The sequence below is a fragment of the Myroides phaeus genome (assembly GCF_009799805.1).
Taxonomy (GTDB): Bacteria; Bacteroidota; Bacteroidia; order Flavobacteriales; family Flavobacteriaceae; genus Flavobacterium; species Flavobacterium phaeum_A.
In genome coordinates this window covers 257,672-315,342 of record NZ_CP047050.1, presented here as the reverse complement: position 1 = coordinate 315,342, position 57,671 = coordinate 257,672, and the positions used below count along the sequence as shown (strand labels likewise).

Annotated in this window: 53 protein-coding genes (2 of these 53 running past the window's edge); 36 read left to right on the top strand and 17 right to left on the bottom strand. The window is 32.5% G+C overall.

Features of this window, described 5'->3' with window-relative positions; all coding sequences use genetic code 11:
* On the bottom strand, nt 1–766 hold the 5' portion of the coding sequence (recF, locus tag GQS07_RS01420) for a DNA replication/repair protein RecF (protein ID WP_158209321.1). 329 nt of this gene lie to the left of the window's left edge; 766 of the gene's 1,095 nt are visible here — the first part of the coding sequence; it begins with the start codon at nt 764–766; its stop codon lies off the left edge, out of view.
* Nucleotides 767–900: 134 nt separating this feature from the next.
* Here recF and GQS07_RS01415 point away from each other — a divergent pair, with 134 nt between their 5' ends.
* From GQS07_RS01415 to GQS07_RS01390, 6 genes are all read left to right on the top strand, one after another.
* Nucleotides 901–1,686, top strand: a complete 786-nt coding sequence (locus GQS07_RS01415) for a tetratricopeptide repeat protein (protein ID WP_158209320.1) — start codon at nt 901–903, stop codon at nt 1,684–1,686.
* Nucleotide 1,687: 1 nt separating this feature from the next.
* Nucleotides 1,688–2,176 (top strand): 6,7-dimethyl-8-ribityllumazine synthase, encoded by a 489-nt coding sequence (gene ribH / locus GQS07_RS01410; protein WP_158209319.1) that lies wholly within the window; start codon nt 1,688–1,690, stop codon nt 2,174–2,176.
* A gap of 172 nt (nt 2,177–2,348) precedes the next feature.
* Nucleotides 2,349–4,535 (top strand): DNA mismatch repair endonuclease MutL, encoded by a 2,187-nt coding sequence (gene mutL / locus GQS07_RS01405; RefSeq protein WP_158209318.1) that lies wholly within the window; start codon nt 2,349–2,351, stop codon nt 4,533–4,535.
* On the top strand, nt 4,535–5,284 hold the full coding sequence (locus tag GQS07_RS01400; protein ID WP_158211307.1) for a rhomboid family intramembrane serine protease: 750 nt from the start codon (nt 4,535–4,537) through the stop codon (nt 5,282–5,284). Before mutL ends, GQS07_RS01400 begins: the two co-directional genes overlap by 1 nt.
* Entirely contained in the window at nt 5,284–6,132 is an 849-nt protein-coding gene (locus GQS07_RS01395; protein WP_158209317.1) for a rhomboid family protein, read from the top strand. The genes GQS07_RS01400 and GQS07_RS01395 overlap by 1 nt, the downstream gene beginning before the upstream one ends.
* A 6-nt stretch (nt 6,133–6,138) precedes the next feature.
* Complete coding sequence (locus GQS07_RS01390) at nt 6,139–7,182, top strand: endonuclease/exonuclease/phosphatase family protein (RefSeq protein WP_158209316.1); 1,044 nt, start codon at nt 6,139–6,141, stop codon at nt 7,180–7,182.
* Nucleotides 7,183–7,228: 46 nt separating this feature from the next.
* Here the strand turns inward: GQS07_RS01390 and GQS07_RS01385 are convergent, their stop codons facing one another.
* Entirely contained in the window at nt 7,229–8,527 is a 1,299-nt protein-coding gene (locus GQS07_RS01385; protein ID WP_158209315.1) for a UDP-N-acetylmuramoyl-tripeptide--D-alanyl-D-alanine ligase, read from the bottom strand.
* 67 nt (nt 8,528–8,594) lie between these two features.
* Nucleotides 8,595–10,115 carry a gliding motility lipoprotein GldJ gene (gene gldJ, locus GQS07_RS01380; protein WP_158209314.1) on the bottom strand — a complete coding sequence of 507 codons (1,521 nt, stop codon included), beginning with the start codon at nt 10,113–10,115 and terminating at the stop codon, nt 8,595–8,597.
* 633 nt (nt 10,116–10,748) lie between these two features.
* Here gldJ and porV point away from each other — a divergent pair.
* The 3 genes from porV (at nt 10,749) to GQS07_RS01365 (ending at nt 14,120) form a co-directional block, all read left to right on the top strand.
* On the top strand, nt 10,749–11,900 hold the full coding sequence (gene porV / locus GQS07_RS01375; protein WP_158209313.1) for a type IX secretion system outer membrane channel protein PorV: 1,152 nt from the start codon (nt 10,749–10,751) through the stop codon (nt 11,898–11,900).
* Between the two features lie 83 nt (nt 11,901–11,983).
* Nucleotides 11,984–12,466, top strand: coding sequence for a cytidine deaminase (gene cdd / locus GQS07_RS01370; protein ID WP_158209312.1), 483 nt, complete (start codon nt 11,984–11,986; stop codon nt 12,464–12,466).
* 259 nt (nt 12,467–12,725) lie between these two features.
* Nucleotides 12,726–14,120, top strand: a complete 1,395-nt coding sequence (locus tag GQS07_RS01365; RefSeq protein ID WP_158209311.1) for a hemolysin family protein — start codon at nt 12,726–12,728, stop codon at nt 14,118–14,120.
* A 45-nt stretch (nt 14,121–14,165) separates the two neighbouring features.
* On the opposite strand, the gene GQS07_RS01360 is transcribed toward GQS07_RS01365, so the two are convergent.
* Nucleotides 14,166–15,308 carry a Bcr/CflA family efflux MFS transporter gene (locus GQS07_RS01360; protein WP_158209310.1) on the bottom strand — a complete coding sequence of 381 codons (1,143 nt, stop codon included), beginning with the start codon at nt 15,306–15,308 and terminating at the stop codon, nt 14,166–14,168.
* Between the two features lie 86 nt (nt 15,309–15,394).
* On the opposite strand from GQS07_RS01360, the gene GQS07_RS01355 reads away from it, so the two are divergent.
* Nucleotides 15,395–16,171 (top strand): AraC family transcriptional regulator, encoded by a 777-nt coding sequence (locus tag GQS07_RS01355; RefSeq protein WP_158209309.1) that lies wholly within the window; start codon nt 15,395–15,397, stop codon nt 16,169–16,171.
* Between the two features lie 28 nt (nt 16,172–16,199).
* Here GQS07_RS01355 and GQS07_RS01350 read toward each other — a convergent pair whose 3' ends face one another.
* The 3 genes from GQS07_RS01350 to GQS07_RS01340 form a co-directional block, all read right to left on the bottom strand.
* Nucleotides 16,200–17,372, bottom strand: a complete 1,173-nt coding sequence (locus GQS07_RS01350; RefSeq protein WP_158209308.1) for an MFS transporter — start codon at nt 17,370–17,372, stop codon at nt 16,200–16,202.
* A 159-nt stretch (nt 17,373–17,531) separates the two neighbouring features.
* Complete coding sequence (gene putP, locus GQS07_RS01345) at nt 17,532–19,034, bottom strand: sodium/proline symporter PutP (protein ID WP_158209307.1); 1,503 nt, start codon at nt 19,032–19,034, stop codon at nt 17,532–17,534.
* A 900-nt stretch (nt 19,035–19,934) separates the two neighbouring features.
* Nucleotides 19,935–20,672, bottom strand: coding sequence for a CDP-alcohol phosphatidyltransferase family protein (locus tag GQS07_RS01340; RefSeq protein ID WP_158209306.1), 738 nt, complete (start codon nt 20,670–20,672; stop codon nt 19,935–19,937).
* 375 nt (nt 20,673–21,047) lie between these two features.
* Here GQS07_RS01340 and GQS07_RS01335 point away from each other — a divergent pair, with 375 nt between their 5' ends.
* Together GQS07_RS01335 and GQS07_RS01330 are read left to right on the top strand one after the other, a co-directional pair.
* Nucleotides 21,048–22,172 carry a DUF4105 domain-containing protein gene (locus GQS07_RS01335; RefSeq protein WP_233269295.1) on the top strand — a complete coding sequence of 375 codons (1,125 nt, stop codon included), beginning with the start codon at nt 21,048–21,050 and terminating at the stop codon, nt 22,170–22,172.
* Between the two features lie 24 nt (nt 22,173–22,196).
* Nucleotides 22,197–22,934, top strand: a complete 738-nt coding sequence (locus GQS07_RS01330; protein WP_158209305.1) for a tyrosine-protein phosphatase — start codon at nt 22,197–22,199, stop codon at nt 22,932–22,934.
* Nucleotides 22,935–23,100: 166 nt separating this feature from the next.
* On the opposite strand, the gene GQS07_RS01325 is transcribed toward GQS07_RS01330, so the two are convergent.
* Nucleotides 23,101–23,490, bottom strand: coding sequence for a DUF1573 domain-containing protein (locus tag GQS07_RS01325; protein ID WP_158209304.1), 390 nt, complete (start codon nt 23,488–23,490; stop codon nt 23,101–23,103).
* Nucleotides 23,491–23,725: 235 nt separating this feature from the next.
* On the opposite strand from GQS07_RS01325, the gene GQS07_RS01320 reads away from it, so the two are divergent.
* The 3 genes from GQS07_RS01320 (at nt 23,726) to GQS07_RS01310 (ending at nt 27,831) form a co-directional block, all read left to right on the top strand.
* A complete protein-coding gene (locus tag GQS07_RS01320) occupies nt 23,726–26,359 on the top strand; it encodes a valine--tRNA ligase (RefSeq protein ID WP_158209303.1) in 2,634 nt (877 codons plus the stop codon).
* Between the two features lie 78 nt (nt 26,360–26,437).
* Entirely contained in the window at nt 26,438–27,073 is a 636-nt protein-coding gene (locus tag GQS07_RS01315; protein WP_158209302.1) for a TatD family hydrolase, read from the top strand.
* 35 nt (nt 27,074–27,108) lie between these two features.
* Nucleotides 27,109–27,831: a ThiF family adenylyltransferase gene (locus tag GQS07_RS01310; RefSeq protein WP_158209301.1), complete on the top strand. Its 723-nt coding sequence runs from the start codon at nt 27,109–27,111 to the stop codon at nt 27,829–27,831.
* Between the two features lie 42 nt (nt 27,832–27,873).
* On the opposite strand, the gene GQS07_RS01305 is transcribed toward GQS07_RS01310, so the two are convergent.
* From GQS07_RS01305 to GQS07_RS01295, 3 genes are all read right to left on the bottom strand, one after another.
* On the bottom strand, nt 27,874–28,530 hold the full coding sequence (locus tag GQS07_RS01305) for an NAD(P)-dependent oxidoreductase (protein WP_158209300.1): 657 nt from the start codon (nt 28,528–28,530) through the stop codon (nt 27,874–27,876).
* A 126-nt stretch (nt 28,531–28,656) separates the two neighbouring features.
* Nucleotides 28,657–29,856, bottom strand: a complete 1,200-nt coding sequence (locus GQS07_RS01300) for an aromatic amino acid transport family protein (RefSeq protein WP_158209299.1) — start codon at nt 29,854–29,856, stop codon at nt 28,657–28,659.
* Nucleotides 29,857–29,907: 51 nt separating this feature from the next.
* Nucleotides 29,908–31,113, bottom strand: a complete 1,206-nt coding sequence (locus GQS07_RS01295) for an aromatic amino acid transport family protein (protein WP_158209298.1) — start codon at nt 31,111–31,113, stop codon at nt 29,908–29,910.
* Between the two features lie 198 nt (nt 31,114–31,311).
* Here GQS07_RS01295 and GQS07_RS01290 point away from each other — a divergent pair, with 198 nt between their 5' ends.
* On the top strand, nt 31,312–31,722 hold the full coding sequence (locus tag GQS07_RS01290; RefSeq protein ID WP_158209297.1) for a Fur family transcriptional regulator: 411 nt from the start codon (nt 31,312–31,314) through the stop codon (nt 31,720–31,722).
* Here the strand turns inward: GQS07_RS01290 and GQS07_RS01285 are convergent.
* The 4 genes from GQS07_RS01285 to GQS07_RS01270 all read right to left on the bottom strand — a co-directional run bounded on the left by GQS07_RS01285 (nt 31,719) and on the right by GQS07_RS01270 (nt 35,066).
* Nucleotides 31,719–32,702 (bottom strand): YpdA family putative bacillithiol disulfide reductase, encoded by a 984-nt coding sequence (locus GQS07_RS01285; RefSeq protein WP_158209296.1) that lies wholly within the window; start codon nt 32,700–32,702, stop codon nt 31,719–31,721. The two genes, GQS07_RS01290 and GQS07_RS01285, sit on opposite strands and share 4 nt — an antisense overlap.
* A 180-nt stretch (nt 32,703–32,882) precedes the next feature.
* Complete coding sequence (locus GQS07_RS01280; protein WP_158209295.1) at nt 32,883–33,581, bottom strand: YceI family protein; 699 nt, start codon at nt 33,579–33,581, stop codon at nt 32,883–32,885.
* A gap of 355 nt (nt 33,582–33,936) precedes the next feature.
* Nucleotides 33,937–34,449, bottom strand: coding sequence for an azurin (gene azu / locus GQS07_RS01275; RefSeq protein WP_158209294.1), 513 nt, complete (start codon nt 34,447–34,449; stop codon nt 33,937–33,939).
* Nucleotides 34,450–34,565: 116 nt separating this feature from the next.
* Complete coding sequence (locus GQS07_RS01270) at nt 34,566–35,066, bottom strand: hypothetical protein (protein WP_158209293.1); 501 nt, start codon at nt 35,064–35,066, stop codon at nt 34,566–34,568.
* A 143-nt stretch (nt 35,067–35,209) separates the two neighbouring features.
* Here GQS07_RS01270 and GQS07_RS01265 point away from each other — a divergent pair, with 143 nt between their 5' ends.
* The 20 genes from GQS07_RS01265 (at nt 35,210) to recN (ending at nt 53,353) form a co-directional block, all read left to right on the top strand.
* The gene (locus GQS07_RS01265; RefSeq protein ID WP_158209292.1) at nt 35,210–35,785 is read left to right on the top strand and encodes a DJ-1/PfpI family protein; all 576 of its coding nucleotides are present in this window, start codon (nt 35,210–35,212) and stop codon (nt 35,783–35,785) included.
* Nucleotides 35,786–35,873: 88 nt separating this feature from the next.
* On the top strand, nt 35,874–36,734 hold the full coding sequence (gene nadC, locus GQS07_RS01260; RefSeq protein WP_158209291.1) for a carboxylating nicotinate-nucleotide diphosphorylase: 861 nt from the start codon (nt 35,874–35,876) through the stop codon (nt 36,732–36,734).
* A 73-nt stretch (nt 36,735–36,807) separates the two neighbouring features.
* Entirely contained in the window at nt 36,808–37,731 is a 924-nt protein-coding gene (locus tag GQS07_RS01255) for a YihY/virulence factor BrkB family protein (RefSeq protein ID WP_158209290.1), read from the top strand.
* A 15-nt stretch (nt 37,732–37,746) separates the two neighbouring features.
* Nucleotides 37,747–38,175 carry a DUF2147 domain-containing protein gene (locus tag GQS07_RS01250; protein WP_158209289.1) on the top strand — a complete coding sequence of 143 codons (429 nt, stop codon included), beginning with the start codon at nt 37,747–37,749 and terminating at the stop codon, nt 38,173–38,175.
* A gap of 177 nt (nt 38,176–38,352) precedes the next feature.
* Entirely contained in the window at nt 38,353–40,803 is a 2,451-nt protein-coding gene (gene priA, locus GQS07_RS01245; RefSeq protein WP_158209288.1) for a primosomal protein N', read from the top strand.
* Nucleotides 40,804–41,022: 219 nt separating this feature from the next.
* Nucleotides 41,023–41,571, top strand: coding sequence for a DUF4375 domain-containing protein (locus tag GQS07_RS01240; RefSeq protein WP_158209287.1), 549 nt, complete (start codon nt 41,023–41,025; stop codon nt 41,569–41,571).
* Nucleotides 41,572–41,712: 141 nt separating this feature from the next.
* Nucleotides 41,713–42,054, top strand: coding sequence for a 30S ribosomal protein S6 (gene rpsF / locus GQS07_RS01235; protein ID WP_090410103.1), 342 nt, complete (start codon nt 41,713–41,715; stop codon nt 42,052–42,054).
* Nucleotides 42,055–42,059: 5 nt separating this feature from the next.
* On the top strand, nt 42,060–42,356 hold the full coding sequence (gene rpsR, locus GQS07_RS01230; protein ID WP_090410105.1) for a 30S ribosomal protein S18: 297 nt from the start codon (nt 42,060–42,062) through the stop codon (nt 42,354–42,356).
* 62 nt (nt 42,357–42,418) lie between these two features.
* Nucleotides 42,419–42,862: a 50S ribosomal protein L9 gene (gene rplI / locus GQS07_RS01225; RefSeq protein WP_090410107.1), complete on the top strand. Its 444-nt coding sequence runs from the start codon at nt 42,419–42,421 to the stop codon at nt 42,860–42,862.
* A gap of 84 nt (nt 42,863–42,946) precedes the next feature.
* Nucleotides 42,947–43,612: a hypothetical protein gene (locus GQS07_RS01220; protein ID WP_158209286.1), complete on the top strand. Its 666-nt coding sequence runs from the start codon at nt 42,947–42,949 to the stop codon at nt 43,610–43,612.
* Nucleotides 43,613–43,790: 178 nt separating this feature from the next.
* Nucleotides 43,791–44,264 (top strand): DUF6495 family protein, encoded by a 474-nt coding sequence (locus tag GQS07_RS01215; RefSeq protein WP_090410110.1) that lies wholly within the window; start codon nt 43,791–43,793, stop codon nt 44,262–44,264.
* A gap of 12 nt (nt 44,265–44,276) precedes the next feature.
* A complete protein-coding gene (ligA, locus tag GQS07_RS01210; RefSeq protein ID WP_158209285.1) occupies nt 44,277–46,274 on the top strand; it encodes an NAD-dependent DNA ligase LigA in 1,998 nt (665 codons plus the stop codon).
* 65 nt (nt 46,275–46,339) lie between these two features.
* On the top strand, nt 46,340–46,852 hold the full coding sequence (locus GQS07_RS01205; protein WP_158209284.1) for a DUF6913 domain-containing protein: 513 nt from the start codon (nt 46,340–46,342) through the stop codon (nt 46,850–46,852).
* A gap of 16 nt (nt 46,853–46,868) precedes the next feature.
* The gene (gene dapA / locus GQS07_RS01200) at nt 46,869–47,753 is read left to right on the top strand and encodes a 4-hydroxy-tetrahydrodipicolinate synthase (RefSeq protein WP_158209283.1); all 885 of its coding nucleotides are present in this window, start codon (nt 46,869–46,871) and stop codon (nt 47,751–47,753) included.
* Between the two features lie 6 nt (nt 47,754–47,759).
* The gene (locus GQS07_RS01195; RefSeq protein ID WP_158209282.1) at nt 47,760–48,275 is read left to right on the top strand and encodes a ferritin; all 516 of its coding nucleotides are present in this window, start codon (nt 47,760–47,762) and stop codon (nt 48,273–48,275) included.
* Between the two features lie 162 nt (nt 48,276–48,437).
* Nucleotides 48,438–49,244: an outer membrane protein assembly factor BamD gene (locus GQS07_RS01190; protein WP_158209281.1), complete on the top strand. Its 807-nt coding sequence runs from the start codon at nt 48,438–48,440 to the stop codon at nt 49,242–49,244.
* Between the two features lie 14 nt (nt 49,245–49,258).
* Nucleotides 49,259–49,576, top strand: a complete 318-nt coding sequence (locus GQS07_RS01185; protein ID WP_090410122.1) for a DNA-directed RNA polymerase subunit omega — start codon at nt 49,259–49,261, stop codon at nt 49,574–49,576.
* Nucleotides 49,577–49,590: 14 nt separating this feature from the next.
* Nucleotides 49,591–50,799 (top strand): bifunctional phosphopantothenoylcysteine decarboxylase/phosphopantothenate--cysteine ligase CoaBC, encoded by a 1,209-nt coding sequence (coaBC, locus tag GQS07_RS01180; protein WP_158209280.1) that lies wholly within the window; start codon nt 49,591–49,593, stop codon nt 50,797–50,799.
* The gene (locus GQS07_RS01175; protein WP_158209279.1) at nt 50,792–51,676 is read left to right on the top strand and encodes a DUF4835 family protein; all 885 of its coding nucleotides are present in this window, start codon (nt 50,792–50,794) and stop codon (nt 51,674–51,676) included. Before coaBC ends, GQS07_RS01175 begins: the two co-directional genes overlap by 8 nt.
* A gap of 21 nt (nt 51,677–51,697) precedes the next feature.
* Nucleotides 51,698–53,353, top strand: a complete 1,656-nt coding sequence (gene recN, locus GQS07_RS01170) for a DNA repair protein RecN (protein ID WP_158209278.1) — start codon at nt 51,698–51,700, stop codon at nt 53,351–53,353.
* Nucleotides 53,354–53,439: 86 nt separating this feature from the next.
* Here recN and GQS07_RS01165 read toward each other — a convergent pair whose 3' ends face one another.
* Nucleotides 53,440–55,662 carry an NADP-dependent isocitrate dehydrogenase gene (locus GQS07_RS01165; RefSeq protein WP_158209277.1) on the bottom strand — a complete coding sequence of 741 codons (2,223 nt, stop codon included), beginning with the start codon at nt 55,660–55,662 and terminating at the stop codon, nt 53,440–53,442.
* 241 nt (nt 55,663–55,903) lie between these two features.
* On the bottom strand, nt 55,904–57,671 hold the 3' portion of the coding sequence (locus GQS07_RS01160) for a GumC family protein (RefSeq protein ID WP_158209276.1). It continues 641 nt past the right edge of the window; only the last 1,768 of its 2,409 coding nucleotides appear in the window; its start codon lies off the right edge, out of view — the gene reads right to left on this strand; it ends in the stop codon at nt 55,904–55,906.

The following is a 57,671-nucleotide window of genomic DNA, read 5'->3' as shown; positions in this document are numbered from 1 at the left end:
TTCCAACTGATGTGTATTGTAAAATTCTATCTTTAGCTAAAAACTCGTTGAATAGCTCCATCATAGACATATTGTCTAATTGTGTTTCGTAAGAAAGAGTAACTTCATCTTTATCCTCAGTAATTAACTTGTGATAACGGTTAAAAATAGGAGTAAATTGAGTAATAAACTCTTTTCTTTTAATGTGAATAGGATGAGCTAATTCAGCTATTTGTTCGTTGTAAACTTCAAGCGTTTCTCTGTCAAAATATTGATTCTGAGCAAAGCTTTTTAACAGTGCATTTCGCTGAGTAATGAGTTTTTGATATTGTATCAAGTATTGCAAATAGGTATTATCCATTTGTGAGATAACACTATCGATAAACTTTCGGCGTGTTTCACTTCCTTCCGTAATTAAATCACTATCAGAAGGAGAAATAATAACCAATGGAATAAAGCCAAAATGGTCAGAAAAGCGTTCGTAGTTTTTACTGTTTCTTTTAAGAATTTTCTTTTGCCCTTTTTTTAAACTACAAACAATATGTTCGTCTTTATCGTCTTTGACAAAAGTTCCATCAATAACAAAAAAGTCTTCATTGTGTCTGATATTTTGTAAGGCAATTGGGTTGAAATAACTCTTCCCGTATGCCATATAATATATCGCGTCCAATATATTAGTTTTCCCCACGCCATTTAAGCCAACAAAACAGTTGATTCGTTGATTAAAAGTGAAGGTTTTGTCACTAATATTTTTAAAATTTAAGAGGTTTAATTTTTTTAAATACACGTAGTTATTAGGTTTTTTAACGTTTTCAAGAGTGCTTTATGAAATTTCGGTGCAAATTATCAAAAATATAAATAGAAAGCACTTTTATATTACAATAAAAATCCTATTTTTGCGACTCATTAAACTTTGTATACATGGCAACTTATAATAAAAGAGGTTATAAAGCTCCTAAACCAGAACAAGAACAAGAAGCTAATGAGTTCGATCAATATAACAATGTAGATACTGCAAATAGTACTACGGCTGAAGTATTTAACACTTTAGACGAGCGTGCTAATAAAGTTGAAAATTGGGCAGTACGTAATCAAAAAGCAATTTTTGGTATTGTTGGTGCAATTGCATTAGCAACTATGGGATATATTGGATATGATAAATTTGTTGTTGAGCCTAAAAATGACGATGCTGCAAATGAAATGTTCCAAGCTCAGTCATACTACAACAATGCTTTAATGAATACGGAAGAGAGAGAGTCTATGTTTAATCTTGCCTTAGAAGGTGGAGAAGGGAAATTAGGATTCTTAGGTATTATTGAAAACTATAAAGGTACTGAGTCTGCAAATTTAGCACATTACTATGCTGGTACTTCTTATTTGAACAAAGGAGAATATCAAAAAGCAATTGAGCATTTAGAGAAATTTAAAAGTAAAGACCAATTATTAGGTGCTTTAGCTTTAGGTGCTATTGGTGATGCTTTTTCTGAATTAGGACAAAAAGAAGATGCTTTTGATTATTACAAAAAAGCAGCAGCTTCACAAAAGAATGATTTTACTGTTCCAAGATTTTTAAATAAGGCTGGATTAGTAGCTTTAGAATTAGGAAAAAAAGAAGAAGCAGTAAAGATTTTCACTGATATTAAAAACAACTATCAAGGTTCAGCTGAAGCAAATGGAGTTGAAGCTTTGATTGGATTAGCACAATAAAATGGCAACAGCAAATAAAAACTTATCTGAGTATAATAAAGCTACTTTACCAAATGCAAAGGATTTTAAAGTAGGTATCGTTGTATCAGAATGGAATGATGAAATTACAAACGGATTATACAAAGGAGCAGAAGCGGCATTATTAGATTGCGGAATGCTTCAAGAAAGTATAGTTCGTTGGAATGTGCCAGGAAGTTTTGAGTTGATTTTCGGAGCAAAGAAAATGATTGAAGTGGATGACGAACTTGACGCAGTTATCGTAATGGGATGCGTTATTAAAGGGGAAACAATGCACTTTGAATTTGTTTGTGAAGGAGTTACTCAAGGAATTAAAGATTTGAATTTGATTTCTGCAATTCCAGTTATTTTCTGTGTTCTTACAGATAATAAAATTGAACAATCATTAGCAAGAAGCGGTGGTGAGCATGGTAATAAAGGTACCGAAGCTGCCGTTGCTGCATTGAAAATGATTGAATTGAATAGAAGATAAATAGAAGTACTATCTATTGAAAATAAAAAAAAACCTGTAAAAGAAATTTTACAGGTTTTTTTATTTTAGAATAAATTACAATTGAGAAATAGTAAAGGCGATTATATTTCTTTAAATTTGTTTTTCGGATAAAATATTTCGTAATAAACACTAAAAAAGCTTAAGCAAATAAATGTCAGATATAATTCGTTTACTGCCGGACCATGTAGCGAATCAGATCGCCGCAGGAGAAGTTGTTCAACGACCAGCTTCTGTTGTGAAAGAACTGATTGAGAATGCAGTTGATGCTGGTGCGACAGAAATTAAATTAATTTTAAAGGAGGCAGGAAAAACCTTAATACAGGTTATAGATAATGGAAAAGGAATGAGTGATGTAGATGCAAGAATGGCGTTTGAACGACATGCTACATCAAAGATTTCTAAAGCAGAGGACTTGTTTGCATTGAGTACTAAAGGATTTAGAGGGGAGGCATTGGCTTCAATTGCCGCTATTGCTCATGTTGAACTAAAAACTCGTTTACATTCAGCTGAGTTAGGTACACATCTTGTCATAGAAGGAACTAAACTTATCAGTCAAGAGGTAGCGGTTGTCCCTTGTGGTACGTCATTTTCAGTAAAGAATTTATTTTTTAATATACCAGCACGTCGTAATTTTCTTAAATCAGATAATGTAGAGTTAAGAAATATTATAGACGAGTTTGAACGTATAGTATTAGTTCATAATAACATTCATTTTTCGTTGATTCACAACGGAAGTGAGGTCTTTAATTTAGTTCCTACAAATTTAAGACAACGAATTGTAAGTGTTTTCGGAGTAAGAACTAATGAAAAGTTAGTTCCTATTAACGAAACCACAGAGATCGTTGAAGTGACTGGGTTCGTTGGAAAACCTGAATTTGCAAAGAAGAGTAGGGGCGAACAGTTTTTCTTTGTAAATGATCGTTTTGTAAAAAGTGGTTATTTACACCACGCTATTTTGGCAGCCTATGAAGGGTTGTTGAAAGAGGGTACACACCCAAGCTATTTTATTTACTTTAATGTTCCACCTGATTCAATAGATATTAATATTCATCCTACAAAAACAGAAGTTAAGTTTGATGATGAACAAGCTTTGTATAGTATATTAAGATCAATAATAAAACACAGTTTGGGACAGTTTAATGTCGCTCCTTTGTTAGATTTTCAAAGAGATTCAACGTTGGATACTCCGTATGATTATGAAGGGACAGAGGCAACAACTCCAACAATAGAGGTTGATAGAAACTTCAACCCTTTTCATAGAGAAATTGCTAATGAAACAGATAGGTTTGAATATAATCCTTTTGAGCATAGTGCAGAAGGATTTATTAAGTCAAATATCAGTAATATAGAGTCAAGTCCTTTTATAGATTCGATTGAAAGCAAAGGAAATTTATCAGAAGCTAATTATTTAGAAAGTCTTGAAGGATCTAAAAATATAGTAGAGCACGAACGATTTATTGATGTAATTGAAAGTAAAGGTAATGATGATGCTTTTTCAAGTAATGTGGAAGATAATTTTGATGATGGTTTTGTAATTGCATCAAAAGGTAATGATAGTTTTGAATATGAATCTAAGTTTAGTAAAGGATCATCAGCATCGAATTTTACTAAGAGAGACAATAATACACTGTCGTCTAAAAGTAATATAGCTGGATGGGAAAGTATGTATGAGGGCTTAAAGTCTTCTGCAAACGACTTAGATGTTTCCAATATAAAATTAGAAAGTGATTTTGTTACAGGAAATTTATTTGAAAATAGTAAAGACGAAAACAGTGGTGTTAAACGTTTTCAAATAAATAGAAAATATATTGTAAGTCCAATAAAGTCAGGTATGGTTGTAATAGACCAAGGAAGGGCGCATCAGCGTATTTTGTATGAAAAGTTTATGGAAAATATTAGAGTGCAACAAGCGTCATCGCAACAGTTGTTATTTCCTTTGACTTTGTACTATGCACCTTTTGAAATTGAGATGTTACGAGAGTTACAACCTTTATTGAAACAAACGGGGTTTGGTTTTGAGAATATTGCCCAAGAGTTTGTGGTTATATCTGGATTACCAGTCAATGTTGCAGAAAGTGAAGCATCAATTGTATTAGAAGATTTAATTGCAGATTTTCAAGATGGTGTTCCTCCTACAACTTTAGGACAAAGTGATCGTATTGCAAAATCTTTGGCACATAGTTTGGCAGTTAAAAATGGTACAGTGTTAAATGAGGAAGAACAAGAAGAAATTGTAAATTCATTATTTGCTTGTAAAGAACCTAATATTTCACCTTTTATGAAGCCTACTTTTATTACAATGAAGGTAGAAGATATAGAAAAAAAATTCGCATTATGATGAGAATAACAGAGACAGTAAAACATTTAATTATAGTTAATATAATCTTTTTTGTAGCAAGTTTTTTAGTGCCTGCTATGCAAGGATTATTTGCTATGTATTTCGTAGAAAACCCTAATTTTTATCTTTGGCAACCTTTAACGCATATGTTTATGCACGGGGGAATGATGCATATTTTTTTCAATATGTTTGCTTTGTTCTCTTTTGGTAGTACGTTGGAGGCAATGTGGGGAGGAAAGAAGTTTTTAATATTTTACTTGCTTTGTGGTTTTGGAGCAGCAATATTGCATAATGGGGTTAATTATATAACAATACAATCAGCTATGTCAACTTTGGTTGATAGTGGTTTTAATAAAGGTGATATATTAAGCTTACTAAGTGAAGGAAAGTACGATTTAAGATGGGGAGGAATTTTAGGAGAAGGACAATTAATGAATTTTTTATCTGCATTTAATACTCCTGTAGTGGGAGCTTCTGGAGCGATATATGGTTTACTTGTAGCATTTGCCTTTATGTTTCCAAATGCAGAGTTAATGATGATGTTTGTACCAGTTCCTGTAAAAGCAAAATATTTTGTACCTGGTATTTTATTGTTAGACTTATATGGAGGTGTAAGTGGTGGATTTAGTCTATTTGGTGGAGGTTCTGGTATTGCGCATTTCGCTCATATTGGAGGAGCATTGATGGGCTTTATTTTAATGTATTATTGGAAGAAAAGACAATTTAGACAAAATCGTTGGGATTTATAATGAATAAAATATTTAAAGATTTAGTCAGTAATTATAAGAATGGTGGTGTTGTACAGAAACTTATATTCTGGAATATAGGTATTTCTGTGTTTATGTTTGTACTCGAATTTTTGTTTTCATCACTGTATAATATAGTGTTTCCATGGCTTGTTTTGTCTGGTAATTTGTCCTTTTCTGTTTTAAAACCGTGGACATTGCTTACTTATGCTTTTGTACACGCAGGAGTAATTCATTTGCTGTTTAATCTGATTGTTTTATTTTTCGTAGGACAATTATTTAATACATATTTTACAAGTAAGCAGTTTTTAACTGTTTATTTATTAGGAGCTGTTTTTGGAGGACTATTTTTTGTAATTGGTTCACAGTTTTTAAATACTGGTAGTGTTTTAGTAGGAGCTTCTGCTGCTGTAATGGCACCATTAATTGGTTTAGCTGTATTTTCACCAAGAATGAATGTTAGATTGGCTCTGATTGGGAATGTACAATTGTGGCATATAGCTTTGTTTATCATTGTACTTGATGTGATTCAGTTGTCTACTTCAAATGTAGGTGGACATTTAGCACACTTAGGTGGGGCGGTATTAGGAGTGTTGTATATTAAGTTATTGCAAAGAGGGTTTGATTTAAGTATTATATTTGATAGGATTGCTAATTTGTTCAAACAAAAAAAAGGCACTAATTTTAGAAAAGTTTATGTCAATAAAGAACAAAAGAAAAGTAAGAACTCTTTTCCTGAAAAGGGGAGTAAACAAGAGAAAATAGATTTGATATTAGATAAAATTAGTAAGTCAGGATATGAAAGTTTAACTAAAGAAGAAAAAGACTTTTTATTTAGAGCTGGAAAATAACAGATTATGAAGGATCTTTCGTGGTTTAATAAAGTAGTTTATGGTGGAAATATACTGGTGGCAATTTTGTCTCTGGTAGGTTATTTTTTGCCTTTTTTGGCACCAAAACTATTTCCATTGCTATCTGTTTTTACGTTGATTCTACCTTTGTTTTTAATAATCAATTTGGTTTTTCTATTCTATTGGTTGATCCAAATGAAGCGCCAGATTTGGTTGTCAGTAATGATTTTAATTTTGGGGATAACTTTTATAACAAAGTTTTATAAGTTTTCCGGAAGAAATGAAGTTGTTACAAAAGAGGAGTTTACATTAATGAGTTATAATGTAAGGTTGTTTAATCTTTTTGATTGGATTCCTGGAGTTGATGTATCATCAAAGATAAAAGAGTTTGTTGATTTACACGATCCTGATGTATTGTGTTTTCAGGAGTTTTCTAAGAATACTAATCTTAGATTTAAGCAATATCCATATAAGTTTATTACATCACATGGTAATAAGATAAAGACAGGGCAAGCTATCTATTCAAAATACAGGATAATAGATAAGGGAGAAATAAATCTTCCGAGTTCTAATAACAATGTTGTGTTTGCTGATATTTTGAAAGATCAAGATACTATTAGAGTTTACAGTATCCATCTTCAATCGATTAGTATAAGTCCTGATATACATGAAAAGATAGATGAGGCAAAGTCAAAAATGATCATTAATAGAATCGCTAAAGCGTTTAAAGAGCAACAGGTTCAATCTGAATTAGTACGTTCTCATATGAATGATGTGTCAATTCCTAAGATTATTTGTGGAGATATGAATAATAGTGCTTTTTCATATGTATATCGAAATATTAAGGGAGATTTGAACGATGCTTTCGTTGAAGCGGGGAAAGGATTTGGTAAGAGTTACGATTTTTCTTATTATCCTATGCGTATCGATTATGTGTTTGTTGATAAAAGAATTAAAGTTAAGTCGTTTGAAACTTTTGATAAGTTTAAAAACTCGGATCACTTTCCACTAATAACGAGATTAGAGATTAAAAAAGTTGAAGAGAAATAATCATATAAAAAAAGACGCTTTATATAAAGCGTCTTTTTTTATATGATTAAATTAAATCTAATACTCTTTCTAAAGCAATTCCTCTTGAACCTTTAATCAAGAAAAGTTTGTCTTGAAAACTTATTTTATTTTCATTTATAAACGCTTTGAATTTGTCAAAAGTTTCAAAGAATTTTATATTTTGATTTTTAATTGTGTTAGAAGTCTTGTAGAATTCAGTTCCAATAAAGTAAATAGTGTTTGTAGAATCTTCTGAAAAGCGTGCTACAATAGATTTATGCTCTTTGTTACTTTCTTTTCCTAATTCTCTCATATCTCCCAATACATAGACTTTCTCTCTTTTATCATCTAATAGTGCAAAGTTTTCTAAGACAGCCTCCATACTACTTGGATTAGCATTATATGCATCAAGTAAAATGCTATTTGTATTTTTAGTAATCCATTGCGAGCGATTATTGGTAGGATTGTAATTACAAATTGCTTCTTTAATTTCTTCTGTAGGTACATTAAAGAATTTACCAATTGAAATTGCAGCTGCTATATTAGTAGTATTGTATATTCCTGTTAGATTAGAGTTAAAAGTTGTGTTCTCAAATACCACAGTTGCATTTGGTTGTGCATTATAACCTTGAATAGTTACATCAGCTGTTTCTTCAATCCCAAATGTATATCTGTTAAATGTAATTGTCTTTGCGTCTTGTGTTGGATCATCAATATTCACAAAAGCGGTTTTATGATGATCTTCTAAATAATCATACATTTCACTTTTAGCTTTAATAACACCTTCAAAACCACCAAAACCTTCTAAATGGGCTTTTCCAAAGTTTGTGATATAGCCAAAGTCAGGATCAGTTATTTCACAAAGTTGAGCTATTTCTTGCTTGTGATTAGCTCCCATTTCAACAATACCAATATCTGTTTCCTCATCGAATGATAATAACGTTAATGGTACTCCAATATGATTATTAAGGTTTCCAATAGTAGCCTTAACATTGTATTTTTGACTTAAAACAGCTGTGATTAATTCCTTTGTAGTTGTTTTTCCATTACTACCAGTTAATGCTAAAACAGGCAAACCTAATTGTTGTCTATGGTATTTTGCTAATTGTTGTAAAGTACCTAAGGCATTAGGAACAGGAAGCATTTTACTTGCATCAGTTACTAATTTTTTATTGTCCATTACAACATAAGCAGCTCCTTTGTTTAAAGCTTCTTGTGCAAATTCATTTGCATCAAAGTTCTCTCCTTTTAAAGCAAAGAAAAGAGAGTTTGGGCGTATGTTTCTTGTATCTGTAGAAACTCCGTCACACTGTAAAAAACATTGGTAAAGTTCTGTTATATCCATGTGTCAAAAGTATAAAAAAAAGCCCTAATTTGAATTAGGGCTTTGTAAAAGAATATTATAAAAAATATTAATTTTTCGTTTTTCGTTTATCAGATTTTGGACCAACTTTAGTCATGATTAATCTAAATCCGATATAATCTGTTGCTTGATCTTCTGCATAGAATCTTCTTGTAGCAGGATCTAACCAATAAGCTCTATCTTTCCAAGAACCACCTTTTATAACTCTTGATTTATTGTCATATAAAGCTGTTTTATCATTTGTTTTAGGCTTGTCTTCAGGAGATCTACCACCTAAACCAGTTTGAACAATTTCGTCGATAACTGCAGGGTCATAAACTTCTTGTGCTATTTGTCCTGGTAAGTTTCTAACTCTTAATTTTCCTGTAGATAGCGTGTCAAATTGTACAGATTGGTCTGTTACAATCTCAAGTTTTCCATCAGGTCCTATTTTGTTTTTGTAATAAACATTTCCTTTGTAGAAGTTGAAGTCAGTATCGTTTTGATCTACTGCAGGATCATAGACGTCTGCAACCCATTCAGCAACGTTACCTGCCATATCATATAAACCAAAATCATTTGGAGGATATGATTTCACAGCATTTGTGATATCTCCATTATCTGTTGACCATCCAGCAATACCTCCGTAATCACCACGTCCTTGTTTAAAGTTCGCATATTTCGTGTTTTGTGGAGCTGGCTTACCTTTCTTTCTTTTTCCAGATTTATCCCAAGGATAAGTTTTACGACCTTTATAGTTATTGTACTCTCGGTTTCCGATTAAACCAATTGCAGCATATTCCCATTCTGCTTCAGTTGGAAGTCTAAACTGAGAAGTGAAAAGTCCGTAGTTTTGTGTTGCATAAAGGTTTCTATCTCCTTCACCAGCTTTGTTATCTTTACCTCTATAAACAATATCACTATTACCTCCGTATACTTGAGAAGGAGTCATTAAATAAGTGTCTGTACTAAAGTGTGCGTCAGCATATGCTTCAACAATCTTAGCATCTTTCTTTAAGTAACCAGCTTTTTCAAGTGCTAACTCATTAACACGGTCAGTACGCCATTTAGCAAAATCTGTTGCTTGTAACCAAGAAACACCAACTACAGGGTAATTTGCGTATGCTGGGTGTCTTAAATAACTCGTAATTAAAGCTTCATTAAAACCAGAAGCACTTCTCCAAACTGTTGTGTCAGGAAGAGCACTTTTATAAATCTCTTTATAAATTTCATTGTTTTGAGGGAATACAGTACGCAACCAATATAGGTACTCATTGTACATTATATTTGTTGTTTCTGTTTCATCCATATAAAAAGACTGTACGTACATCTGTTTTGGACTATTATTCCAATCAGACATAATATCATCTTGTACTTGCCCCATTGTAAATGTTCCACCTTCAACGGCAACCATCCCATTTGGAGTTTTTTGTTCGTATTTTGTGTTATATTGGAATCCTCCTTTACTATCATTAATTTTCCAACCCGTAGAAGTTGAAACGTTGCTATTTGAATTACCACAACTCGTGATACTTGCAGCAATTAATATACCGCTAAGTACTCGAAAGTTAAAAAGTCTTTTAATTCTCATCTTTATTATAATGGATATGAAATTGTACGCAATTTAGTAATTAACGTTTAATTAGCAATAATATTACCTCTATTATAAATACAAATTATCAGTATTTTGTTATTTTTTATAAATCTATCTACTATATAACGCTCATTTAAATCATCTATTGTATAGATAGATAATATTAGGCAATCAAATTTTGCTAAAAAAATCAACTACAAAGATATAGTAAATATGTACTTATTTTGTATTTGATGTAGTATATAGAGAAATAATTTAAAGGATGTTATTTTAGTTTCAATCGTTTTCTTCTTTAAAATGTAAAGTACAAGTGAAGTTTAGTAATGAATGAGAATATTTGTTATTAATTTTAACATAATGAGATGTTTTTTTATAGGTGTTGTTTGTGGTATATTTTGGTTTTAGGTAAAAAAAATGTATAAAATAGTTTCTATTTAGTTTTTTGATATAATATTTGTATTTCTAATTAGGAAATAGTAATATTGACTTCTCGTTTTAATTGTTAATGTAATTATAAGATTAGTCGGGCTTTTTTCTTTAAGAGAAATTTTAAAAGCATATATTTACCCAACTATAGAGTCAACAATTTTAACGCTCGTTAAAAGAATATTGAATTTAAATAAAAGATAAATGAAAAAAGTAACAGCTTTACTTGTTAGTGTTTTAGTAGGACAATCTTTGTTCGCACAAAAAGAAAATCGCCCTATTACTACGGGAGTACCCTTTTTATTGATAGCAGGAGATGCTCGTTCAGCAGGAATGGGAGATATTGGAGTAGCAACTACTACAGATGCATTTTCTCAACAACACAATGCTGCAAAATATGCGTTTGCTGATCAGAGTCAAGGTTTTGCTGTTAGTTATACACCTTATATGTCAAAAATAACAAGTGATATGTCTTTAGGACAACTTAACTATTACAATAAATATAATGAGAGAAGTGCTATTGGTGCAAGCTTACGTTATTTTGGAATGGGAGAGATTGATATGCGCGAAGACTTGAATGGGGGTGTAGTAACAAAGAAACCTAATGAGTTTGCAATTGATGTTTCTTATTCATTAAAGTTAAGTGAGAATTTCGGTATGGCTGTTACTGGTAGATTTATAAATTCAAATTTAAAAATGCCAGAAGTTGATGGAACAAGTACAAGTGCGAGTTCTTTTGCGGTTGATGTTTCTGGATTCTATGAATCTGATAAAATTGCTTTTTCGAGTTTTGACGGTAAGTGGAGAGCAGGGTTTAACGTACAAAACTTAGGTCCTAAGATAAAATATGATGATCAGCAATTCGGATCATTTTTGCCAGCTAATTTAAAATTAGGGGGTAGTTTTGATTTTATTATTGATCAACAAAATACGATTACTGTTTCTGGAGAATTGAATAAATTGTTAGTTCCAACTCCTCCTAAGTTTAAGAGAAACAACCAAGATGATTACCAAATGGAATTACAGAAGTATGGTGATATGGGATGGTTTAAAGGAGTGTTTAAATCATTTGGTGATGCACCAGGAGGATTTAGTGAAGAAATGAAAGAGATCACTTGGTCTTTAGGAGCTGAGTATTTATTTGATAATAAATTTGCTTTTAGAACAGGATACTTTCACGAGAGTCAAGAAAAAGGGGCAAGACAGTATGCTACTGTGGGTGCAGGATTTAAATATAGCTTAGTATCAATTGACTTAGCATATTTGTTCTCAACATCTAAAATTAATAATCCAATGGAAAATACTTTACGTTTTTCTTTAACTTTTGATATCGGAAATAAAAGATACAAAGGATAAGAAAAAATAAGTATATTTGTATAACTAATCCAAACCACATTAAACCGTGAGTTTGGATTTTTTGTCTCTAATAATGAAATATTATGAAAAAAATTGAAATTGTTACAACCTTTATCGAGTATGATTCAATGGCTGAATTAGCTGTCCAAGATAAAGAGTTAATGGAGAAAGCTATTCAAGTTAGAAAAGAGGCTTATGCACCTTATTCTAAGTTTAGAGTTGGTGCAGCATTATTGTTAGAAGACGGTACAATTGTAGTTGGATCTAATCAAGAAAATGCAGCATTTCCATCTGGCTTATGTGCAGAACGTACTGCGATTTTTTATGCAGGAGCAGTACATCCAGGAAAGAAAATATTAAAAATAGCAATTACAGCTTCGTCTGATTTGAAACTTACCAATAGTCCAATACCTCCTTGTGGTGCTTGTAGACAAAGTATCTTGGAGTATGAAACAAAACAAGAGCAACCTATTGAAATGTATTTTATGGGAGCTGAGGGTAAGGTTTGCTATTCTCCATCTTTGGTTAATATATTACCTTTTCACTTTGAGAAAGATTCAATTTAAAGACAAAGGTCTTAGTAAATTGTTATGTGATTGGGTTTTTATGTAGAAAAGATGTAGTTGTTTTTGTGTCCAATATTATGTTATTAGTAGGTCTCATATTGGAATGATAGACAGATTATTATATATTTTTTAAAATTAGTATTTTAACTTAGGCTTAATATCAATTAAATTAGTAATTTTGACATAAGATTCATATTACTTATAATATGATTTTAAGGCCTTTAAAAAAATTAAACTTGGTCTTTTATTAATTCTTAAAATGGATATACACCCCCAGATTGTTACAATGTTAGTTAATTCCGGCATTGTACACGAAGAAATTTCTGTAGCGAAGTTGTTACTTACGCTATTCCTTGTATTATTAAATGGATTTTTCGTTGCAGCGGAATTTGCAATTGTAAAAGTTCGTACTTCTCAGATTGAAGTACATCAAGAGTTAAACTCAAAAGTTGCTGGTGTAGCTAAGGGCATTGTTGCAAACTTAGACGCTTATTTAGCAGCAACTCAGTTAGGTATTACTTTAGCTTCATTAGGATTAGGTTGGGTAGGAGAAAGCTCTCTAACACCTGTTTTAATGTATTTATTTGAAGTATTTGGACTTACTGGTCCAGAGTGGTATTCTTTTGCTAAAAGTATTTCATTCCCTGTAGCCTTTGCTATAATTACAATTTTACATATCGTATTTGGTGAATTAGCACCAAAATCATTAGCTATTCATTTTCCAACGAAAACTACTTTTACTGTAGCGTTGCCTTTACGTATTTTCTATTTCGTATTCAGACCTATTATTTGGTTGATGAACGGATTAGCTAATGGATTACTTCGTTTGTTTGGTATTACTCCTGTTCACGGGTCTGATATCCACACTGAGGAAGAGTTAAAAATGATTATTACTGAAAGTCAAGAAGGAGGAGCTATTGAAGAAACAGAGCGCCTTTTAATTCAAAATGTATTTGATTTTGACGATCGTCGTGTAAATAATATTCAAACTTTGCGTAAGAATGTTTCTGCTATTGAACTTTCAACTACGGTTAAAGAAGCCATTGATTACGCTATTAATGAAGGATATTCAAGATTTCCGGTATATGAGGATTCTTTAGATGATATTAAAGGTGTTATTTATACGAAGGACTTAATGAAAGCTATGATTAAAGATCAACAAGATATAGACTTAGCTTCTTTAATTCGTGAACCTATCTTTATTTCTGAAAATGCTTTAATTAAAAATGTTCTTAAACAGTTTCAAGCTAAGCACCTTCAGATGGCTATTGCTACTAATGAAGTAGGTGAGTTTACTGGTATTGTAACAATGGAGGATATCTTAGAAGAGCTTGTAGGTGAGATTCAAGATGAGTATGATAATGAAGAACCAATTGTTGAAGCTATAGATGAAGGTGTTTATGTTGTGAATGCACACTATAACCTTTCAGACATCAATAGATTATTACCAATACGTCTTGTTGAAAGTGAACATTATGATACCCTTGCTGGTTTGATTAGTGAAGTTTACCCTGCAGACGAATATAAAGTGAACGATGAAGTTTCTTTAGAAAACTATAATGGTAAAGTCTTGAAAATGTATAGAAACTCAATTGAGAAAATACAATTGTCATTAAAGACTCAAAACGACGAAGAGGATAAAAAAGAAGATTAAGATGTTTGTTATATAAAAAAGGTTAGCTGAATAGCTAACCTTTTTTTATGTCATTTCTCGAGGCTTTAAAGAAAAAGAAATTACCAATGCAATTGTGCTAAAAGTTAGTAGTACAAAAGCGTAGTTGTTTATCCACTGGCTACTCAATAAACCTAAACCAATTAATGAATAATAGAGTAAGCCAAATAGTGCGCCTGCAGTACCTATAGATGATTTGTAGTTTTGTAGTGCTACACTTAATATGTTTGGAATTGCGATACCAAATGAGGCTATGATTAATATGTTTGGTAATAAGAATAGTAAACTATCCTTTAGTAAATACACAAAAAAGGAATTGATGAGTGCTAATAATGTGGACAGTTTAATAAGGGTATTTGTGCTAATTCCTTTCGAAATGCAATACTTGTTAAAGTAGCTTCCAATGAATGTTCCTAAAGCAAGTAATACGCCACTATAACCGTATATTGTTGTATTTAGTCCCGCTTTTTCAAAGATAAAAGGAGCATAAGTAAAGTAGCTAAACAGTAAGACATTAAAGCACATTATAAGCAAAGCAAATTGCCAAATATCTATGCTTCTATACAGCGAAGAGGCTACTTGCATAATCGTTTTAAAAGTAACCTTTGTTTCTCCTTGTTTTGTTTCGGGCAACTTGTTGTAGCTAATGTACAGGAGAATAATAGCTAATAATGCTAACGCAGAAAAGATACCTACATATCCTAAAAATGATGCAATTAAACCTCCTAAAAACAATCCAATCACAGGACTAATCGAAAGGGCTATACCCATTATTGAAAACACTTTGTTTAATTCTTGACCACTGTATGAATCTCGCATCATAGTTTGCGTAATGACAGAACCTACAGCTATTCCAAAAGCTGCAATAAATCTGGCACCTAATACTATTTCAAACGTAGGGGCTATCAAGGCAAGCAGTGAGGCAAGTGCATAAACAATTATCCCTCCTAACATCGCTTTTCTCCTACCAATATAATCGCTTATAATTCCCCAAAATATAACGCCAATTGCAAAGGCACTAAAATAGATACTTATAGTTAAGTATGTTTTTTCAGGGGGAATATTGAAGTGCGATGATAAAGAAGGTAAAGCGGGACTATAAATTGTTTCCACAAATTGAGGGAACATCATTAGTAGAACCATTAAGGTAATATTGAGTTTTGTTTGCATAAAGAGTAATATTTTGTACAAAGGTCTGACGCAATTGGACTATCTTTATAACACTATAAAAACAAAAAACATCAATTAAAGGACAAATGGCGTACTTGAACAAAGAAGATATTTTTCACTTAGAACAGATTGGTTTGCCTGTAATAGGATTAGCGTCTGATTTGGTACAACACGATTCTGGCTATCATAAACACAATAATCATCTGCAATTTTTATATGCTCCGTCTGGTTGTATGACTTTGATTACTGAAGATAGACAAGTGATACTTCCGCCAAGGAAGTTATTGCTTATTCCGGCAGGGGTTAAACATAGAGTGACATTTAGAAATGTAGTAGCTTATCGATCTATTTATATTCATAGTGTAGCGATAAAAAGTTTGCCTACAGATTTAACTGTATTATCTGTGAATCCTTTATTGCAACAACTAATTGAACGCATTGCTTGGTGGGAGTGGACAACTTCATATTCGGTAGAACAAGAGCACATTCTTGCTGTTTTTTGGGATGAACTAACAATAGCTGAAAAAGGTGATTATGAGCTTAAAATTCCAACTGACTACCGATTAATAGACAAAGTAAAGTCGTTTGTTTTTGAGAAAGAAATGCCACCTTTTTTAAAGGATTTAAGCAAGGAAGTAGGAGCGAGTGAAAAGACTATTTCGCGTATTTTCCAAAAAGAAACGGGAATGTCTTATCAAGATTGGCGTTTACAGTGGAACTTACTTCGGGCTATAGAATTGTTGGCAGAAAAACTAACTATTTCTGAAATTGCTGTAGAGTTATGTTTCTCTTCAGACAGTGCCTTTATTGAGTTTTTTAAGAAACACACAGGTGTAACTCCCAACAAATATTTGCAGGAGTAATAAGGTATAATGCGGAGTGAATATCAGGTTATTTTAAAGATACTTTTCTATAAAACATATATAATATACTAATGAAGATTACAGCTGCACTTGCATACATAATCGTTGGTATGTGTGCAATAGTATCTTTATAATACCATCCTGCAATAAAAGCTCCTCCACCAACACCAGCTTCAAGTGCTATGTACATAGTAGAAATAGCTCTACCTCTTTGATCAGGATTACTAAAGTCTATTGTCCACGCATTTAAAGCAGGAGATAAGATTCCTAAAGAAATTCCATACATAAATGCTCCCATATAAAGTCCTGATACTGATTCATAAAAACCAATAATCATTAAAGACGCAAATAGTAGAATTAACCCAATATTGATAATTAATACACGACCATATTTATCAGATACTTTACCTGCTACAAAACGTACAAGTAGTGAGGATATGGTAAAAATCATAAAGAATATCCCTTTGTTTTCTAAACCTAAGTGTCCAGTCCAATCGGGTATTAAAGTAAGGATTACACCATAAGCGATGTACGACATAAACGTTACAAATGCTGCTGGGAATACACCAATATCAAATATATCTTTCTTTGTTAGTTTGAACATTTTAAAAGAAAGTTTCTCTTTGTCTTTCAATGTCTCTTTCATATTTAATAAGATGATAATAGACAATAATGCAAATAGAGCAGAGGTGTAAAACAAAAAGTTTATTGAAGTATATATTTTGATGGTACTACCAATAGCAGGACCAATGGCCATTCCGGTACTAAAGCATATTCCGTGAAGTCCCAACGCTTCTCCCCAGCGTTCTTTCGGTACAATATCTGCAACATAAGCCGCAGTTGCTGTTGGTTTAAAACCAGTAGAAAAACCGTGTAATAAACGCAGGAATAAAAAACCGGATACAGATGTCAAGATTGGATATAGTAAACTACATACGAAACATACCACAGAACCTATCGCCATAATAGGCACACGACCAATTTTATCCGTTAGTTTTCCACTAAAAGGTCGTGAGATACCTGCTGTAATGGTAAACAATCCAATGATTAATCCTTTGTATTCTGCTCCTCCTAATCCTGATAAGTAATCTGGAAGTTCAGGAATAAGCATATTAAAACTTGCTGAGAATAATAGTGAACTTAAACAAACTAAGATAAACTGTAAGTTATAGATAGGATGTACTGGAGTTGTTGTCTGCATGATTGTATTTAAAGAGACAGCAAAGTTATCAGTTTTGTTTTGGTTAGACAATTATTCAGTTATATGAATCGTATTTCATTTTATAAGTGCATAAAAAAATCCCAAAGACATTAGCGTCTTTGGGATTTTACAAATAAGAAATATATATAATTCTAACAATTATTTTTCACGGTGATAAATTGCATCTGCTTCCACAAATTTGTTTTGCATTTCTTCACTTGATTGTTTTCCATATTTTGATACTAAATAAATAGCGATTGAACTGAATATAAATCCTGGAATGATTTCATATACTGTTGTACCAAATAAAATAGGCCATAAAACAACAGTTAATGCTCCAACTGTAATACCTGCTAAAGTTCCAATACCAGTTGTTCTTTTCCAGAATAAGATGAATAAGATTGCTGGTCCAAAAGCAGCACCAAATCCTGCCCACGCGTGAGCTACTAAAGCTAAGATTTTACTATTTGGGTCATAAGCAATTAAGATTGCAACAAAAGAAATTAAAAGAACAGTAAGTCTTCCTGTCCATACTAACTCTTTTTGGCTTGCGCTTCTTCTGAAATACGCTTTATAGAAATCTTGTGTTAGTGTACTCGAAGACATTAAAAGTTGCGAACTTAATGTACTCATTACTGCGGCAAGAATAGCAGAAAGTAAAACACCAACTACCCAAGGATTAAATAAGTGTTTGATAAGTTCAATGAAAATCATTTCATTGTCAGTACTAACAACACTTGCTTGGTCAGGATTTTTTTGGAAGTAGCTAATTCCTAAGTAACCAATTGTTACAGCTCCTCCAAGACATAATGCCATCCAAGTCATTCCTATTTTTCTTGCTTTACGCATTGTTTTAGCACTATCTGCAGCCATAAAACGAGCAAGAATATGAGGTTGACCAAAGTATCCTAATCCCCAAGCAGCAGCACTAATAATAGCGATAAACTCAACATTGTGTGTGAAACTTCTATAAGGGATCGATGTTAGTAATGATGCTTGTTCTGTATAAGTAACGATTGAATCCCAACCTCCCATATGCATTACAATCATAACAGGTGTTAAGATTAAAGCGAATAGCATTAATGAGGCTTGAATTGTATCACTCCAGCTTACAGCTAAGAATCCACCAATAAATGTATATGCTATTGTTGCTAATGCTCCTAAGTATAGTGCATTGATGTATTCCATGTGGAATAAGGTTTCAAATAACCTTGCACCAGCTACCATTCCAGAGGCACAGTAAATAGTGAAAAAGAATAAAATTGTAATAGCTGCTACTGTTTTTACTACTTTACCATCACTACCGAATCGATTGTGAAAGAAGTCAGGTAATGTTAAAGCATTATTGTTTACTTCTGTGTGAACGCGTAGTCTTCCTGCTACAAGTTTCCAGTTGTAATAAGCTCCAATCAGTAATCCAATAGCAATCCAGCTACGAGATAATCCAAATTTATAGATATCTCCAGGTAAGCCCATTAAAAGCCATCCTGACATATCTGATGCTCCAGCTGAAAGAGCAGTAACTAATGGCCCGAAACTTCGACCTCCTAAAATGTAATCAGAAAAGTCTTTAGTGCGTAAGTAAGCTATTATTCCAATACCTAAAACGGCAACCAAATAGATTGAGAAGGTAATAATAGTTGGGTCTAAATTATTAAGCATGTTGTTTAAATTATGTTTTGTTAAAAATATATAAAAAAATCTTATTCCAATGTTAATACTGAAAATAATTCAAAATAAACATCAATTGTGATTAATAATTGTCTTTTTATTAATTTGTTATGTGTTGATTTTTAGTTATTTATGTTTGGTTTGACGAATTGGTTGCAAATGAAAGTTTTTTTTTAATTATAAGCAGTATAATGTTTTTTATGTTCTAAAAATGAGGAGAAAAGTATCTTTTGTTATCCTTTTGATACTTTTTACAATTGCTTTTGACTGGGACAATTGTATAAAGTAAAGGATGCTTTTATCAAGTAAAATAGAGTTTAGTACTTGATAAATGAATTTTATAAGTGAGTATATATTAGAATTAAAAATGCAGATTTTTATTAATCGAGTACATAAGTTTTGGTAATCATATTGTAGGTATATGTATATTGTCTCTATATGCTATGTATATTGCTTGTAAACTTTTACATAGTTTTTATACATTGACTATACAAGGAGTATACATACAGTATACATACACTCAAAATAAAACCCACAAAAGAGTATTATTTGGTGTTTAACAGAGCTATATTATTTTGAAATTTATGAGGTAAACGTGTACTAAAAAGGAAATATAAAGCAGCTATTATTTGTACCTTGATAGCTATTCCTACGTGTAGATGTACACTTTTTAAAAAATAAAAGCCCTATACAAATTGGGGTAAGTAGTATAGGGCAAAAAAAAAGTAGTATGAAAAAAAAGTTTTCAAGTATAGTTCAATTACTATGCCAAAACTTTTTTATAAATGCTGTTTTGAAAAAGAATTTTAATAGTTTACAAATTGTACTATTTTAAATATCAATTGTTTATAAAATAAAAAGAGGATATGATGTCTATCATATCCTCTTTTGTTATACTGTTTGTTTTGAAGTTACATTCTTTATAATTGAAAGAAGGATGTAAACCAAAATGATAATCGGTATTGCTAAATATTGTAATGCTATTAAAAGTATAATTGATGCGATTACAAAAACAATCTGTAATTTATAAGCTCCAATATTACCTGGTTTTATTTTTAATGAGAATAATGGTAATTCAGCATTCATAATGATAGCACTTAAAATACTCAAGATAACTAATAAGTAAGGATTACTTAATACAGAGATTACTGTTTCGTTATCTGTTGTTGATATAATCATTGGTAAACTTAAAATAAATAAAGCATTACCAGGAGTTGGCAATCCAATAAATGAATCTGTTTGACGTGTATCAATATTGAACTTCGCTAATCTATATGCAGCTCCTAATGTGATAATGAATCCTAAATAAGGAACCACTCCCATATAATATGTCTCAGGTGTTAGGTTGTATAATTCTTGGTTAGCTTGAATATTAGCTAATTGTTTGTAAACAACTAAACCTGGAACTACACCACTTGTTACCATATCTGCTAAAGAATCTAATTGTAGTCCTAATTCACTTTTTACATTTAAAAGGCGAGCTACAAATCCATCCCAATAATCAAAAAATATTCCGATACACACCCATAAGAAAGCCATATGAATATTGTCGTCAAAGGCATAAACACACGCAATTAATCCAGATAATAAATTAAGTAGCGTAATAATATTAGGAATATGTTTTTTCATAAATATCTAAAGTTTAAAAACTGAGCAAATCGCTTAGTTTATCTATTTAATATGGTGCAAATGTATCATAAAGTTAGTAATTATCGCACTTTTAGCAGTGATTACTTTTTGTAGACTATAATAAAAATAGGTTTGAAAGTGAAAATATACTTTATAAGGGTATTGGTTAGCATATACTTATGAATTTATTTAGGCAATATAATTAAAGAGGTGGTAAGCTGTATGAAAGGGTACTTTATACTTTAGTATTCGTTCATTTGATATTGTTGTTTTTTTGTGAAAAAGGATTCGTTTGTTTTTTCTTATTTGTAGATTCGTAAAGTCGATTAAAAACGACAGATAAACACTATTTTTACACAATAAATTAGATAAATAATGAGAAATATACTGTACTTGTTTTTGTTTTTTTGGATAGGGCAAGCTGTATTTGCAAATGAGCGAGCGCTTTCTGAGCGAGCAGAGATAACGGTGTTAACTTGTGGGGTAGGAGATGAACTGTATTCTTTGTTTGGGCATACTGCAATTAGAGTAAATGACCCGATGGAGGGAATTGACAGAGTGTATAACTACGGAATGTTTGACTTTTCTACACCTAACTTCTACGGAAAGTTTGTAAAAGGGGATTTACTTTATTTTGCTGATTACTCTACTTACAAGAATTTTTTAGTAGGGTACTATTATGACAATCGCGCTGTTTATGAACAAGTGCTTAATTTGTCACAAGAGCAGAAACAAGCTATTTGGGAAGAGCTAAACAATTCGTTGAAAGAAGAGAATAAGTACTACGTGTATAAGTTTATTGACCAAAACTGTACAACTAAAGTAGGGGATATTTTAAACCATAATCTTTCTAAACCCTTGAATACAGATATTGAGGGAAATCGCGAAGAGTATCGAACTATTTTGAACACTTACTTAAAGAGTAGATATTTCGAGTTGTTAGGGATCAACCTTATTTTTGGTTCAAAGGTTGACCAAAAGTCAACTTCATTGTTTTTACCCGATAAGTTGATGAAGGGGATTGCTGAAACTACAATTGACGGGAAGCCATTGGTAAAGGAAACTTTTACCGTTTTAGAGGAAAACAAAAAGGAAGAGAATAACGGTGTGTGGTGGAATACAATTTGGTTATTTAGTGCCGTTGTTTTATTGCTAACGTATTTGAATACGTTTCAAATGGTTAGAAATGCTTATTTCATTCTAATGGGGGTATTAGGTGTTTTCTTTTTCGCAGTAGGCTTTTACTCTTTGCATTCAGAGCTTTTAAGTAATAATACCATTTTGCTATGTAGCCCATTATTTTTGGTGCTTCCATTTGTTAGAAGAAAGTATATCATTTTGAAGATTGTACAAATGTTACTATTTGTTTCCTTATTTTTGTATGTAGTTTTAAACTTATCGAGTGAAAAACTAATTGTAACCTTGCCACTTTTCTTCTTAACAGTAGTTAGTTTAGCTATTGATATGAGAAGTAGTAGAAGTTGGGTAATGGCCAAATAAAATTGTAAATAAAAGAAAAGAGCTATGTTTTCATTTTTTAAATCAAAACCTGTATTAAAAGACCTTATTCCGAATAACTTTGTTGATATTCACTCGCATTTGATGTTTGGTATTGACGATGGGGCACAGACGCAAGAGGACACTAAAACTATAATTAGTGCGATGAAATCTTTAGGATTTGATCAGGCGATTACTACACCGCATACAACACCATTAGTATGGGATAACACCAAAGAAGGAATATTGGCTAAGTATGATGAGGTTAAAACGGTTTTAGCAAGTGAGGCAGAGTCTTTAAAGTTAAGAGTGGCGTCTGAGTATATGATGGATGAGAGTTTTCTGAAGCGAATTGAAACAGAACAACTGCTTACGTTAAAAGATAATTATGTTCTTGTTGAGATGTCTTATGTGAATCCACCTATTCAATTAATGGATATTTTATTTCATTTAAAGTCAAACGGATATAATATTGTATTAGCTCACCCTGAGCGTTACAACTTTTATCACGGAAACTTAGAGATGTATAAGAAGTTGAAAAAGTCTGGTTGTCAGTTTCAGATGAATTTGTTATCGACCACAGGATATTATGGGGGACACGTATTAGAGGCTGCCAATTATTTATTGAACAACGATATGATTGATTTTGTTGGTTCTGATATTCACCATACAAAGCATATACGCGGATTTGAATCTAAAGTTCAGGTTAAGGAAGTTAAGAATTTAGAAAAGGCTATTGCTAATAATATTTTCTTTAAACAATAAAAAGAATACGACATAAAATATAAAGGGACTACTTCAATAGCTGAGGTAGTCCCTTTTTTGTTGTACTTAAACTTTATAGAAAAAGTACTATCTGTTCAAAGCGGTTAAAAAGAAAGAGGACTTATCATTGCGATAAGTCCTCTTTTTATACTTGTTTACTCTGTGCTTAGTTTGTTACAACCTCACCTTTAATTCTTAAAGCTACTACACCATTGATGTAGTTCGTTGCATTAGATTCAACAGTGATTGTTCTACTAATTTTTCCAGGAGCCATATTGTATTTAATATCAATTTTTCCTTTTTGTCCTGGTAATACTGGTTCTTCTGGTTTAGAAGGTACAGTACATCCGCAAGTAGAGCGTACAGCTGTGATGATAAGAGGTTCGTCTCCAATGTTAGTAAACTCAAAAGTTCTAACACCATTGTCTTTACCCTTTACAACAGTTCCGTAGTCAATTGTGTTATTCTCTGCTTTAAACTCGATTTTTGGTCCGTTTTGTGCGAATGTAATTGCACTTGTCAATACCAAAACTAATAATGCTAACATTTTTTTCATTGTCTATTATTTTCGTGTTATGTAAATTTATAAATTTTCGGAAAACAAACAAGTTAATTATACTTACAATCTAAGAAAGTAATTTTTTGTAATTGATTTGTAATCCACTATTTTTGCATACTACAAAGATACGTAAAAAAAATTTATGTACCTTTTGTTTAAATGTAAAGCAATGTATAGTTTATGTTGCTAAGGCATTGAAGAAATGTTAAAAACAAGTAAAATTAATAGTATAATGACAATACCTGCACAATTCGACGCTAAGCAAGTAGAGCAAAAGTGGTATCAGTACTGGATGGAAAATAAGTATTTTCATTCAACACCTGATCATAGAGAGCCTTACACAATTGTAATTCCGCCACCAAACGTGACTGGAGTATTACATATGGGGCATATGTTAAACAATACAATTCAAGATGTATTAATTCGTCGTGCACGTTTAAAAGGGCTTAACGCTTGTTGGGTACCTGGAACGGATCACGCTTCTATCGCTACTGAAGCTAAAGTCGTCGCTAAATTGAAAGAGCAGGGAATCAATAAGAACGATTTAACACGCGAAGAGTTTTTAGTACACGCTTGGGATTGGACTGAAGAGTATGGTGGAGTAATTTTAGAGCAACTTAAAAAATTAGGTTGTTCTTGTGATTGGGACCGTACGAAGTTTACAATGGATCCTGAGATGTCAGAACAAGTGATTAAGTCTTTTGTTGATTTATATAACAAAGGGTTGATTTATAGAGGGTACAGAATGGTTAACTGGGATCCAGAAGCTAAAACTACGCTTTCTGATGAAGAGGTTATCTATGAAGAACGCCAAGGTAAATTGTACCACTTAAAATACAAAATTGAAGGTTCTGAGGATTATTTAGTTATTGCAACTACTCGTCCTGAAACAATCTTAGGGGATTCGGCTATCTGTATTAACCCAAATGATGAGCGTTATACTCATTTAAAAGGTAAGAAAGCTATCGTTCCAATTTGTAACCGTGTTATTCCAATTATTTTTGACGAATACGTTGATATGGAATTCGGAACAGGATGTTTAAAAGTAACTCCTGCACACGATGTAAACGATAAAGATTTAGGAGAAAGACACAATTTAGAGATCATTGATATCTTTAATGAAGATGCTACTTTAAATGATTTAGGTTTACATTATAAAGGTAAAGACCGTTTTGTTGTACGTAAAGAGATTGAAGACGAATTAGCTTCTATCGGTGCGTTAGACAAAGTAGAAAATTATATCAATAACGTTGGTACATCTGAGCGTACAAAAGCAGTTATCGAACCAAGACTTTCAGACCAATGGTTCTTGAAAATGGAAGATTTAGCTAAACCTGCTTTAGCTGCTGTTATGGAAACAGAAGATGTAAAGTTATACCCAAGTCGTTATAACAATACGTACAGAAGTTGGTTAGAGAACATCCGCGATTGGAATATCTCTCGTCAGTTGTGGTGGGGACACCAAATTCCTGCTTTCTATTACGGAGCTGGAAAAGAAGATTTCGTTGTTGCTGAAACAATTGAACAAGCAGTTGAATTAGCAAAAACTAAATCAGGTAATGCTGCATTAACTGTTGCTGATTTAAAACAAGATGACGATGCATTAGATACTTGGTTCTCTTCTTGGTTATGGCCAATGGCAGTATTCAATGGAGTTTCTAAACCAGAGAATGACGAGTTTAATTACTATTATCCTACAAATGATTTAGTAACAGGACCGGATATTATCTTCTTCTGGGTTGCTCGTATGATTATGGCTGGGTATGAATACACTGGTAAAAAACCATTTACTAATGTGTACTTCACAGGTATTGTAAGAGATGCTCAACGTCGTAAGATGTCTAAATCATTAGGAAACTCTCCAGATGCATTAGGATTAATTGAGAAGTTTGGTGCTGATGGTGTTCGTGTTGGATTATTGTTATCTGCTGCTGCAGGAAATGATATCTTGTTTGACGAAGAACTTTGTAACCAAGGTAAAGCGTTTACAAATAAAGTATGGAACGCATTCCGTTTAGTAAAAGGATGGGAAGTTTCTGAAACATTAGAGCAACCAGAATCAGCTAAAGTTTCTTTAGCGTGGTACGAAGCTAAATTGCAAAAAACATTAGTGGAGATTGAAGACCACTTTGAAAAATACAGAATTTCAGATGCTTTAATGGCTATCTATAAATTAGTATGGGATGATTTCTGTTCTTGGTTCTTAGAGATGATTAAACCAGGATACCAACAACCAATTGACGCTAAAACATTCAATAAAACAATTGAATTGTTAGAGGCTAACTTGAAGTTGTTACATCCATTTATGCCTTTCTTATCAGAAGAAATTTGGCAACACATCAGCGAGCGTACAGCAGAAGACGCATTAGTAGTATCTGCTTGGCCTGCAATTAAAGAGTTTGACGAAAACTTGATTAAAGAGTTTGAGTTTGCTACTGAGGTTATCGCTGGTATTAGAACAATTCGTAAAGACAAGAATATTTCTTTTAAAGAGACTATCGATTTAAAAGTAATAAACAACGAAAAGGCTTCAACTTATTTTGATACTATCATTTCTAAATTAGGAAATGTTGAGGTTATCGAATATGTAACAGAGCAAGTAAGTGGTGCATTGTCTTACCGTGTTAATTCTAATGAGTACTTTATTCCAGTTACAGGAAGTGTGAATTTAGAAGAAGAAGTAGCTAAATTGGAAGAAGAGTTGAAATACTTAAAAGGATTCTTGCGTTCAGTACAAGGAAAATTATCTAATGAGAAATTCGTTAGTGGTGCTCCTGCTCAAGTTGTTGATAACGAGAAAAAGAAAGAAGCAGATGCTTTAGCTAAGATTGCAACTATTGAACACAGCTTAGCTGGATTGAAATAATAGAAACAACTTGTTGTTTTGAAATTTATGCCTCTAAAGAGTATTTCTTTTTAGAGGCATTTTTTTATATTCGCATTAATGAAAATCAACTTACATACACATCATTCAACTAATTTATTTGAGGGAATTGAAATAGTAAATCAATATCCTATGCAAGTAAATGTTGTAGTTCCTCATTACTCTGTAGGAATACATCCGTGGTATATAGAAGAAACAAGTTGGCAGAAGGAATTAACTGTTTTAGAAGAACAGTTATTACAAGCAAACTGCTTAGCGATAGGAGAGTGTGGTTTAGATAAAAAGATAGCTATTCCGTTAGAACTGCAAATAAAAGTGTTTTCAGCGCAATTACTACTTGCAGAAAAGTACAAAAAAGCAGTAATTTTGCACCTCGTTTCAGCCTATCAAGAAGTTATTGCTTTAAAAAAAGAGTTGCATATTTCTGTACCACTGATTGTTCACGGGTTTAATAAGAACAAACAAGTAGCAGATAGCTTAATCAAGAACGGTTTTTATCTGTCATTTGGCAAAGCCTTATTAAGCAAACCTGCATTAGTTGAGGTATTCCAAGCAATGCCTAAAGAGAAGGTGTTTTTAGAAACCGATGATGCAAAGGATGTAAGTATAGAAGCTGTTTATCATAAAGCAATGACAGTAGCACCAGATATTGAAGCACAAATAGAAGCGAATTTTAGAGAGATATTTAATATATAATTACAGCGTTAAGCTGATTAAAACGTTAATAATAGATGGCGGTTTGGCAAGAAAGAGCAGAATTACTGTTTAAGGAAGAAGGGTTACAAAAACTACAAAATGCAAAAGTGTTAGTTGTAGGATTAGGAGGAGTTGGTTCATTTGCTGCTGAGTTTTTAGCAAGAGCAGGCGTAGGAACAATGACAATTGTAGATGGAGATACTGTTGATATTACCAATATAAATAGACAGTTGCCAGCATTGCACTCTACAGTAGGAATGCCAAAAGTACAAGTAGTAGGAGATAGATTGATGGATATTAATCCTGCATTGAACTTAACGCGTATAGAAGAGTTTATCTCTCCAGAAAGAGCACACGAAATCGTAACAGAAGATTTTGACTATGTGTTGGATTGTATTGACAGTGTAACGCCAAAAGTTAATTTGATTTTAGCAGCTAAGCGTAAGAAAGTAAAAGTAATCAGCAATATGGGAGCAGGTGGTAAAATGCAAGCGAACAAAATTGTGATTAAAGACATAGCTAAAACGGATGTTTGTCCGTTGGCAAAACAAATACGCAAGCGTTTAAAAAAAGAAGGTATCTCATCAGGCGTAAAAGCAGTTTTTTCAACAGAGAAACCAGATGAGAGTAGCTTAAAAATGACAGACGGAAAAAACTTTAAAAAGTCGTTTTTTGGTACAAATAGTTGGATGCCTGCTTTATTTGGATTGCATTCAGCAGAGCACGTAGTGCGTTATATTATTTCAAAAGAGGCATAGTTATAGAAAATAAAAGGAGCTCAATTGAGCTCCTTTTTTGTTTTAGTATCCAATAGTAAACTGTCTGTTTATAAATTGAGGTGTTGTAATTTCGTCTGCAATAGCTACTGCTACATCTTCAACGGAGATTCTACTTCTGTTTTCACAATCAAATACTGGGCTGTTTACCCCTAATCTATAATAACCAGTTCGCTCTCCTGCATTTCCAGGTTTCATTTCAATAGCAGGGCTAAAATACGTCCATTTGAATGCTGTTTCTTTTGATAAAGTGTTTTGGAAATAATCGCGTACTGCTGTAGCACCTGGTTTGATAGCTGCTGGGAATTCAGGAGTATCTACTAATTGTAAATCTGATTTTACATATAAAGTACCAGCTCCTCCAATTACGATTAATCGATCTGCATTTGAATTTTTTACAGCTCGGTGAATAGCATTCACACCTTTTGTAAAATCGTCATATAAGTTTGGATTTGTCCATCCAGCGTTGAAAGCACTAACTACAATGTCTCCTTCTTTTAGGATGTTTTCTAATTGGTGATCTTTAGTTACATCCATTTCGATTGGCGTAACTAAGCGAGTACTCGGAATGTTTTGCGTATTTCGAGCAATTGCATTTACTTGAAAACCTCTCTCTGTGAATTCAGCTAACAAAGCTTGTCCCACATATCCTGTTGCTCCTATTAAAATTATACTTTTCATACTGTACTGTTTTTAATTAATAATAGTAAAGGTATTGGTATTGTGTGGTTTATAAATAAAAAACCGACTTAATCTACAAATTTCTTAATGTAGATTAAGTCGGTTCATCACAGTGTATATGTTTTCTTAATACGCTGGTAATATTTTAGCGACCATTAACCCTTGTAGTACAATAATCAAAGCAGATAATCCCCATAAGAAAACAAAAGCAATCTTTTGTAAAATAGGTTGCTGTTCACCTGCTTGTTGTTGTGCTTTTTTAAGCATTAACATAGGCATTACTAAGGCTAAGATTACTAACGAAACGGAAGCATATCCTAAGGCAATAATAAATCCGTCAGGGTAGAAAAGAGCAAACATTAAAGGCGGTATAAAAGTCAATAAAGTTGCCGATATACTATGGTTTACCATTGGTCTGTTTTTCCCTAAATCTTTGATGTAATCACTTAAAGAAAGTGCTACTCCCCAGAACGATGTTAGAATAGCTGCCGCCGCAAATATGTTGAAAGCAACTTTAATTACATTTGAATCTTGTATTTTACGAATCGCTTTTAGTAATCCCTCAAGTCCTGAGTTCTCTTGTAATATAACATTAAAAGCTGTGCTTTCGATATTTCCTAAAATTGTAAGTTCCCAAATTAAGTACAATACCAATGGAATAATACTTCCGATAAAGAACACCCATTTTAATTGTTTTAAGTTACCATCTAAGTATTTTACTAAACTTGGAATAACAACATAAAAACCAAAACTGGTAAATACAACTGGTATTGTTGCTAATACCGGTAAAGCAGTTGTGGGTGTAAACGCTAAGTGTGCTGCCTCAATTTTAGGCAGTAATAAACCGATTACAACACATAAAAACAGTAGTTTAATACTAAATACAATCTTTGTACTTATATCAACTATTCTTGTTCCAAACGCGATAATACCACCAAACATAACAGCAAACAACACAGCCGTAATTTGAGGAGATATTTCTCTCTCTAACCACAGTTCTAAGTTTGTTCTAAGTATTTCTCCACCTCCAGTGATATATGCACTCACTAAAGCATACATTAATGTAAGCATACTAATTGCTGTAACAATAGCCCCAGGTTTACCAAGATACTTTATGGTAAGGGTATTTAGTCCGTCGTTAGGCGAATTATATTTATATACGTCAACAAGAAGTATAGAAGTATAAAACATAGCAAACCAGATACAGAATAAGATTAAAGCCATAAAGCTAAAACCTACATTTGCTGATATAATTGGCATTGCTAACATTCCTGCTCCAATTGTAGTCCCTGCTACAATAAGGATACTTCCGATAATTCTTTGCATTATTTTTTCTTTTTTAAATTAAATTGAGTTGATCTGTGTGTTTTGTTTTCATTAGTCTAATATTGGGAGTTTTCCCATTGTCATTAATGTTTGAATAATTAAAATAGCTATTCCAAATGCCATAATTAATGTGAAAGCTATCTTTTGAAAGAAAGAGATTTTCTCTTTTCTTTCTTGCTTTACTTTGATATACATTAAAATTGGTATAAAAAGCGATGTAATTACTACGGATATTGCAGCATAACTTAAAGCAACAACAAATCCTTTAGGATAGTATAATGCAAAAAGTAGAGGAGGAATAAAAGTAATTAGATAAATTATAAAAGGGCGTTTAGAAAATGATTTTTTCTTTGCTAAATCTTTTATATAATCAAATAAGGCAAGGGCAACACCTAAAAAAGAGGTTAATATTGCCGCTGCAGTAAATACGTTAATCGGTATTTGTAGCCAGTTTGATTGAGAAACTGTACTAACAGCTTTAATCATTCCTTCTAATCCTTTGTTTTCTTGTATGATGTCAAAGAATACTTGTGGATTTATACTTCCTAAGATTGACGATTGCCAGATGATGTAAACAATCAAAGGCAATAAGCTACCATAAACAAAAGCTTTCTTTAAGTCCTTTAGGTTTCCGTCTAAGTATTTCACTAAACTTGGTACTACGATGTGAAAACCAAAAGAAGTGAATATAACTGGAATAGAAGAGAATACTAAGGCTCTTTCCATTGGTAATTGCAATAAGTTTTCAATTCGGATATATCCAAACATAATTAGTACAATGATCAATAGGAATCCTAATTTGATTAAGAATAGCCATTTCGTAGCAAAATCAACCACACGAGCACCTAAGGCAACAATACCCCCAAAAAGGATAGTGAAGATTAAAGCTGTTGCTTGCGGTGTTAGCTCAATGTCTAACCATTTGCTAAGGTTAAGTCGTAAGATATCACTACCACCAGCGATATAAGCACTAACCAATGCATACATTAACGTAAGCATACTTATACCTGTAACGATAGAACCTGCCTTACCTAAATATTTATAAGTCATTGTGCTCAATCCGTCATCAGGATTATTATATCGGTAGGTTTCAACCAATAAAATTGCGGTATAGCACATAGCTAACCATATTAAAACCATAATTAACGTTATACCAGGAAAGCCAACTCCCGACGAGATAATTGGCATTGCTAACATTCCTCCTCCAATTGCTGTACCAGCAATGATTAGGATACTTCCAATAATTTTACTATTCACTTTTTGTTATGTTTTAGTTTATAGTATTGTGAAAAAATAAATATATGTTTTTATTTTTTATAATAATACTAATAGTTGTTTATTTTCTTTAATTAATGTTGGGGGAATTGGCTAAGAATAGATGTTTTTACACCTAAAAGGATGGGGTTTATTCTCGGTTAAACATTGTTTATATTTGCTTATATAAAAATGTGAGGTATGAATACATTAGAAAACATATTGGAGGAAAAAAAGATAAAGCCTACTGCAATGCGGTTATTAGTTTTAAAATATTTAAAACAACAAGACGGAGCAGTGTCATTGGCAGATATCGAAGCAAGTTTCGACCAATCTGATCGAGTTACGATTTATCGGACAGTAAAAACGTTTGAAAGCAAAGGATTACTTCACAGTATTACTACGAATAACGTTACTCAATATGCATTATGTTCTCAGGAATGTGATGAAGATAAACACCACGATACTCATTTACATTTTGTGTGTAATAAATGCAAAAAGACAATTTGTCTAACACAAGTTTCTATACCTAAAATTGAAATACCACAAGGTTTTCAATTAGATGATATAGAAGTTGTAGCCAAAGGGATTTGTAAGGAATGCAAGTCCTAATATCGACGATATCGATATTTCGAGATGATGTGTGTAAGAATAGAAACAGCGTGAATTCGAGAATTTTCTATAAACCAAGTGTGCGTGTTTAGTCCACCGCATACTACACCTGCCAAATATAAATTAGGTACATTCGTTTCCATAGTTTCTGTATTGTATATAGGAGTTCTATCTTGCGTATCTGCAATTTCCACTCCCAATTGATTTAAAAAGTCAAAATTCGGACGGTACCCCGTTAATGCTAAAACGAAGTCGTTGTCAAGTTCAACTTCTCCTTCAGGAGTTTGAACTGTTACCGAATTAGGTTGAATAGAAGTTAAGTTACTTTCAAATAAAGCTTTGATACTTCCTTCTGCAATTCTATTTTCAATATCTGGTTTAACCCAGTATTTTACGTGAGAACTTATTTCTTTATCTCTAACTACCATTGTAACCTTAGCACCTTTTCTGTAGCACTCTAATGCAGCATCAACAGATGAGTTACTTGCCCCAACAACAACAACATTCATATTCGCGTAGAAGTGAGGGTCTTTATAGTAATGTGTAAGCTTTGGTAAGTCTTCACCAGGAATATTCAATTTGTTAGGTAAGTCGTAGAAACCTGTAGCTACAATAACGTTTGAAGCTAAGTAAGTATCTTTTGATGTTTTTACCTCAAATTGTCCTTCGCTATTTTTGTCAGCACTTAAAACTTGCTCAAATAAGTGAAGGTTTAATTCATTAGAAGATGCAACTCTTCTGTAGTATTCTAAAGCTTCGTTACGACGAGGCTTCTTTTCAATACTGATAAAAGGAATGTTATCTAATTCTAATAATTCAGAAGAAGAGAAGAACTGCATATTAGCAGGATAATTATATAGTGAATTAACTAAACAGCCTTTTTCAACAATCAGGTGTGATAACCCTTGTTTTTTTGCTTCTAGTCCGCAAGCTATCCCTATTGGACCTCCACCTACTATCACTATATCAAAATGTTTCATAATCTTATTTCTGTTGCTTTTAGTTTTATTGTAAAAACTATAAAATTGTTTAATCCTTTAATGTAAGAACTACAAAGTTACTTATTTCTTTTAAAACAAGGCGTGTATTCTATGAGAGAATGCCAAAAGAAAAGCCACTCGATATGAGTGGCTCTGTCTAAAAATTGTATAATTGAAGAATTATTCAGTTACTTTATCAGCAACTAAGTGAATTCCAATTTCCATATCTTGGCTAATTCCCCATTCAGCAGGAGTAATAGCAGCACCTGTTTTATCAACAGTACCAAATTTGATACCCCAGTCAGTACGTTGTGCTACGAAGTTAGCTTCAACAGTAGTTTTACCATCAGCGATAGTTACTTTAGCTGGGAAAGTAATGTTTACAGTGTTGTCTAAAATAGTTAAGTTTCCACTAACTAATTTGTTAGCTCCTTCAATTTTGCTTTCATTTTTAGTAGCATCAAAATCTTCTACTTTAGTGATTGCAAATGCAACAGTAGGGTATTTTTCTACGTCAAAGAAGTCAGCATTTTTTAAGTGACCTTCTAATTTAGCAACATCTTCATCTTTGCTTACAGATTCTCTATCTACAGCAATTGTATTCATATCCATTACGTAGTTACCAGCGTTTAAACCAGAAGCGTCAACAGCAATATCTCCAGATTGAAGAGAGATTTTACCGAATCTTGGGTCTAATCCACCTTTGTGTCCTACTTTCCAAGTTACATAACTATCAGTAAGGTTTACGTTGAATTTTTCTCCTTTTTCAGTCGCAACTTCTTGTTCAGTAGTAGTTGTTACTTTATCTGCGTTTTTGTTACCACAAGACGCAAGAGTCATTGTAGCTATAACAGCTAATGATAATACGATTTTTTTCATTTTAATGCTTATTTTAATTAGTTCAAATGTACAATTCTTACAGATAAGAAACAATGTATCAGAAAAATAAGCTTCTTAAAATGAAGTGTTTCCATTTATATTAATAAAGATGGTTAAATGAGATTGTTTATGAAAAAAGTAGATGAGTGAGATTTTAATGTTTTTTAGCTTATTTATATGTGATATGCTTAGTGTTCTTAACCATAAATTAGGGATGTGTAAAAAGCTTATTTAGACTAATAACAAGTAATAGAGTGAAGTGATTGTCGTTTGAAACAGTACTTTTTGAAGTAATAAGACAAAAAAAACAGGCTACCGAAGTAACCTGTTTCATATATGCTTTGTATAGAATTGACTATTCAGCAATTAATTTTCCTTGCATCATAGCGAAGTGAGCAGGGAATGAACATAAGAAATCATAAGTACCAGCTTCAGTAATTGTGAATTCAATTGTATCAGATTGTCCACCACCTAATGTTTTAGTGTGAGCAACAATGTTTTCTTTTCCTTCAGCAGGGATATAATCTGTCTCAGTAGCTTTAGCAGCTTCTTCAGCAAATGCTGCTAATTCAGTACCTGGTTTTAATAATACCCAGTTATGTCCCATAATAGCTTTGTCCATTTTTCCAGTATGTTTTAAAGTTAAAGTAACTTTTTCTCCAACAGGAACACGGATTTCATTTTGGCTGAATTTCATAGCGTCGTCAGCTGTGATTGTAACTTGTACTCCTTGAACTTCTGCTGTTTCAGCTGGCGCCTCAGTAGTAGTTTCAGGTGCAGTTGTAGCGTTATCAGCTTTTTTTTCTCCACAAGAAAATAACATTGTACTTGTAATTGCTAATGCCAAAATAGTGTTTAATCTTTTCATGATAACTTTATTAATTAATTTGTATTGAGTGATATTAACTCTTATCAAAAGAGTACAATAAAGGTACGACAATTAGTACTCGTGGTCAATTAATTACAGTTTAATTTTAAGAATTATTATATCTCTTTAAAAGTAGATAAAGTATTGATGAAATTCGTTGTTTCAGCAGCCTGATTGTTCGCTTGTGTCCATCCAATGAACTGATAGTTTGCTTTTTTACCATCCAATACAACTTGTAACATAAACATTAGATCTGTGCCCTGAGACATTTTTAACTCATACATTTTACCTGCAATGCCGTTAATGCGTACCTCTTCCTCTTTGATTACTTCGTAGTTTGGTCTTTTATTATAGTTAGCCAATGCCTTTTGAGTAAACGCTTCAAAAGAAGCCGTTTTGTCTTTTGCCTCGTGTGCAGTAACCACAAATACTTGTTTAAATGTGTTTCCATATTGTAAATCTGCCTCTGGATACAAATCTTCCATAACAGCTAACGTACCTGGAACCTCAATTGCGTATAAATTGTCCACTGTTTCCATTTGTGGAGGAGTTACTTTTTGATTACAGCTAACAAGCGTAAATAAGCAAATTGCAAAAGCTAAGAATTTAGTTTTCATAGTAAATGTTTGTTTTGTGTTTAAAGTAATAAAGTTAGTAAAAATGGATGAGGTAAACTTCTTCTTTTTTTTTTACAATTTAATAACATTGGAGTTTTAAATAATGACTTATCTTAGAAGAAATAATATTAAAAATTATAATTATGGCAAAAACAGTTTTAATGTTAGCAGGAGACTTCGTAGAGGATTATGAAGTAATGGTACCTTATCAAGCACTACTTTCAGTAGGAGTGAATGTAGATGTAGTATGTCCAGGGAAAAAGAAAAATGAAGTTATAGCAACAGCTATTCACGATTTTGTTGGTTTTCAGACGTATGCTGAATCAAGAGGTCATAATTTTGTAATTAACAAGTCTTTTGATGAAGTGAAGATTGAAGAGTATGCAGGATTATATATCTGTGGAGGAAGATCATCAGAATACATCAGATTAAACCATAGAGTAATTGAGTTTGTACAATACTTTTTTGAAAAGAACTTACCAGTAGCAGCTATTTGTCACGGTATTCAAGTATTGACACCAGCAAATGTTTTAAAGGGAAGAACCTTAACAGCTTATCCAGCAGTTGGACCAGATATTACAGTTGCAGGAGGTGTTTACAAAGAAATAGATGCTGATAAAGCGGTAGTAGACGGAAACTTAGTTACCTCTCCAGCTTGGCCTGGACATCCAGCTATTCTAAGAGAATTTTACAAGATGATTGGCGTACAAATCGGATAAGTAAAAAGACATTATTCATTTTTTGCGATGTTAGATAAGGGAGAGTTCATTAAACATTTCTTATTTTAGCATCGCAAATTTTTTTGATATGATTTCAGTAGAACAATTTAAGGCAGAGTTAGATATTATTATTCGCAACGCAATTAGAGAAGATGTAGGTGATGGAGATCACAGTTCATTAGCGTGTATTCCTGCTTCTGCAACAGGAAAAGCAAAGTTGTTAGTCAAAGAAGACGGTATTATTGCTGGAGTTGATTTTGCTAAAATGGTATTCAATTATGTAGACCCTTCATTAGTTGTGGAAGAATGTGTGAAAGACGGTACTTCTGTAAAAGTAGGAGATATTGTCTTATATGTTTCGGGTTCTTCACAATCTATCTTAAAAGCAGAGCGATTGGTTTTAAATGCTATGCAACGTATGAGTGCTATTGCAACTAAAACGCGTGTGTTTGTTGACTTACTTGAAGGAACGGGAACGAAGATATTGGACACTCGTAAAACAACACCCGGAATTAGAGCAATTGAAAAATGGGCTGTAAAAATTGCAGGAGGAGAGAACCACCGTTTTGCGTTATACGATATGATTATGTTGAAAGATAATCACATAGACTTTGCAGGTGGAATCAAACAAGCAATTGAAAAGACAAATCAATATTTAAAAGACAATAATAAAGATCTTAAGATTATTGTTGAAGCAAGAAGTATTGATGAGGTAAAACAAATCTTAGCTTGTGACAATGTACACCGTATCTTGTTGGATAATTTTGATTATGATATGACAAGAGAAGCAGTGCAATTAATCGGAAACCAATGTCAAACGGAGTCCTCAGGTAATATAGATGAAACTACCGTTAGAGAATATGCTTTATGTGGAGTAAACTATGTTTCTTCAGGTGCTCTAACGCATTCAGTATATAATATGGATTTAAGTTTAAAAGCCGTGTTGTAAAACAAGGTTAAAAAGGAGAGTTAGATTACTTTTTATAAAGTATAATTCTGTATTTTTATAACAAAGTGCAAAGATGTCGAGAGAGATTGAAAGTAAAATAGATAAAATTCCTGTACTAAATAAAGTAGTTGGCTTTTTAAAAAAGATACGCTTTTCTTTTTTAGAAGGTTACTCTTTATACGATCTTATTGAATTGTATTTAGTAGGAATTGTAAAGGGAGCCTTTTCATATCGGGCAGGTTCAATTGCTTTCAGTTTCTTTATGGCTTTATTTCCTTTTGCTTTATTTATCTTAAACCTTATACCTTATATACCCTTAGATAATTTTCAATTAGACTTTATGCAGTTTATTGAAAACTCAGTTCCTCCTAACACCTTTGAAGCAATTGAGTCTATTATTCACGATATTATGAATAATAGTTATCGCTCATTATTATCTTCCGGATTCTTGCTGTCTATCTTTTTAATGACCAATGGAGTCTTTGCGATAATTGGAGGGTTTGAATCGTCTTACCATATTACAATTTCGCGTAATATTATTAGGCAGTATTTAGTTGCGTTGGTATTGTCCGTTTTCTTAGCAGTTTTACTTATTTTCTCAGTAGCTTTTTACGTTGTATTAGAAGTAGCGATGTATAAGTTTGACGTAAATTCGACATTAATACAATGGTCAAGAAGTATTTTTTTATTACTCGTTGTTTTAATGACCACTTCAATTCTGTATAAATTTGGTGCTAAAGAAACAAAACGCGTTTCGTTTATTTCGATAGGTTCTGTATTCACTACAGTTCTTTATATTCTTACCTCTTATTTGTTCAGTGTTTATGTTTTACGTTTTGCCCGTTATAACGAATTATATGGGTCAATAGGTACTTTATTGGTAGTTATGTTTTACCTGTGGATTAACTGTATGATCCTATTATTAGGTTTTGAATTAAATTTAGCGATAAGTAAACTTAAGTCAAAAAAAAAGGTATATTTGAAGCATAACCATTAAACTATCCAAAGAAATATGAAGAATTTTTTAACCTGCTTGATAATGGTATTGGGTGTATCTTTATCAATGAACGCACAGAGTATTGTAGGAAAGTGGAAGACTATTGATGACAATACAGGAAAAGAGAAGTCGATAATCAATATTTACGAAAAAGACGGTAAGTATTACGGACAAGTAAAAAAACTGTTGAATCCTTCTAAACCTAATCCAACTTGTGATAAGTGTGAGGGAGATGAGAAAGGTAAACCAATTGAAGGGTTAGTAATCATTAAAGGATTAACGAAAAAAGGTGATGAATATACAGGAGGAAAAATCACTGATCCGGAATCTGGAAAACAGTATAAATGCACTGTAAAATTAAATGGAAAAGATAAGCTTGACGTAAGAGGGTATGTTGGACTATCATTATTAGGTAGAACGCAAACTTGGGTTAAAGCAGAATAAGATTTTAAAAATTATATTAAGAAGGTCATCGAAAGATGGCCTTTTTTTCTTCAATAAAAGGAGTGAGTATTTGTATAGTGTAAATTTTGCTAATATATATCGCAGGAAGTCTGTGCGCTGATGAGGAAAGCGAGTTAAAACTATTTATCTTTGTTTTTATTAAAAAGAAAATTGAAGATGTACTACTTTGTTGAGGTTATTGTTCCTGTTGCAGTTGAACCAACTTTTACTTATCAGATCAGTGAAGCCGAATATGATTTCATCCAAATAGGGATGCGAGTTGCTGTACCATTTGGTAAGTCTAAAGTTTATACAGCTATAGTGATCGAAAAGCACAATAGAGTACCCGAGGTATATGTAGCCAAGGAGATAAATGAGATCATAGACATCACTCCAGTTGTAACACAGAAGCAAATAGATTTGTGGAAGTGGATTGCTTCTTACTATTTGTGTACAATAGGTGAGGTATATAGGAGTGCTATGCCTTCAAGATTACTTTTAGAAAGTGAGACTTTAATACAGTATAATCCTAAAAATACTGTATCACCAGACGATTTAGATGATTCGGAATATTTGTTATACGAGGCTTTACAACAACAAGCGATATTAAAAGTAGAAGAAATTATTGCGATTCTAAATCGTAAAAAAGTGTTTCCAGTGATTAATTCTCTGTTGGAAAAAGGAATGATTTTCTTGCAAGAAGAACTGGTTGAAAAGTATAAACCTAAACAAATTCGCTATGTGAAAATTGCTGAGCCTTATGTGGCTGAGAATGGGTTAGCGGATTTAATGCAATTAGTATCGCGCGCAGAAAAGCAACGCGAAATGGTGTTGAAGTTTTTTCAGTTGAATGCTGTTGCTAAGAAACCAATTACAGTAAAGCAATTGGTAGAGGAGTCAGAATCTTCTTCTGCTGTTGTCAAGGCTTTGATTGATAAAGGTGTTTTTGAAGAGTATTATTTGAATCAAGACCGGGTTATTTTTGGCGACGCTAAACAAGATGTGATTGAGTTAAGTGATGAGCAGAGTAAAGCACTGTGGGAGATAGGACAGCATTTTGAGCAGAAAGATGTGGTGTTACTTCACGGGGTTACAGCTTCTGGAAAAACAGAGGTTTATATTAAACTACTTGAAAAATATTTAGCCCAAGAAGGACAAATATTGTTTTTAGTACCTGAAATAGGATTGACAACGCAGTTAGTTTCGCGTTTAGTAAACTATTTTGGAAACCAAGTAGCGGTGTATAATTCGAAGTATTCACACAACGAACGTTTAGAGGTTTGGGATCAAGTGTTGAACCAATCAGAAAAAGCTAAGATTGTTATTGGTACGCGTTTGTCTATTTTCTTGCCGTTTCAAGATTTGCAGTTGATTATTGTAGATGAAGAGCAAGAAGGGAATTACAAACAGCACGATCCTGCTCCGCGTTATCACGGGCGTGATTCTGCTATTGTATTAGCTAAGCAACACCAAGCGAAAGTGATTTTAGGTACAGCAACGCCAAGTTTAGAAACTTATTACAATGCTACACAAGGCAAATATGGTTTGGTGCAATTGACAAAACGTTATTCCAATGTGGTGCTGCCAGAAATTGTTTTGGTTGATGTGAAAGATAAATACAAGCGAAAACAGATGACGGGACACTTTTCTGATTATCTGATTGAAGCGATGAATATGGCTTTGTCTTTGGAGGAACAAGTGATTTTGTTTCAAAATAGAAGAGGTTTCTCGCCAGTAGTAGAATGTATGACGTGTGGTTCTGTGCCTGAATGTCCTCATTGTGACGTGAGTTTAACGTATCACAAGTTTAAAAACGAATTGCGATGCCACTATTGTGGTTATACACTTCCAATGCCAAAGCAATGTTATCGTTGTCACAGCGTGGATTTGAATACTAAAGGATTTGGAACAGAGCAAGTAGAAGAGGAGTTAAGAGAGTTGTTTCCCAATAAGCGAATTGGCCGTATGGACCAAGATACGACAAGAGGGAAACACGGTTATGAAAAGATTGTAGAAGCCTTTGAAAATAGGCAGATAGATATATTGGTGGGAACACAAATGTTGGCTAAGGGATTTGACTTTGGCAATGTGAATTTAGTTGGTATTATGAATGCTGACAATAGTTTATATCACCCTGATTTTAGAGCACACGAACGCGCTTATCAAATGATGGTTCAAGTAGCAGGGCGTGCAGGAAGACAAGATAAAAAAGGGAGGGTAGTGATACAAACTTTTAATCCTTATCACAACATTATTCAACAAGTGACGAATAATGATTATATCGGAATGTATAAAGAACAAATGTATGAGCGCTATAATTTTAAATACCCACCATTCTATAGGTTAGTACGTTTGACTTTAAAACATCGAGATTTCGAGAAATTGCGCGAAGCTTCTTTTTGGTTGTATAATAATTTGAAAGAGCAATTAGGGATTCCTGTATTAGGGCCTGAAGAACCCGCTATTAATAGAATTCGAAATCAATATATAAGAGTAATTCTAATTAAAATACCGCAGAATGTTCCTCTTGTTAAAACAAAGGAGAATGTGAAGCGTATTTTAAAGAGTTTTGAAGCAATTGGCGCTTATCGTTCTGTAAAGGTTACACCAAATGTTGATTTTTATTAGTTTTGTAAGTTATTGAATTTGTGTTTTTATTAAAGAGCAATTTTAAGTAAGATATATAAAAAGTAAAAAGGCTATGGTAGGAATTGCTATTATGGACTTGTTCATAGTGAAATAGTAGGATATAATTTACATAAGTTTAATAAGAATATCTTTTGTGATACTAACTTAAAATGTACTTTTGTTTACTACACTATGGAGCGTAAATAAAAAAAAGGATATATGAAAAATTTAAAAATAGTAGTTTTCGATGAAGCGTTGAAAAGTGAAGAGCATTATGATATTGTTTATTCAAATATTTCTGTTGTCAACTTAATTCGCGAAGAAGGCGGTTCTATTGACGAGGATATTCATCACGATGCTTTAGTTAGTTATTATGTAGATTATTACTTGGACCAATATGAAACAGGGAACTTCTCTCAGATTGTATGGAACTCAGGAGCTGATTATGAATTTTTCGATGTAGTTGAAGAAGGACTTGGAAAAATGGGGGCTAAACAGCACCAAGCATTTTTGAAAAAACAAGTTGCTCTTTTGAAAAGCTTGGATTACGAAGTGATTGAAGGATTTGTAGAAGCTGATTATTCAGCTACACATCAAACAAGTATTGCGTTAAACAATGACGAATTTTTTGATATAGAAGAAGATGTTGTTGAGTTAAATGCGAACTGGTTAAGAGGACACGTTGATTTAGTTGCTTTATCTATTGAAGATATCTATGTATATGCAGAGAAACTGTTAGATAAAAAAATTCAAAGAGAAGAAGAGTAGAATTTAAAAATATAGTTGAGGTATAAAAGAGGCAGATTGCTACTTATATTAAAATTGAAATAAATTAAATATCAATTTGGATTGTAAGGTAACAAGTTGTATTTTTGCACCCAATTTTGTAACAAATAAAATTTTGTATTTATGAATCATTATGAAACTGTTTTCATCTTGAATCCCGTTTTATCTGAAACTCAGGTAAAGGAAACAGTAATTAAATTCGAAGAATTTATTACTTCTCGCGGTGGAGAGATGGTATCTAAAGAGGATTGGGGCTTAAAAAAATTAGCTTATGAAATCCAACACAAGAAAAGTGGATTTTATCACTTATTCGAATTCAAAGCTCCAGGAGAAGTTATCCTTAGCTTAGAAACTGAATTCAGACGTGATGAAAGAGTTATGCGTTTCTTAACTGTAACTTTAGACAAACACGCTATTTCTTGGGCTGAAAGAAGAAGAGAGAAATTAAAATCTAAAAAAGCTTAATTGTTATGTCAAGTATAGAACAATCTGCAAAAGGTAAAAAAGACGGAGATATCAGATATCTAACGCCTTTAAACATTGAAACAAACAAAGCTAAAAAGTACTGTCGTTTCAAAAAATCTGGAATCCAATATATTGACTATAAAGATGCTGATTTCTTATTGAAATTCGTTAACGAACAAGGAAAAATTCTTCCTCGTCGTTTAACAGGAACTTCTTTGAAATTCCAAAGAAAAGTATCTGTAGCGGTAAAAAGAGCTCGTCACTTAGCTTTAATGCCATACGTAGCTGATTTATTAAAATAATAACAAATTAAGTTGTTGGTTTTCACACCGTGAAACCTAACTTCTTTAAAAAGGACATCAACATGGAAATTATCTTAAAACAAGACGTTCAAAAATTAGGTTTCAAAGACGACGTAGTAACTGTTAAACCAGGATACGGACGTAACTACTTAATTCCTCAAGGAATGGCAGTTTTAGCTACACCTTCTGCAAAGAAAGTATTAGCTGAGAACTTAAAACAAAGAGCGCACAAAGAAGCTAAATTAATTGCAGACGCAAAAGTTATTGCTGAAGCATTAAAAGCTTTAGATATTAAAATCGCTGTTAAAGCAGGTGGAGAAAAATTATTCGGATCTGTTACTAACGCTAATATCGCTGAAGCATTCGCTAAAGAAGGTCAAGAAATTGACAGAAAATTCATCACTTCAGGAGTTATCAAACGTTTAGGTAAATATACTGCTAACGTTCGTTTACACCGTGATGTAATCGTTGAAGTTGATTACGAAGTAATCGCTGAGCAAGAATAGTCATTTTTTGATTATATATATAGAAGGCCCTCCATTGGAAGGCCTTTTTTTGTATCTTTAGGTTTTACCAATTTTCTATATATTATGATTCGAACTATTTTAAAAGTGTGTTGTGTTTCAACTTTGTGTTTATTGTTAGTACAATGTAAAAAAGAGACTGAAGAAGTACAGCCTCAAGATAATATTGAGCAAGTAGCACAACCTGGAGAAGAAGATGAAAAAATAGAGGAAGTAGTTGATGAAAACTCTATTGAAGGTAAGTTTTTGAAAGACCCGACTTCAGTAGAGCGAAAGAATTTATATGAAGATGTTCCTTATATTTTAGAATTGACAGCTAAGTCACTTAAGGTAAAGCCTGAGAAATTGTTGAAAGAATCTAAGCAAGAAGATAAGTTGTTTTACAGCAAGGATTTTGACAGTTATGACTTTGTTTATAATATAGTCAAGTCAAGTGAGATGGGGTATTATTTAAGTGATGAGTTCAAGGCAGAAGTTATTAAAAATGATGGAAAGGGAGTTGGTATGATGTTAGATGTTTCTCCTCAAGTTAGTAATGATGCAAGTAAAGCTTTTGGTAATTATTATGGTATAACTATTTATGAAGACTACCCGGATAGAATAGCAGGAGCTAAACATTTGTTTTTTGATATCAAGACAAAGAAACTATATTACGACCCAATCTATGAAGAGATTCAGGAGTTGAAATATGATAAAAATTTGTTAGAACAAGGTAAACAGTTTTTAAAATAAATAGTGGATATAAATAAAATAAATCTCTTTAAAGCTTAAATGTTTTAAAGAGATTTTTTATTTGAATTATTCAGATGCTTGTTATTCAATAGGATTAGTGGATATAAAAGATAAGATAAGTTTTTTGATATTAATTACGTTTAGAATTTAGTATTTTTGATTTTTAAAATATATTACAATGAAGTATAGCCGTCTTACGAAAGAACAATTTGAAGAATTACACCCAGAGTTTACTAATTTTTTAGCTTCACAGCAAATAGATAAAAACGAATGGGATAAGATAAAAGCAGAGAAGCCAGAAGTGGCTGAACAAGAGTTAGATGTGTTTTCTGATTTGATTTGGGAGGGAGTTTTATCAAATGCTAAATATTTAGAGCATTATTCTCCAAGTCATATTTTCTTATTTGGTTTTGACGATACTGAGATTAATACTATTGTAATTAAAGCTTTACAATCTGATATTGATTTCTTGACAAAAGAAGGATTACAATGGTTATCTGATGCTGTGTTTACAGAGGCAGTTGAGATTCGTCACGGAGGAAAGAAATTTGGAGAAGATAGAAATGCGGAGTTATTTTCTATTATTCAACAAGGAGCTATTTTGAGTGAAGGTGTGTTATATACACAATTCAAAGATATGTTGAAGTTATAAGTTGTTTACTGTATGGAAGTAAAAACGCAAATAGAAGCTTTAAGAAAAGAGCTAAATCAACATAATTATAATTATTATGTGTTGGACAATCCAACAATTTCTGATTTTGAGTTTGACCAAAAATTAGCTGAATTAGTTAAGTTGGAAACAGCTCATCCTGAATTTTTCGATATTGATTCACCTACACAACGAGTAGGTGGAGCTGTAACTAAAAATTTTGAAACAGTAGTTCACAGTCATCGTATGTATTCTTTGGATAATTCTTATTCAAAAGAAGATTTGATAGAATGGGAACAGCGCGTTCAGAAAATGTTAGGTGATGTGCCAATTCAATATACCTGTGAGTTAAAATATGATGGTGCTTCGATTAGTATTACCTACGAAAATGGTGTGCTAAAAAGAGCTGTTACTCGTGGAGATGGAATTCAAGGAGACGATGTAACAAGTAATATTCGTACGATTAAGTCAGTTCCGATTCGTTTAAATGGAGATTATCCTGAATTATTCGATATCAGAGGAGAGATTGTTTTGCCTTTAGCAGGCTTTGAGAAGATGAATCAAGAGTTGATTGAAATAGGGGAAGCACCTTATTCTAATCCTCGAAATACAGCATCTGGTAGTTTGAAATTACAAGATAGTGCTGAAGTAGCAAAACGTCCTTTAGAATGTTTGTTATACTATGTTATAGGAAGTGATTTGGGAATTGAAACACAATATGAGAGTTTAGATAAGGCTCGCGATTGGGGGTTCAAGGTTCCTACTATTTCTAAGTTAGCAAAAAATATGGAAGAAGTATTGGAGTTTATCTCATATTGGGATGAACACCGTCATACTTTGCCGTATGAGACAGATGGAGTAGTTATTAAGGTAAATTCAATTCATTATCAAGAAGAATTAGGCTATACAGCAAAAGCACCTCGTTGGGCAATTGCTTATAAGTTTAAAGCAGAACAAGTAGAGACTGTTTTAAACTCTATTTCGTATCAAGTTGGGCGTACAGGAGCAATTACTCCGGTAGCTAATTTAGAGCCTGTACAATTGGCAGGAACGATAGTAAAGCGCGCGTCATTACACAATGCAGATCAGATTGCTAAACTTGATATTCGCGTAAATGATTCGGTTTATGTAGAAAAAGGAGGAGAGATTATTCCTAAGATAGTAGGTGTGAATTTAGAAGCTCGTTCTGCTGATTCTGAACGTACTATTTATATCAAGGAATGTCCTGAATGCGGAACAAAACTGAAGCGAAACGAAGGAGAAGCACAGCATTATTGTTCAAATGTATATGGTTGTCCTCCTCAAATTGCAGGAAGAATACAACATTACATTTCTCGAAAAGCAATGGATATTGACGGATTAGGAGAGGAAACAGTGATGTTGTTGTACAAAAGTGGACTAATAGAGAGTTATGCTGATTTGTACGAATTAAAGAAAGAAGATATTTTACCTTTAGACCGAATGGCAGAGAAATCTGCTGATAATTTGTTGAAGGGAATTGAAGCTTCTAAATCGATTCCTTTCGAACGTGTTTTATATGGATTAGGAATTCGTTATGTGGGAGAAACCGTTGCTAAAAAATTAGCAAATCACTATAAGAATATTGATGCCTTAGCAGAAGCTCCTTTGATGGAATTGATTATGGTTGATGAGATTGGAGAGCGTATTGCTCAAAGTGTAATCGACTTTTTCAGTAGTTCAATTAATAAAGAGATTATTAATAGATTGAAGAGCTATGGTGTACAATTTGTTTTAGAGGAGAAAGAATCTACGGTAGTCTCTAATGTATTAGAAGGAAAAACATTGGTTGTTTCTGGTGTGTTTTCTAAAATGTCTCGTGATGAAATAAAACAAGCTATCGAAGATCACGGAGGAAAAAATGGAAGTTCAATTACATCAAAGACAAGTTATGTTGTAGCTGGTGATAAAATGGGACCTTCAAAATTAGAAAAAGCAAATAAATTAGGAGTTACAATCTTGTCAGAAGACGACTTTTTAGCTTTGATTCAATAAAACCTTGTTAAAAATAGGCAATCTTAATTGTTGATTTGATTAACTTTACAAAAATTGGAGCTTATATGTGGTTTAACACTTTGAAGAAAAGAGCAATACGAAAAAGTGTTGAGAGTGCTAAATTAACGCCAGTACCTACGGATTTTAAATACGAATTTAAAAAGATAGGTATTGTAGTTGAAAAGGCAGATTCGACAATGCTTTCGGAATTGCTGGAGGCTTTGAACACGAAAGGTGTTAAGCAAAGTCAAGTACAGTTTCTTGTTTATTCAAATGATAACAAAGAATCAAAAGGAGATGAGAATTTCTTTAAAATAAAAGACTTTACTATGTCTGGAAGTACAGATAAAAAAGAAGTGTTAGATTTTATAGGAGCAGATTACGATCTTTTGATTAGTTATTACACAAGTGATAGTGCGCCATTATTGTGGGTGACTGCAAAGTCCCTTGCAAAATTTAAGGTTGGTATTTCGTCTGTTAATACAAAGGGGAACCATTTTTGTTTAGAGGTTTCTGATTTGAATGTTAAGAGTTATATCGACAACTTATTCAAATACATTAAAGTTTTTAAAAAATAATTAATACATTAAAACTATGCAATCACTTATTGGTACGGGAGTGGCATTAGTAACGCCATTCAAAAGCGATTTCTCTGTAGATGTAGAAGCATTACAGAGATTGGTAGAATACACAATTTCAGGAGGAGTTGAATATCTTGTGGTATTAGGAACTACAGGAGAATCAGCAACATTGAGTAAGGAAGAGAAACAATTAGTCAAGCGTACCATAAAGCAAGTTAATAACAAGAGATTGCCTTTAGTGTTAGGTGTAGGCGGCAACTGCACTCAAGGAGTATTGGAAGAATTAACGGAGGAAAACTTAGAGGGTTTTGATGCTATATTATCAGTGTCTCCATATTATAATAAACCAACGCAAGAGGGAATTTATCAGCATTTTAAACAAATTGCCTTAAATAGTCCATTGCCGATTATATTATATAATGTACCTGGTAGAACAGGAAGTAATATGAATCCAAGTACAGTGATTCGCTTAGCAAATGATTTCGACAATATCATCGGAATTAAAGAAGCTGCGGGTAGTATGGTACAAGGAATGGAATTAATTAGACAATCAACACGTAAAGATTTCTTAGTGATTTCTGGTGATGATGCAATAGCTTTACCATTAGTATTAGCAGGTGGAGCAGGAGTTATTTCTGTAATTGGACAAGGGTTACCACAACAATTTACAGATATGATACGTTTAGGATTGAAAGGGGAAGTGAAAGAAGCTTTCGCTCTTCAATACCAATTGATGCCTATTATAGATATGATTTTTGAACAAGGAAATCCAGGGGGTATCAAAGAGATCTTGAAGTTAGCCAATGTTACAGATCATTGTGTAAGATTACCTTTGGTTAATGTAGATAATGATTTAACTTCAAGAATAGAAAAAGAGTATAGTAAAATAGTAAAATAAAAAAGTATGTTATCAGAAAAATTGCAAAATGCTTTAAATGAGCAGATAAAGTTAGAAGGAGATTCTTCTCAAATTTATTTAGATATGGCTTCTTGGGCTGAAATTCAAGGTTTTGAAGGTATTGCAACTTTTATGTTTGCTCAGTCAGATGAAGAACGCCAACATATGCTTAAATTAGTTAAGTATGTGAATCAAAGAGGTGGAGAAGCAGTTATTCCTGCTATTACAAAACCAACTTTAGATCATACTTCTATTAAAGGATTGTTTAAACAATTATTTGATCACGAGGTATTTGTATCTAAAAGTATTAACGAATTAGTACATATTGCATTAGAAGATCGCGATTATGCTACACATAACTTTTTACAATGGTATGTAGCAGAACAAATAGAGGAAGAAGCAACAGCGCGTACAATCTTAGATAAGATTAATCTTATTGGAGATGATAAAGGAGGGTTATATTTATTTGATAATGATATCAAGAATTTTAACCAAGAAGCAAATACTAATCCAGTAAATTAAGCGTTTAATTTATAATGAATTAAGAGAAAAGATGTCTTTTTTGACATCTTTTCTTTTTAGTATAAAAAGGTTTTTGTATAATGCAATTATTAATTTAAATTTGCATTTGCTTTGACAGGACTATCTTGGAAATGCTATTGTTTAAAACAACGAAAAACATATATGAAAAAATATATTGGTGTATCTATTTTAATACTTTCTTTTGCGAGCTGTGGGCCTATGCAAAAGGCATTAAAATCAGAAGATTATGAATATAAGAAAGAAGTAGCTAATCAATTTTTTGAGAAGAAAAAATATAGAAGCGCTATTCGTTTGTATGAACAATTGGAAAATGTGTATCGTGCAAATCCAAAAGCAGAGGAGATGTATTACAACTTTGCAGAGGCGACTTATCAAACAAAAGATTACATTTTAGCAGGACAAAGATTTAAAAGTTTTGCAGCTGTGTATCCAAGAAGTGAAAAAAGAGAAGAAGCTTTGTTGAAAGAGATTAAATCAGGGGTTCAGTTATCACCTGTTTATTCATTAGATCAACACGTTACTTATGCAACAATAGAGAAGTTACAGTCTTTTATAGATCAGTATCCTGCGTCAAACTTTGTATTCGAAGCAAATAGTATTATGTCTGATATGAATCAAAAGTTAGAGCAAAAGGCTTTTGAAAATGCGAAGCAGTTGAATACAATCGGAGAGTGGACAAGAAATTATGGTGCTGCAATTATAGCATTAGATAATTTTATATATGATTACCCAGGTACAAAGTTTAAAGAAGATGCTTTGTACTATAAATTTGATTCTGCGTACAAATTAGCAATGAACAGTGTTGCATCAAAGGTTGAAGATCGTTTAAATACGGCAAAATCAATGTACGAAACCCTTATACGTTTTAATGCTGAAACAAAGTATAAGGATAAGGCAGATGATATGATTAAAAATGTAAATAAAGAATTAGCAAAATTTTCAAAATAACTTAAGCGAAAGAGATGGATTTAAAGAAAACAAGTGCTCCGGTTAACACAATTACTTATAACAAAAATAAGATTGAGCAGCCTACAGGAAATATTTATGAGGCTATTACTATTATTGCAAAGAGAGCCAACCAAATCAATACAGAAATCAAGAATGAATTGGTTCACAAGTTGGAAGAGTTCGCTACAACTAATGATAGTTTAGATGAAGTTTTTGAAAATAAAGAACAAATTGAGGTTTCTAAGTTTTACGAAAAGTTACCTAAAGCTCACGCTTTAGCTGTTGAAGAATGGTTAGAGGACAGAGTTTCTTACAAAGAAGTTGTAAAATAATAAATACTTAGCGAATGTCAGTGTTAAGCGGAAAGAAAATATTACTGGGTGTTACTGGTGGAATTGCCGCTTATAAGACGGCAGCTTTAGTACGTTTACTTATAAAAGCAGGTGCAGAGATACAAGTTATTATGACACCTGCTTCTCATCAATTTGTGACTCCTTTTACTTTATCTACTTTATCAAAAAAGCCAGTATATACTAAATTCTTCAATGCTGGTGATGAAGGAGGAACATGGAATAACCACGTAGATTTAGCGCTTTGGGCTGATTTTATGATCATAGCTCCCGCTACTGCAAATACGTTAGCTAAAATGGCTAATGGTATTTGTGATAATCTATTAATGGCTATTTATTTATCTGCTAAATGCCCTGTATTTGTTGCTCCTGCTATGGACTTAGATATGTATGTTCATCCATCTACGGATAGAAATATAAATCTATTAACGTCTTATGGTAATATTATTATACCTGCAGAAGAAGGAGAACTTGCGAGTGGATTAGTAGGTAAGGGGAGGATGGCAGAACCAGAACATATTCTTGATTTTATTGATGCACATTTTAATACTTCATTGCCTTTAAGGGGTAAGAAAATTCTAATTACTGCAGGACCAACATATGAACCGATAGACCCAGTGCGTTTTATTGGAAATCATTCTTCTGGAAAAATGGGGTTTGATATTGCAATGGAAGCTGCCACAAAAGGAGCAGAGGTTGTTTTAGTGTCTGGACCAACGAATCAAAAGATTAGTCATCCATTAGTGAAAGTGATTAGTATCCTTTCAGCTAAGGAGATGTATGCAGCTTGTCACGAGTATTTTGAATCTGTTGATGCTGTAGTTGCAGCTGCTGCAGTTGCTGATTATCGACCTAAACATGTTGCAGATCAAAAAATCAAAAAGAATAGCGAAGAGTTTGTTATCGAAATGGATAAGAATCCGGATATTCTTGCTTCTTTAGGGGCAATTAAAAAGAAACAATTCTTGGTTGGTTTTGCTTTAGAGACACAGAATGAGGTGGAACATGCTAAGCAAAAAATAGTTAAAAAGAATTTAGATTTAATTGTACTAAATTCTTTAAATGATAAGGGGGCAGGTTTTGGTAAACCAACAAATAAAGTTACCTTTATCGATAAAGATTTTAACTTAGAACCTATGGAGTTAAAATTGAAAGAAGAAGTAGCAATAGATATTGTACAAAAAATAATTGATCATTATGCATAAACTTATTTGGCTTGTCGGTTTATTTTTTACAGTTTGCATTAACTACGGACAAGAGTTAAATGCGAATGTAACAGTTAATCACAGTCAAGTAGGTAATAGTAATCAAGCTTACTTCAAAACATTAGAAAAATCTCTTAAAGAGTTTATAAATAATACGAGTTGGACTTCTAAAAAGTTTGCACCTTCGGAAAGAATAGATTGTTCTTTTTTCCTAACTGTAAATACATACGGGAATAATACAGTTTCTGGCTCACTGCAGGTGCAATCTTCTCGTCCTATTTATAATTCAACTTATTCATCAACAGTTTTTAGTTTTAACGACAAGGATATAACATTCAATTATATTGAGTTTGAACCGTTATATTATAATACGAATTCATTTGATTCTAATTTAACTTCATTGATAGCGTATTATGTTAATGTGATTATAGGATTAGATAATGAAACATTTTCAAAAGGAGGTGGAAGTAACTATTTTCAAGCTGCTTCATCTATAAATTCAATTGCGCAACAATCAGGTTATAGAGGGTGGAAACAAGCAGATGGGACAAATAATAGGTATTATTTGATAAATGATATTGTAGCAGGAACAGGCTTGCCTTTTAGAGATGCTTTGTATACATATCATCGTATGGGAATGGATATTATGACAAGTAATGTAGAACAAGGTCGTGAAGGGATTTATAATGCGTTGTTAGAATTAGAAAAAATACATAAGTCTAAGCCTAATTCATTTTTAATACGCGTTTTTTTAGATGCTAAAAGCGATGAGTTAGTTAATGTTTATTCAGGTGTTACAGATAAAAATAAGAAGAGAGTAATTGAAGTGCTTAATAGAATAGCTCCGTTGAGTTCTTCTAAATGGAATAGTTTATAGTTTTAAAGCGTTATATAATATATGCTTACATCATTAACCATAAAGAATTTTGCTTTAATAGAATCGCTTAATATCGATTTTTCAGATGGGTTCTCTATAATTACTGGAGAAACCGGTGCCGGAAAGTCTATTTTATTAGGGGCGTTAGGTTTATTACAAGGAAAAAGAGCAGACTTATCATCTTTAAAAGATAAGGAAGAAAAGTGTATTATAGAAGGGTATTTCACAGTAGAGCCTTATAAATTACATGAGTTATTTGAGCAATTGGAGCTTGATTATGAAGGAATGACAATTATAAGAAGAGAGATTTCTCCTTCTGGAAAGTCTCGTGCTTTTGTTAATGACACTCCTGTCAACTTAGGTACTCTACAAGAATTAAGTGGATATCTAATTGATATACATTCACAACATCAAACACATGAATTGTCTGATGAAACTTATCAAATACAAATTTTAGATGCTGTTGCAGGAAATTTTAAACTTCTTGATAAGTATCAGAGTAATTTAAAAATTTACAAAGGTTTACAATCGAGTTTAAAGCAGTTGCTTAAACAGCAAGCAGATTTGATAAAAGAGCATGATTATAATACTTTTTTATTAGAGGAATTAGAGGCTGCTAATTTAGCCCATATCAATCAAGAAGAACTTGAAGAAGAATATGAGAAGTTAAACAATGTTGAATTTGTACGTGAAAATTTTGGTCAGTCAATTAGTCATTTAACAGATGATCAAGTAGGGATTATTTCTGGTTTAAAAGACGTTCGTAATCTGTTGCAAAAAACAGCTTCTTTTTCAAAGGATTTTGAAGAACTGTATAATAGAGTTGCGAGTGTAGAAATTGAGGTTGCTGATATTGCAAGTGAAATAGAAAGTCAATTAGAAAATGTTTTAGCTGATCCTGAACAATTAAATCTGATTAATGAAAGATTGCAATTGTTGTATTCTTTACAGAAGAAGCATCAGGTAAATACTGTTGCTGAATTGTTAGAAATAGAAAAGGAATTAAGTGATAAAGCTTTTTTAGCTACCGGGATAGATGATAAAATTGTAGAAACAGAAAAGAGTATTTTAAAATATGAGAGTATTTTAAATGATTTAGGATCACAATTATCAACAGCAAGATTAAAAGCTGTGCCTGTATTACAAGAGCAGATTTTAGAGATATTGAATTTGGTAGGAATGCCTAATGCGAATTTTAAATTTGATATTAAGGAAACTTCCCATTATTATCACAATGGTAAAGATGAGATTCAATTATTGTTTTCGGCTAATAAGGGAATGGACTTTGGCTTGTTGAAAAAAGTTGCTTCAGGTGGGGAATTGTCTCGTATTATGTTAGCTATTAAAGCGATTTTAGCAAGTTACTCTAATTTGCCTACCATTATATTTGATGAGATTGATACGGGTGTATCAGGAGAAGTAGCAGATAAGATGGGCGAAATTATGAAGAGAATGGGAAATAGTATGCAAGTTTTAGCAATAACCCATTTACCTCAAATTGCTGCTAAAGGTAAACAGCATTTTAAAGTGTTTAAGACATCTAATGATGACACGACTACTTCACAATTAGTATTGCTTAATTATGAAGAGAGAGTTAAGGAAATAGCTCAGATGTTGTCAGGAAAAGATATTACAGAATCAGCACTAAATCACGCTGTAGAACTTTTAAATAAATAGAAAGCACTTTTAGTAGGTGTTTTAATAAAATAGAAAAGGCGACTAATATTTATTAGTCGCCTTTTTATATATATTATAAATGCTAATTAAGCAATACTATCAACGATAGTGTTTAAAGTATTACTTGGACGCATTGCTTTAGAAGTAGCTTCAACTTGAGGTTGGTAATAACCACCAATAGGTTGTGCATTTCCTTGTGCAGCAATTAACTCTTCGTTAATCTTAGCTTCGTTTTCAGCCATTGCTTTAGCAATAGGAGCAAACTTAGCTTTTAATTCTACATCTTTATCTTGGTTTGCTAAAGCTTCAGCCCAATACATAGCTAAGTAGAAATGAGAACCTCTATTGTCAATTGACCCTACTCTACGAGCTGGAGATTTATCATTATCTAAGAACTTAGCAGTAGCTTCATCTAATGTTTCAGCTAAAACCATTGCTTTAGGATTATTTAATGTTTGGCTTAAGTGTTCAAAAGAAGCACCTAATGCTAAAAATTCTCCTAATGAATCCCAACGTAAGTATCCTTCTTCAATGAATTGCTCAATGTGTTTAGGAGCTGAACCACCTGCACCAGTTTCAAATAAACCACCACCATTCATTAAAGGAACGATAGATAACATTTTAGCAGAAGTACCAACTTCTAAAATAGGGAATAAGTCAGTTAAGTAGTCACGTAATACGTTTCCTGTTACAGAAATAGTATCTAAACCTTTACGGATTCTTTCAACAGAAACTTTAGTAGCTTCAATTGGAGATAAGATTTGAATATCTAATCCTGTTGTATCGTGATCTTTTAAGTAAGTATTTACTTTCTTAATAATTTCTCTATCATGAGCTCTGTTTTCGTCTAACCAGAAAATAGCTGGTGTTTCAGATAAACGAGCACGGTTTACTGCTAATTTAACCCAGTCTTGAATAGGAGCGTCTTTAGTTTGACACATTCTGAAGATATCTCCAGCTTCAACATTTTGTTCGAAGAAGATATTTCCATGTTCATCAGAAACTCTGATAATTCCGTTTGCTTCAGCTTGGAAAGTTTTATCATGAGAACCGTATTCTTCTGCTTTTTGAGCCATTAAACCAACGTTTGGAACAGACCCCATAGTTTGAGGATTGTAAGCTCCGTTAGCTTTACAGTCTTCAATTACAGTTTCGTACACTCCAGCGTAGCAACGGTCTGGGATAAGAGCAATTGTATCTTGTTGCTTACCTTCTTTGTTCCACATTTGACCAGAAGTACGGATCATAGCAGGCATAGAAGCATCAACAATAACATCAGAAGGAACGTGTAAGTTAGTGATTCCTTTGTCAGAGTTTACCATTGCAATAGCTGGTCCGTTAGCGATAGCAGCATCAATAGCAGCTTTTACTTCAGCTTCTTGTGCATTACCTGCAATTTTAGCATATAAGTCACCTAATCCGTTATTTGGGATAATTCCTAATTCAGCAAATAACTCAGCAAATTTAGCGTAAACCTCTTTGAAGAATACTTCAACAATAGCACCAAAAATGATTGGGTCAGAAACCTTCATCATTGTTGCTTTTAAGTGAGTAGAGAATAATACACCTTTAGCTTTCGCTTCTTCTTTAATTTCAGAAACAAATGCTTTTAATTTATTTACGTTTAAAGCTGATGAGTCAATAACTTCTCCAGCTAATAAAGGAGCGTAGTCTTTTAATAATTTTACTGAACCATCTTTAGCGATGAATTCAATTTTGTATTTACAGTTATTTGCAACTGTAACTGATTTTTCACTACCGTAAAAATCACCTTCTGGCATAGAAGCTACTCTTGTTTTAGAGTCAGCAGACCAAGCACCCATTGAGTGTGGATGTTTTTTAGCGTAGTTTTTAACTGCTTTTGGAGCTCTACGGTCAGAGTTACCTTCACGTAATACAGGGTTAACTGCAGAACCTAATATTTTTGCAAATCTTGCTTTGATAGCTTTTTCTTCATCAGATTTTGGCTCAGCTGTATAGTTTGGTACAGCATATCCGTTTGCTTGTAATTCTTTAATTGCAGCATTTAACTGAGGAATAGAAGCAGAGATATTAGGAAGTTTAATAATATTAGCTTCTGGTGTTTTTGCTAATTCTCCTAATTCAGCTAAAGCGTCACCAATTCTTTGGTCTTCTTTTAGGAATTCAGGAAAAGTTGCTAAAATACGTCCAGCTAAAGAGATGTCGCGTGTTTCAACATCTATATTTGCAGTTTTTGCAAAAGCTTGAACAATTGGTAAGAACGAATACGTAGCTAACATCGGAGCTTCATCAGTAAACGTGTAAAGGATTTTAGATTTTTGTGTCATTTTTTTTAGTATTTAAATGAAAACAATTTTATCGTTAAATATTTTCGGTCGAAAACTTGTAAATTCTTAAGCAAATATACTAAATAGGTACGATAATCTTTGATGTTTCTATGGTTATTACTATAGAATTGTCAATTTGATAATCAGAGGTTTTTATATTTTTGTTTTGGTAGTATTTGCTATAATATTTTGACATATTAATGAAAAAGGTCACTCTTTTTTAGAGTGACCTTTTCTTATATTACTTTTTAAATAATTTTTTCCACCAAGGTGTTTGAGTTGTTTCTACATCATGGCCATAACCATAACCATATCCGTAACCATATCCGTAACCACCATAACCTTTAGTAGTCATAGTATCATTTAAGATAATTGACATATTTGGAAGTTTACCTTCTTTATGTAAGTCATTAGGTAATTTCAACATTCTCTTATCTAAATAGTTTGCTCTTGCTACGTAAATGAATGTATCTGCATATTTAGCAACCAATAATGTGTCTGTTACAAGGCTTACTGGTGCTGTATCTACAATAATATAATCATATTGCTTTCTTAATTCAGCAAACATTTCTCCAATTTTGTCACCCATTAGTAATTCAGCAGGGTTTGGAGGAATAGTACCTGCAGGTAAAGCGTATAAGTTTTCATATCCATCAATCTTAACAATGTATTGATTGATATTTTCTTCTTTTTTAAGCAAGTAATCTGAAACCCCTTTAGTTGGCAACATTATGTAATCATCTAAACGTGGATTACGTAAATCTAAACCTATTAATAAAGTCCTTTTTCCTGACAATGCAATTGTTGCAGCTGTATTAACAGAAGTAAACGTTTTACCTTCTTTAGGGAAAGTAGATGTTAAGAATATCATTTTAGCATCACCTTCTTTTACACCACTTAGCATAAACTCAAGGTTTGTTCTAATAATACGTAAAGCTTCTGCTGTACTTGTTCTACTTGCGATATCAACAATTTTTGAGTTATCATCAGAATGAGGTATATCACCTAAGAAAGGAACAATTGTGTTCTCTTCTATATCTAATCTGTTTTTAACTTTTGTGTCAAGTAAATTGCGTAAGTAAATAATTGCAAAAGGAATTAATCCTCCTAAGATTAAAGCTGCTAATAATATAATAGCTTTTTTAGGAGAAACAGGTTTATCTGAGCTTTTAGCTTTATCAATGATCTTAGCATTTTGATCAGTTGCAGCTAAAGCAATTGCTGTTTCTTCTCTCTTTTGGAATAGATACAAGTAAATAGCTTCTTTTACTTTTTGTTGTCTGTCTATAATTCTAAATTCTCTTTCTTGTTTAGGTACTTGAGATAATTTAGATCTTAATTCTGTTTCTTTACTTGTTAATTCTTTATGAGTGATTTTTAGAGAACTTTGTAAACGCAATAAACTTTCGTGTACAGAAGCTTTCATAGAGTTAATCTGATCTTCTAATTTAACTAAAGCAGGGTTTATTTTAGTTGAACTTGTACTAAGTTTATTTCTTTCTAAAACAAGCTGATTGTATTGATTAATTAAGCTATTTGAACTTGGATCAGATGACACAATATTCCCAGGTAATAACTCATTTGGTTTACTGTTTTTTAAGAAATCAATTAAAGAAGAAACAACTTTTAACTCTGTTTCATTTTCAATAATTTGTTTTTCATAAACATTAGCATTCTCTAAGTAGATTTTTAATTCAGTAGGAATGTCAGTAATACTATTTTTCGCTTTATAACCTTCTACACTTTTTTCTACATCACCTAATTCTTCAGTAATTAAAACTAAGCGTGAGTCAATAAATTCAGATGTTTTTTCTGAAATAAAGCGTTTATCAGCAATAGCATTATCATTATAAATAGTAATTAAATTATTTAAATAATCAATTGCTTTTGTAGGTGTAGGGTTTAAAATAGATAAGTCTAAAACAGTTGAGAATTTATCAGTAGGTGCAATTTGTACTTGCTTAGTATAGTAATCAACTACTTTTTGAACAGGAGTAATTTGTACTACA

What these genes read in the sequence shown, in the direction of transcription:
- GQS07_RS01415 (WP_158209320.1), top strand. Translation starts at nt 901, where the DNA reads ATGGCAACTTATAATAAAAGAGGTTATAAAGCTCCTAAACCAGAACAA.
- ribH (WP_158209319.1), top strand. Translation starts at nt 1,688, where the DNA reads ATGGCAACAGCAAATAAAAACTTATCTGAGTATAATAAAGCTACTTTA.
- mutL (WP_158209318.1), top strand. Translation starts at nt 2,349, where the DNA reads ATGTCAGATATAATTCGTTTACTGCCGGACCATGTAGCGAATCAGATC.
- GQS07_RS01400 (WP_158211307.1), top strand. Translation starts at nt 4,535, where the DNA reads ATGAGAATAACAGAGACAGTAAAACATTTAATTATAGTTAATATAATC.
- GQS07_RS01395 (WP_158209317.1), top strand. Translation starts at nt 5,284, where the DNA reads ATGAATAAAATATTTAAAGATTTAGTCAGTAATTATAAGAATGGTGGT.
- GQS07_RS01390 (WP_158209316.1), top strand. Translation starts at nt 6,139, where the DNA reads ATGAAGGATCTTTCGTGGTTTAATAAAGTAGTTTATGGTGGAAATATA.
- GQS07_RS01385 (WP_158209315.1), bottom strand. Translation starts at nt 8,527, where the DNA reads ATGGATATAACAGAACTTTACCAATGTTTTTTACAGTGTGACGGAGTT.
- gldJ (WP_158209314.1), bottom strand. Translation starts at nt 10,115, where the DNA reads ATGAGAATTAAAAGACTTTTTAACTTTCGAGTACTTAGCGGTATATTA.
- porV (WP_158209313.1), top strand. Translation starts at nt 10,749, where the DNA reads ATGAAAAAAGTAACAGCTTTACTTGTTAGTGTTTTAGTAGGACAATCT.
- cdd (WP_158209312.1), top strand. Translation starts at nt 11,984, where the DNA reads ATGAAAAAAATTGAAATTGTTACAACCTTTATCGAGTATGATTCAATG.
- GQS07_RS01365 (WP_158209311.1), top strand. Translation starts at nt 12,726, where the DNA reads ATGGATATACACCCCCAGATTGTTACAATGTTAGTTAATTCCGGCATT.
- GQS07_RS01360 (WP_158209310.1), bottom strand. Translation starts at nt 15,308, where the DNA reads ATGCAAACAAAACTCAATATTACCTTAATGGTTCTACTAATGATGTTC.
- GQS07_RS01355 (WP_158209309.1), top strand. Translation starts at nt 15,395, where the DNA reads ATGGCGTACTTGAACAAAGAAGATATTTTTCACTTAGAACAGATTGGT.
- GQS07_RS01350 (WP_158209308.1), bottom strand. Translation starts at nt 17,372, where the DNA reads ATGCAGACAACAACTCCAGTACATCCTATCTATAACTTACAGTTTATC.
- putP (WP_158209307.1), bottom strand. Translation starts at nt 19,034, where the DNA reads ATGCTTAATAATTTAGACCCAACTATTATTACCTTCTCAATCTATTTG.
- GQS07_RS01340 (WP_158209306.1), bottom strand. Translation starts at nt 20,672, where the DNA reads ATGAAAAAACATATTCCTAATATTATTACGCTACTTAATTTATTATCT.
- GQS07_RS01335 (WP_233269295.1), top strand. Translation starts at nt 21,048, where the DNA reads ATGAGAAATATACTGTACTTGTTTTTGTTTTTTTGGATAGGGCAAGCT.
- GQS07_RS01330 (WP_158209305.1), top strand. Translation starts at nt 22,197, where the DNA reads ATGTTTTCATTTTTTAAATCAAAACCTGTATTAAAAGACCTTATTCCG.
- GQS07_RS01325 (WP_158209304.1), bottom strand. Translation starts at nt 23,490, where the DNA reads ATGAAAAAAATGTTAGCATTATTAGTTTTGGTATTGACAAGTGCAATT.
- GQS07_RS01320 (WP_158209303.1), top strand. Translation starts at nt 23,726, where the DNA reads ATGACAATACCTGCACAATTCGACGCTAAGCAAGTAGAGCAAAAGTGG.
- GQS07_RS01315 (WP_158209302.1), top strand. Translation starts at nt 26,438, where the DNA reads ATGAAAATCAACTTACATACACATCATTCAACTAATTTATTTGAGGGA.
- GQS07_RS01310 (WP_158209301.1), top strand. Translation starts at nt 27,109, where the DNA reads ATGGCGGTTTGGCAAGAAAGAGCAGAATTACTGTTTAAGGAAGAAGGG.
- GQS07_RS01305 (WP_158209300.1), bottom strand. Translation starts at nt 28,530, where the DNA reads ATGAAAAGTATAATTTTAATAGGAGCAACAGGATATGTGGGACAAGCT.
- GQS07_RS01300 (WP_158209299.1), bottom strand. Translation starts at nt 29,856, where the DNA reads ATGCAAAGAATTATCGGAAGTATCCTTATTGTAGCAGGGACTACAATT.
- GQS07_RS01290 (WP_158209297.1), top strand. Translation starts at nt 31,312, where the DNA reads ATGAATACATTAGAAAACATATTGGAGGAAAAAAAGATAAAGCCTACT.
- GQS07_RS01285 (WP_158209296.1), bottom strand. Translation starts at nt 32,702, where the DNA reads ATGAAACATTTTGATATAGTGATAGTAGGTGGAGGTCCAATAGGGATA.
- GQS07_RS01280 (WP_158209295.1), bottom strand. Translation starts at nt 33,581, where the DNA reads ATGAAAAAAATCGTATTATCATTAGCTGTTATAGCTACAATGACTCTT.
- azu (WP_158209294.1), bottom strand. Translation starts at nt 34,449, where the DNA reads ATGAAAAGATTAAACACTATTTTGGCATTAGCAATTACAAGTACAATG.
- GQS07_RS01270 (WP_158209293.1), bottom strand. Translation starts at nt 35,066, where the DNA reads ATGAAAACTAAATTCTTAGCTTTTGCAATTTGCTTATTTACGCTTGTT.
- GQS07_RS01265 (WP_158209292.1), top strand. Translation starts at nt 35,210, where the DNA reads ATGGCAAAAACAGTTTTAATGTTAGCAGGAGACTTCGTAGAGGATTAT.
- nadC (WP_158209291.1), top strand. Translation starts at nt 35,874, where the DNA reads ATGATTTCAGTAGAACAATTTAAGGCAGAGTTAGATATTATTATTCGC.
- GQS07_RS01255 (WP_158209290.1), top strand. Translation starts at nt 36,808, where the DNA reads ATGTCGAGAGAGATTGAAAGTAAAATAGATAAAATTCCTGTACTAAAT.
- GQS07_RS01250 (WP_158209289.1), top strand. Translation starts at nt 37,747, where the DNA reads ATGAAGAATTTTTTAACCTGCTTGATAATGGTATTGGGTGTATCTTTA.
- priA (WP_158209288.1), top strand. Translation starts at nt 38,353, where the DNA reads ATGTACTACTTTGTTGAGGTTATTGTTCCTGTTGCAGTTGAACCAACT.
- GQS07_RS01240 (WP_158209287.1), top strand. Translation starts at nt 41,023, where the DNA reads ATGAAAAATTTAAAAATAGTAGTTTTCGATGAAGCGTTGAAAAGTGAA.
- rpsF (WP_090410103.1), top strand. Translation starts at nt 41,713, where the DNA reads ATGAATCATTATGAAACTGTTTTCATCTTGAATCCCGTTTTATCTGAA.
- rpsR (WP_090410105.1), top strand. Translation starts at nt 42,060, where the DNA reads ATGTCAAGTATAGAACAATCTGCAAAAGGTAAAAAAGACGGAGATATC.
- rplI (WP_090410107.1), top strand. Translation starts at nt 42,419, where the DNA reads ATGGAAATTATCTTAAAACAAGACGTTCAAAAATTAGGTTTCAAAGAC.
- GQS07_RS01220 (WP_158209286.1), top strand. Translation starts at nt 42,947, where the DNA reads ATGATTCGAACTATTTTAAAAGTGTGTTGTGTTTCAACTTTGTGTTTA.
- GQS07_RS01215 (WP_090410110.1), top strand. Translation starts at nt 43,791, where the DNA reads ATGAAGTATAGCCGTCTTACGAAAGAACAATTTGAAGAATTACACCCA.
- ligA (WP_158209285.1), top strand. Translation starts at nt 44,277, where the DNA reads ATGGAAGTAAAAACGCAAATAGAAGCTTTAAGAAAAGAGCTAAATCAA.
- GQS07_RS01205 (WP_158209284.1), top strand. Translation starts at nt 46,340, where the DNA reads ATGTGGTTTAACACTTTGAAGAAAAGAGCAATACGAAAAAGTGTTGAG.
- dapA (WP_158209283.1), top strand. Translation starts at nt 46,869, where the DNA reads ATGCAATCACTTATTGGTACGGGAGTGGCATTAGTAACGCCATTCAAA.
- GQS07_RS01195 (WP_158209282.1), top strand. Translation starts at nt 47,760, where the DNA reads ATGTTATCAGAAAAATTGCAAAATGCTTTAAATGAGCAGATAAAGTTA.
- GQS07_RS01190 (WP_158209281.1), top strand. Translation starts at nt 48,438, where the DNA reads ATGAAAAAATATATTGGTGTATCTATTTTAATACTTTCTTTTGCGAGC.
- GQS07_RS01185 (WP_090410122.1), top strand. Translation starts at nt 49,259, where the DNA reads ATGGATTTAAAGAAAACAAGTGCTCCGGTTAACACAATTACTTATAAC.
- coaBC (WP_158209280.1), top strand. Translation starts at nt 49,591, where the DNA reads ATGTCAGTGTTAAGCGGAAAGAAAATATTACTGGGTGTTACTGGTGGA.
- GQS07_RS01175 (WP_158209279.1), top strand. Translation starts at nt 50,792, where the DNA reads ATGCATAAACTTATTTGGCTTGTCGGTTTATTTTTTACAGTTTGCATT.
- recN (WP_158209278.1), top strand. Translation starts at nt 51,698, where the DNA reads ATGCTTACATCATTAACCATAAAGAATTTTGCTTTAATAGAATCGCTT.
- GQS07_RS01165 (WP_158209277.1), bottom strand. Translation starts at nt 55,662, where the DNA reads ATGACACAAAAATCTAAAATCCTTTACACGTTTACTGATGAAGCTCCG.